Genomic DNA, 57,074 nt, shown 5'->3' on the forward strand with positions numbered 1-57,074 from the left:
ACGCCGCAGGCGCCCGCAGGGTCACAACGGGCCCGGGCCCGGTGTGATCAATCTGGGTAGTCCCGGCCTGGGCTGTGTTGTGTCAGGAAATGGCCTGCTGGCTCGCTTGCCGGGGGGAGGATTGAAGTATCTCGATAAAATTCATGGACAGCGGATTGCCGTCGCTGTTGACGATAACGGGTGTTGATGCCGCTTTACTGTCCTGGCAAAGCGCCAGCTGAAAACCGAGATAGGTTCCCCACCACAGGCGCACCGTTGTGTTTGTTGTTGTGTCGATTTGAAAGGTGCCGTCAGCCGTCAGCGAGAGTCGGTTCAGGTCGCCGAATACGCTCCCCTGTTCGAACTTAACAAAAGCTTCCTTGCATACCCAGTGGCGGAGAAAAGCAGTCGCGTTATCCTTGTCACTCAGCCTGGTCACTTCCCTTGCTTCGCCTGGCGTGAAACTGTATTCGGCCAACTCAGCCCAGTCACGCGTCTGCTTCCCGGGCTCGCAGTCAACTCCGAGCGCGCCCGTACCCAGTGCCACAGCGACCAACCCCGGGCAATGGCTAATAGAAACTCCAATACCGTGGGATGAGTCAAGTAACTCGATTAGCTCCAGCCCGGGGAGAGACAATTGGTGTTCGGGAAGCTGTATGTTTCTGCTTGTCAGCGCGCGACGCAGCAGTTTTCTTCCCGTAGCTGAGAGCTGGCGTCGCGGAAGCTCGCAGGGTTGCAGCCAGAGCTCGGTTGGCCTCGATTCCATGACGCTATCTCCCTGCCCGGTTACAAATCTTTGTTCTGCTTCCTGTCCACATCGCGATCAAGCTTATATATACTGATAATGGCAGGCAAGGAGCGCTCTGGCTAAGTGAGCAATCAAGAAATATCAATTGGTGTCAGAGCTTATTGCAACTGGGAATCTGGAGATCCGGAATCTCTTTGCACCAGCTTTCAGCGGGGTGTCAAACGAGCCCAACGCCTTGCCAGGCCGGATTTGTCCGGCGTTCACCCTATGCAGCGGCGCAGGCTGAGCCCGCTGGCCCGGGTTGTCTTCTACACGCTATACCAGTGTGAACCACAGTCCGGTGTGCCCGTGGTCTTCAGTTCCACTATGGGGGAAATTCAGCGAACCCAGGGTATTCTCGAGGCTATTGCCGACGGTGATCCGGTTTCCCCCGCAGCATTCAGTCTGTCCGTGCACAATGCGGTTGTGGGGTTGTGGTCGCTGGTAAACGGTGTGACCTCCCCAATGATCTCCCTCGCACCGGTTGAGGGCAGTCCGGTGCCCGCTCTGCTGGAGGCCGCCGGTATGTTGGCTGAGGGCTGGGAAAGTATTCTGGTCGTTTTCTGTGAGGAGGCCTATCCCGAATTCTACAGGCCCTTTCTAAACAGCCCGGCCGGACCCACCTCTTTAGCCTTACAGCTGATTCCATCACATGCCCTTGCGCCAGGGGAGGGCTTCAGGCTGGCTCTGCAGCGCATCGGGCCGGGAGGCAGCGACGGTATGGCGGTGAACGGCAGCCAGGCGCTACAGCAGGTTTTACTCGATGGTGGCGGGCCACCGGTTCTGGTTGGGGAGCCGGGAACGGTCTGGCAACTGAGTATTGCGGGATGAGTGTGCGCCAGGACTGGTACCACTGGCGCCTGGTGGCCACTGCCCTGAGTTTTACATTCTTCGGGCTGGGCGGTCTCATACTTGGCTACGTCATATTTCCTCTCATTGCACTGTTCAGCGTTGATCCACAGGCAAGGACGCGACGTTGCCGGCTGCTGGTTCATTATTCATTCCGGCTTTTTATCGGTATTATGGCGTCGATGGGGGTGTTGACCTGGTCGGTTCATGGCAGGGCGGTTCTGGGTAAACCGGGTACTCTGGTGGTGGCGAACCACCCCAGCCTGATCGATATTGTTTTTCTGGTCTCGATGATTCCCAATGCTTGCTGCATCGTAAAATCTGAGCTCTACCGGAACTTTTTTACGCGAGGGCCGGTGTCCTGGGCGGGGTATATCGCCAATGACTCCCCCGAACAACTGATTGAGGACTGTGCCAGAGAGATGGCCCAGGGGGCGACACTGGTGGTATTCCCCGAGGGTACACGGTCAGTGGATGGTCAGCCGCTAAGGTTCAAGCGGGGCGCGGCTTACGTCTGGCTGCGAACGCGGTCTGAGCTGGTGCTGGCAAGCATTGTCGTGAGCCCCCCGACCCTCGCCAAGAACGACAAATGGTACCAGGTGCCAACTCGCCGGCCCTGTTTCAGTCTGGATGTCTGCCGGGCGGACGAGGCAGGGGTTGACCGCATTGGCGACGAAGGGCAGATTGACGCCCGCAGTCTTAACCGATTGTGGCAAGCGTATTTTGAGCAAGAGATAACCATATGAACGAGTTACAAGTGAAAATCATTCAGCTAATTATTGATTCGCTGGACCTTGAGGACGTTTCACCTGAGGACATAGGGGTTGAAGAACCCCTGTTCAACGAGGGATTGGGCCTGGATTCTATTGACGCTTTGGAACTGGGCATGGCTATTCAGCAGCAGTTCGGCGTCCGTATTGATGCAGAGGATGAGGCCACTCGGGAGCATTTTCGCAGTGTGGCCAGTCTCGCGGCTTTCGTTTCCGCTAATCAGCGAAGTGAGCAGGCGGGAAGCGCAGCATGAATAGCCGGGAGGAAATTCTGGAGGTCCTGCGCGAATTACTGGTGGATATGTTTGAAGTAGAGGCCGCTGAGATCAGGCCTGACGTACTATTGTACGAAGACCTTGATGTGGACAGTATTGACGCCGTAGATCTGGTCGTTGAGCTGCGTAAAATTACTGGCAAGCAGATCAATCCGGATGAATTCAAGGCTGTCCGCACCGTGGACGATGTGGTGAACGCCGTTTCGAGTATCGTCGGTATCGAATGAGAGCTGTGCTTTTAGGCATCAGCTGGTGCCTGATACTGGCCTATCCGTTTGTAGTGTATTACGGTTTGCGAACTCTGCCTGTGAATGCCCTGGGGCTCGCGCTGGTTGTGGTTGCCGGGGCGCGGCTGCTGGTGTTGCGCCAGTCTGACCGCACCGCCCTGGTGCAGGATGTCCTCGCCCTGGTCCTTCTGTGCACGGGGCTCTATGCTGCTTTCTCTAGTGATCCCCGCTGGTTCCCGTTCTACCCGGTGATGGTCAATTGCATTCTGCTCGCGGTGTTCTCACTTTCTTTGTTCGTTGGTCCGCCCACGGTCGAGCGTCTAGCCCGAATCAGCGAACCGGATCTGCCCGATTATGCCATCGCCTACACGCGGCGCGTGACCATGGTCTGGTGCCTGTTTTTTCTGCTGAACGGTTTGCTGGCACTGTATACGGCGGTGGCCGCCAGCCTTCAGGTGTGGGCTTGGTACAATGGCCTGGTGTCTTACCTGTTGATGGGGGTGCTGTTTGGAGGAGAGTGGCTTGTCCGACGGCGGGTGAGGAGATGGCACGATGCACACGCTGACTGAATTATGTGAAAACAGCTTTCCCGAGGGGCACGTGGTGGCCCTCTCCGGGGAGGAGGAGATGACCTGGGGTCGCTTTTTGGCGGACGTGAGCGTTACCGCAGGGAGCCTTGGCTGTGTATCCGGTGACCCGTGGGCACTATATGAAAGAGACAGCTATCGCTTTGCGGTGGGTCTGTTCGCCTTGTTGGGCCGGGGCTGCAAGGTTTATCTCCCCGGCGAAAACCATCCCGGCGTGGTTGCAGCCCTGGCCAGTGAGGGAGCGAGCCTGCTGGGGGAGTTCGCGGGGCAGAGCTGCCAGCAGGTGTGCACCGCAGGCGGTGACCAAAAGCCCTATCCCGGTCCCCTGACCCTCACTGGCAAAATTGTCGTCTATACGTCTGGTTCTACTGGTGAGCCGAAGGCTATCGAAAAGCCTTTGCAGCAGTTGGAGGCGGAAATATCGGTTTTAGAGCAGGTATGTGGCCCCTCACTTGGAAAAGAGTGTGCGGTACTGGGCACGGTGAGTCACCAGCATTTGTATGGCCTGTTGTTTTCTATCCTTTGGCCCATGTGTGCAGGTCGTCGTTTCTGGCGCCGCCCCTTTGTCGATCCTTTGCTGCTGGCCAGGCAGACCCTTGAACTCGGCGCTGTGGCGTGGGTGATGAGCCCGGCCCACTTGCAGCGTTTGAGCCAGGACATGCCCTGGCAGCAATTACGCCCCCTGGTTCGCAGCGTCTTTTCATCGGGGGGGCCGTTGCGCGCGGCCGCGGCTGCTGAAGTAGCAGGGGGCCTCGGTCACTACCCCTGTGAAGTGCTTGGTAGCTCTGAGACTGGTGGAATAGCCATCCGCAGGCAGGAGACGGAGGGGGAGCCATGGCAAGCGCTGCCAACCGTCGAAATCGCCGTGTCTGCTGAGGGCGCACTGCGCGTGCGATCTCCTTTCCTCGCGAATCATGACTGGTACCAGAGTGCGGACCAGGCGCAGCTTCTGGAGGACGGTCGGTTTCAGCTTGGTCCCCGGTTGGATCGCATTGTCAAGATTGAAGGCAAGCGAGTTTCGCTGCCGGAAATTGAATTGGCCTTGGCTGGCCACCGGTGGATACAGGAAGCGCATGCGCTGGCCCTGCAGAATCAGAGGCAGTACGTCGGTACGGTAATCGCTCTCACGGCTGATGGGAGCGACGCACTGCAGGCCCTGGGTCTGCGGGGTTTTAACCAAAGCCTGCGCGCGCATTTGTCGGGGCAACTGGTGACCGTGGCGATCCCCCGGCAGTGGCGCCTGGTGCCACGGCTGCCACGCAATGACCAGGGCAAGCTGGTGCGGGAAAAATTGAAAGCCCTGTTTGACCTTCCCCGACCACCGGATGTTCTCGCGGAAAAAGCGATTCCCGGCGGTGTTGAGCTGCGGGTATACGTTGACCATGGCAATCGTTACTTTGAGGGGCATTTTCCCGAAACGCCAGTGCTCCCGGGTGTCGTGCAAATCATGTGGGCGGAGCGCCTGGCCCGGGATTACCTGGCCCTCTCCGGCGAGTTCGAAGGCATGCGTGCAGTCAAATTCAAGCAGATTGTGCAGCCTGGTTGCGTGCTCACGGTGAGCTTGACACACGACACAGTCCGCGGAGAACTCGGCTTTACCTTCAGTTCGCCGCAGGCGGTGCACAGTCAGGGTCGAATGGTGTACAGGAGCTGTAATTGATCCGCCCCTGCCTGCTCATCCCCGTTTATAATCACCCGGCAACGATAGGGCCCCTGGTGGCGAGCCTGGACCCGTTGCGCTTGCCTGTTATTCTGGTCAACGATGGGTCGGATTCTGCTTGTACCCGTGTTCTCAGAGAGCTGCAGCAGCGTTTCAGGCAGGTGCAGCTGGTGGAGAGGGAGCGCAATGGTGGCAAGGGAGCTGCGGTAAAGTCGGGCTTGGCGGAAGCCTACAGGCTCGGATTCAGTCACGCGCTGCAGGTCGATGCGGATGGCCAGCATGAAACAGGTGACCTGCCCACACTGCTGGAGCTTGCCGAACAACACCCCCGGGCGGTGATAAGCGGTGCCCCGAATTTTAGCAATGCCCCCAGGCTACGTTACTACGGACGTTACCTGACCCACATTTGGGTCTGGATCAACACGCTGTCGCTGGACATCGTAGACTCTATGTGCGGCTTCAGGGCTTATCCACTGGAACAGACCCTCGCCGTTCTCAACCACGCTAACACCGGGGACAGGATGGACTTTGACCCCGAGATCCTGGTCCGGCTGCACTGGGCGGGGGTGGAAGTCATTCAGTTCCAGACCGCAGTGCATTATCCCGAAGACGGTATCTCGCATTTCCATGGGCTGAGAGACAATGCCCTTATCAGCTGGGCGCATACCCGCCTGTTTTTCGGCATGCTGTTGCGCCTGCCTTACCTGCTGCGACGTAAGTGGAAGTCTCGTGATGGGAACTGAGCGCTGGTCGGATGTTCGGGAGGTGGGATTTCTTCGGGGAATGCGCCTGTTGTTCTGGGTCTATAGAGTGGGTGGCTACCATGCCTTCAGGGCTGTGCTGCAACCGGTCCTGCTCTACTACTTCTTCACTCACAAATTGAGCAGGACGGCGTCACTGGATTACCTGCGGCGTTTGCGGCAATACTTTGGCAGCGATGCCATGCCGCCGGCGACCTGGTGGACTGCCTACAGGCACTTCAATGCGTTTGCAGGCAGCACACTGGACCGCCTTGGTGCATGGTCAAACTCGTCCATTCTGGACCGGATCAACTTTCCCGAGAGAGATCTTCTCCTCAAACAGTTGGACAGCGGCCAGGGCGCCGTATTGCTGGGCGCCCACCTGGGCAACATGGAGGTGCTCCGTGGGCTGTCGACACGCAACCGCAGGCTTACCCTGAATATTCTGGTACACACGCGCAATGCCGATATGTTCAATCGCCTGTTGCGGGATGTCGTCGGTGAGCGCGATGTGACCCTGATCGAGGTGACAGAGATGAGCCCGGCCACCGCCATACGCCTCAAGGGTTGTATCGACCGAGGGGAGTTTATCGCCATTCTGGCGGACCGAGTCCCCGTATCAAGTGAAAGTCGCACCCGGATGATCCCTTTTCTTGGTGCGCCCGCGCGATTCCCGGACGGCCCGTTCATCCTCGCCTCACTGCTCAAATGTCCGGTGTATACGCTTTTTTCTACCCGGCAAGGAAAGGGGTACGATATTCGCTGTCAGAAACTGGCGAATTCGGTAAAGTTGCCACGGCGAGGCCGGGAAGAGGCCATAACGGCCTATATGCAACGCTACGTTCAGGAACTCGAGATCAATGTGCAACGGGCTCCTTTGCAGTGGTTCAACTTTTATCCCTTTTGGGACCAAAAATGACTGATTTGGGTAGTATCAAGACAGTTCGCTTCGATGGCGCGCCACTCACCGCAACCGAGGTAGAGGCGCTCGCCAGGCGGGAGGCATTGGCAGTGCTTTCCGGCGAGATTGAATTTCGTCAACGTATCGATGCGGGTGCGGCCTTCCTCGAACAGGTATGGCGAGAGGACGGTGTTATTTATGGCGTCACCACCGGCTACGGTGACTCCTGTTCGGTGAACGTTCCCCAGGAACTGGTGCATAGTCTGCCGCGCCATCTCTATACCTTTCATGGCTGCGGTATGGGTGCACCCTTCTCGCTTGAGGAGACTCGCGCAATTCTTGCTGCCCGCCTGGCCAGTCTCTGCCAGGGCTATTCCGGCGTGCGTTACGTCCTGTTGGAGCGGATCTGCCTGTTGTTGCAGCGAGATCTGCTGCCGGTCATTCCCAGCGAGGGATCGGTCGGGGCCAGCGGGGACCTGACGCCTCTATCCTACCTGGCAGCAGTGATTGAGGGGCATCGGGAGCTCTGGTACAAGGGTGAACGACGGGCAGCCGCGGAAGTGTTCGAGCTGGAAGGTCTTGAGCCGCTCGTCCTGCAGCCCAAAGAGGCCCTGGCATTGATGAACGGTACCGCTGCCATGACCGGGCTTGCCTGTCTGGCGGTGTGCAGGGCGCGCTATCTCGCCCAGCTTGCGGCCCGCATCACCAGCCTCTGCTCGGTGGCGCTAGAGGGCAACCACTTCCATTTTGATCCTGTGCTTTTCTCCGTCAAGCCGCACCCCGGGCAGCAGGCCGTCGCCGGCTGGATTCATGATGACCTGAAAGAGGAAGAAGTACCGCGCAATAGTAGCCGCCTGCAGGATCGCTACTCCCTGCGCTGTGCACCCCACGTCATCGGGGTGTTACAGGATAGCCTGGGTTACGTGACTGACTTCGTGGAGAACGAACTCAACAGTGCTAACGACAACCCTATTATTGATGCTGAGGGCGCGCACATACTCCACGGTGGGCACTTTTACGGCGGTCATATTGCTCACGCCATGGATGGCCTGAAATCGGCGGTCGCTAACCTGGCTGACCTGGTGGACAGGCAGATCGCCCAGGCGGTGGACCCCAAGTTCAACCATGGCCTGCCTGCGAATCTCTCCGGTGCCACCGGGGCGGCTGCTTCGGTAAATCATGGTTTCAAGGCGGTGCAAATTGCGGTTTCCGCCTGGACTGCGGAGGCCTTGAAGGGAACCATGCCCGCCAGTGTTTTTTCCCGTTCCACCGAGTGCCACAACCAGGACAAGGTGAGTATGGGCACTATCGCAGCCCGTGATTGTCAGCGGGTGCTGGAACTGGTCGAACAGGTGCTGGCCGCCGGGATGCTGGTTGGATGGCAGGGGGTACAATTGCGGCTGAGAGACAGTGAACTGGCCGAACGGGACCTGCGACCGTCATTGCGCAAGTGCCTCGAGCAGACCGGCATGCGCTTTGAATTTCTTCAGGAGGACAGGCCTTTGGAGGCAGATTTGCACCGGGCAGTTGCCTGTATTCACGAGCGCTACTGGACCCTCTATGACTGAGTCCTTCGCTCGCGCCGAGGTGGAAATCGAAGTGCCTTTCCACGACATCGATGTCATGGGTATCGCCTGGCACGGTCACTACGCCAAGTACCTGGAACTGGCTCGCTGTGCCCTCCTGGATACCTTCGATTATGATGTGGAATCAATGCAGGAGTCCGGCTATGTTTGGCCTGTCATCGAAATGAAAATACGGTACGCGCAACCGCTGAGCTACCGCCAGAAAATTCGTGTAGAGGCGAAGCTGGTGGAGATCGAGAACCGGATGAAGATCGATTACCGGATATTTGACGTTGAGACGGGCAGGCGCTTGACCCGTGCCCATACAGTGCAGGTGGCACTGGATGCCGACAGTGGTGAAATGCTGTTCGCCAGTCCTCGGGCACTGCTGGAACGGTTTCAGTGAGAGGGCGTTTCCTGCTGGTCAGTTTTATTTTGCTCGCCACTGGCACGTTTTCAGTGCTGGGCGATGAGACGCCCGCGACCGATGTGTTGTCTGACGTGGTCAGCCAGTTGGCTATTCAACAGCGGATTCGAGGCTCCTTTACGCAGGAGAAGCACCTTCACTTCATGCAAAAGCCGTTCATCTCCCATGGTGATTTCAGCCTGGGGCGGGATGACGGACTGCGTTGGCAGGTGACGGAACCTTTGCCGTCGCTGATGACGGTGCAGGGGGCGGCGGTATCGCTTGACGGTAAACCTGTTAACGATCGCGGCGTGGGTCGCCTGATCGCGGGTATCATGCTGGGTTTTATGCAGGGGGACCTCTCTGGATTAGCTGCGGAGTTTGAGATATCGGGAGAAGCCAGCGCATCAGGCTGGTTTCTCACCCTGGTACCAAAGGGAGGGGGGTTGGCATCAGTCCTGTCTCGTATCGAACTCTCGGGGGATCAATACCTGCACAGCGTTGAAGTGATCGAACGAAACACGACTCGAACGCGGACTGTATTCAGCAAAGTGGTGAAATCAGGCAGTGAAGGGGCGGCCCCCAGTGCAGCCAGCCACTGACATCCGCCGAGGGCCTCTGCTATGGAGTCTGTTGGTCGCAGGGATGCTCGCGCTGGCCCTGTTGCGCTGGCCCCAACCTCCCTGGCTGAGCACCGATTTCCAGCATCTCCTTCCTGAAACGAACAAACAGTACTGGACCGGCCAGGCTAATAAAGCTGTAGCTGCCTCGCTGGAAAGCGAGGTTTTATTGCTGGTGCGCGGTCCCGAAAATGCCCCGGTCGGTCGCTTTCTGGCTGAAGCAGTGGTGCAACTGGAGGAGGCGGGGTTTGCAGAGGAGGGTTTTGAGCTGAGCGAGGCCCGGCGCTGGCAGGCACTGGCCCGTACCCTGCAACCCTTTAGCCGCGGTCTGTTGAGGCCGGGGGACTTTATCAGCCTCGATAATGATGCGCAGGGGTACCTGCGGGGGCTGCGGGCGTTGCTGTATTCTCCATTGGGCGGGCCTTTCCTGGCAGGACTTCAGGAGGACCCCCTGGGTCTGTTTCGGAACTACCTGCAGTCGGCCGCTCCGAATTCAGCAAGCGTAGATTCTGCGGTGGGGGTGACCGAAATACGGGTGATCCGGGTTCCCAGGGCGATGAGTGGCTTCAATCGGCTGGCAGGTTTATACCAGCAATATGGGTCTCTGCGAGAGAGGGCGCAGAACCAGGGGCTTGAGTTCCACGCAGTGGGTGCACCGCTCTACAGTGCCTACGGGGTTGAGAGCGGGCGCAGGGAAATGAGTACTATAGGTGGCGCCTCCCTGTTGCTTTTGGCAACGCTGCTGGTCTGGGTTCTCGGGTCCGTCCGAGGGCTGGGGTTGATGTTGCTCTCCGTGGGCGTTGGCGTGGCAGCAGGTTTGTCGGTGACAGTGCTGGTGTTGGGAGAAATTCATATTCTGACGCTGGTGTTTGGGGCCAGCCTGGTAGGTATCTCTGCAGATTATTCCTTTCATTACCTCGCGCACTCACGCCTGCCCGGCTGGACTCCTGCAGAGGGCTTGGTACCTGTATACAGGGGCCTATTGCTAGGCGTACTGTCCAGTGCCACAGCTTTTGCCGCCCTCACCCTGCTGCCGTTTCCGGGTGTTCGGCAGATTGGCCTGTTCATGGCCAGTGGCCTGTTCGGCAGCTTTCTCACCGTCTGCCTGCTGTACCCCTCACTGTACCGTGGTTCCGCGAGTGCGAGAGAGCTGCCCCGGTTTCTGCAAGGCCGGCCGTTAGCGTATGTCTGGTGGTTCGCGCCGGTGACTGTGGTGGTTCTCGCTATGCCCGGTCTGCTCTTATTGCACTCGCAGGATGATGTTCGAGATTTCTATGCCGTACCGGCGGAACTGCAGTATGACGAAGACCTGATCGGGAGATTGCGCGGCAACATTAACGGCAGTCAATACCTGCTGGTGCAGGCGGCGGATGAAAATGCGTTACTTACACTTGAAGAGCAGCTGCGCCGCGAACTGGACGTAACGCTTACCGGGATATCGCAATTGGTACCCAGTGTCGAAGCACAGTTGGCGAGCCTGTCATTGCAGCGGCGCTTGTCCCGGCAGGGTGTTACCGAGGCTTTTCTCGCTAGCCTGGGTTTTGATCAGAACTTCATTGATTCCTGGCAGGCTGCCCTCATGGCGCCGTACGAACCGCTTGCGCTGAAGGATCTTCAAGTGCTGGACCTTCCGTTGGGAACGGGGGGATTTCTTGGTTGCCGTGACGGCCAGTGTGCCAGTTGGATGCGTATGGATGGTGAGCCAGGCAGTGCTGATATTGAGCGCCTGGCGGCGCTTGCAGCTGCGGTGCGAGTAGTGGACCCTATTGAAGATATCAATCAACTCATGGGCGAGTATCGGCGGGGCATTCTGGCCAGTCTTTTACTCGGCAGCCTGGCGGTGATGATACTGTTGGTTCTCACCCTGGGGCCATTGCGGGCACTGCATATCCTGGCTCTGCCGGTGGCCGCCTGTCTGGGTAGCCTGGGAGCCATCGGGTACATTCAGGGGTATTACGGCATTATCAACATGCTTGCCCTTTTACTGGTCCTGGGTGTCGGGCTGGATTACGGGATATTTCGCGGGGTGACAGCGCCTGCGAAGCAGGGGGCGACGTCGCTGGCGATCAGCCTGTCGGCGGTTACCAGTATCCTGGTTTTTGGAATGCTGGCTTTGTCCGACACGCCGGTGATTGCTGAATTTGGCCTGACCATCGCCCTGGGCCTCACCCTTGCCTATATCCTTTCCTGGTTTAGCACTGGATGGGACGACAGCTAGTGCCGCGCGTTATCGGGTCAATTCTATTCGCGATGTGCCTGGCCGGGTGCGCAGCCCTGGGGGTCAAGGGTTCACTGCCCGTGGATCAGCGGAAGCTGTATCCGGCGTTGCCCCAGGGTTATGAGGTGCGTTTCGCCGTGCAGCTTCGAGAAGGCGAGTTGAGCGAATCGTATTTGCTTGCGGTCTCCAGTCGTATCGAAGCAATTCGAATGATGGTGGTGACCCCCCAGGGGCTGCCTGTCTATGAGGTGCAAACCAGCGTCGAGGGCACGCAGCTACAATGGCTCTCGCCCATGCGGCCTTCGTTGACACCGGACAAGGTGGCTCAATTAATGCTCATGGTATATGGCAAAAAAGAAGAGGTGCGGTCGGCTTTGAATTCAGGCTGGACTTTACAGTCAGTTCCCGGCTCGCGTGTGTATCGTTTCGAAGACCATGAAAGCGGTCAAATAGACGTGGTTTATGAGGGAGAATATCCCTGGTACAGGGAAGTGCAGGTCATTGAGCCGGCGAAAACGATGACGATCAAGATAAGAACTCTAGAGGCGGACGGTGTATTACCTTAATGATCTGGGTATTTTATGTACCCTCGGGGTAGGCAAGCCAGGCGTTTCGGCTGCTTTATTGGATCGGCGCGCGCCGCTGCCCGAACCCGCTGCCTTGTTCCAGCATCGTGGCCCCTATACCGTTGGTGCCGTCGAAGCGGACCTGCCCCCACTTCCACCGGGGCTTGAACGTTTCGAATGCCGCAACAACCGGCTCGCTCATGCCGCACTGGAGCAGATTCGCGAGGCGGTTTCCCGCGCGTTTGTGCGTCACGGAGCGGAAAGAATCGGTGTTGTCATGGCGACCAGTACTGCAGGTATTGACGAATCGGAGAAGGCGGTAAGGGCGCATCGGCAGGACGGGATCTACCCGCAGGGGTATCAGGCGGTGCAGGGGCAACTGGGCGGCCTCGGGGAGTTCGTAGCAGCCAGCCTTGAGTGCGCGGGCCCTGTCTATACCCTCTCTACCGCATGCTCTTCCAGTGGTAACGCCCTGTTGAGCGCCAGGCGATTGCTGGCGATGGATCTGGTGGATGCCGTGGTCGTAGGGGGTGTAGACAGCCTGTGTGAGATGACGCTACAGGGTTTTGGCGCACTGGAGGCGCAGTCCCGTTCTCACTGCAGGCCATTCACAGCTGGCAGGGACGGCATCAACCTCGGTGAGGCTGTCGCTATCTTTCTCATGAGCCGGGAACCGGCAGCTATTCGCTTCATGGGGGGGGCGGGCAGCTCTGATGCCCATCACATTTCCGCTCCGCACCCGGAGGGGCAGGGTGCGCTGCGGTCGATGAGCGGGGCCCTGCAAGATGCGGGGTTAACCCCGGCCGAAATCGGATATCTCAACTTGCACGGGACGGCTACCCCACATAACGACGCCATGGAGACCAGGGCGGTCAACGCGCTATTCGGAGAGTCCGTCCCCTGCAGTTCGACAAAGTCCATGACAGGCCACACCCTGGGGGCAGCGGGAGCACTGGAGCTCGGCTTGTGCTGGTTGTTGCTGTCCATGGATGAGCACTGGCGTCTGCCGCCGTCACTGTACCTCGCGGATCGCGACCCCGCGCTGGCGCCCGTTCTTCTGGTGGACCCTGACTCCATGGCGTACCGTAGGCCTCGCCATTGCATGAGCAATTCTTTTGCTTTCGGGGGCAGTAATGTGTCGCTGATAATAGGTGTCGCCAATGAGTAAGTTCCCGCCGGTTGAGAAGCTGGTGCCCCACGCTGGGCCTATGGTGCTGTTGGATGAGGTCTGTGAACATAGCGACGAGCACATTGCCTGCCGGGTAAAGGTGCGTGCTGACGGCTTGTTTGATTCAGGGGGCGCGGTGCCCTCCTGGCTCGGGATAGAGTACATGGCGCAGGCCGTGGCGGCATTTTCAGGGTATGCGGCCCGGTTGCGCGGAGAGAACGTGAAGATCGGCTTCCTGCTGGGAACGCGGCGTTTCGAGACTTCCGCAGCATCGTTCACCTGCGGTGAAACCGTCACCGTGCGTGCGCGGCAGGTGGTACTGGCTGGTGGCGGTATGTCCGCCTTTGAATGCGCTGTTTCAGGCAAGCATATAGAACAGCGGGCAATGTTGTCGGTGTACGAGCCGGATGAGGAAAATCCAATATTGGAAAGCGATAGATGATGGACGAAACAATTCTGGTTACTGGGTCAAGCCGGGGTATAGGTCGGGCCGTGGCGCTGCATTTGGCTGCGGCAGGCTATCGTATCGTCCTGCACTGTCGCCGTGAGTTAGAAAAGGCAGAGGAAGTCGGCAGGCAAATCGAGGCGGGGGGAGGAGTCGCTCGAATCCTGCAGTTCGATATCAGCGAACGTGAGGCTGTGGCGTCGATCCTGGAGCAGGACATGGAGGCGCACGGTGCGTACTACGGGGTTGTCTGTAACGCAGGCATCGCCAGGGATAATGCCTTCCCGGCCATGAGCGGGGATGATTGGGATGCTGTCATTCGCAGCAACCTGGATGGCTTCTACAACGTACTTAACCCGCTCATTATGCCGATGGTACGTCGGCGCGCGCCGGGCCGCATTGTCACGATATCGTCGGTTTCTGGTCTTATGGGAAACCGTGGTCAGGTCAATTACTCCGCTGCCAAGGCTGGTATAATTGGCGCCTCCAAGGCGCTTGCATTGGAACTGGCTAAACGAAAAATTACCGTTAACTGCGTCGCTCCGGGCTTGATCGATACCGATATGCTGGAAGAACTGCCGTTGGACGAAGTGACGCGCTCCATACCCATGCGTCGACTGGGAAGCCCTGAAGAGGTCGCGGCGGTAGTAAAGTTCCTGGTAAGCGAGGAGGCAAGTTACGTGACCCGGCAAGTGATTTCAGTAAATGGTGGATTGTTTTAGATGAAGCGTGTTGTTGTAACTGGAACCGGTTGTATTTCCTCACTGGGAAGTGACTGGGCGGAGGTAAGTGCACGCCTGAAAGCAGGCCGCAACGCCATCGTGCATATGCAAGACTGGGACCAGTACGAAGGCTTGTTTACCCGCCTGGGAGGCCCGGCAGAGTTTTCCAAGCCGGCCGAGTGGTCGCGCAAAGCGGTGCGTTCCATGGGCCGGGTAGCCATGATGGCGGTAAAGGCCTCAGAGCAGGCGCTCGCTGAAGCGGGCCTGCTCGGCGACGAGCTGCTTGCCAGTGGCGATGTCGGTGTGTCTTACGGCTCGTCTGCCGGCAGCACTTCGGCGACTGCGGACTTTGGCAACATGCTGATCAAGAAGCGTACCGATGGCTTGAATGCCACCAGTTATATTCGGATGATGAGCCACACCTGCCCGGTCAATATTGGCGTTTTTTTTGGTATCAAGGGGCGTATCTATACCACGTCCAGCGCTTGTACTTCTTCCAGCCAGGGCATTGGCTATGGCTATGAGGCAATTCGAAATGGCCTGCAGACAGTGATGGTCTGCGGCGGCGCAGAGGAGCTTTGTCCTACCGAGGCGGCAGTGTTTGATACGCTCTATGCCACTTCGACACGCAATGACCAGCCTTCGCTGACGCCCAGGCCGTTTGACCAGGACAGAGACGGCCTGGTGATCGGCGAAGGCGCCTGCACGCTGGTGCTGGAAGAACTGGAACATGCGCGGGCACGGGGTGCCACCATCTACGCGGAAGTGGTCGGTTTTGCCACCAATTCAGATGGGGCGCACGTCACACAGCCCGATTTGGACTCTATTTGCGTGGTACTGCAGCGAGCGTTGGACTCTGCTGGTGTGTCAGCCGCTGATATTGGCTACATCAGTGCACATGGCACGGCAACTGAAAGAGGCGATATCGCCGAGAGCCAGGCGGTGCTGAAAGTGCTCGGAGACAGGGTGCCAATCAGCGCCTTGAAAAGCTATACAGGGCATACTCTTGGCGCCTGCGGCTCTCTCGAGGCCTGGGTCACCCTGAATATGATGCGTGAAGGATGGTTCCATCCAACTCTCAACCTGGATCACGTCGACGAGCGCTGTGCGCCAATTGATTACATAGCCGGTGAGGGCAGGGACCTGGATTGCGACATTGCCATGTCTAATAACTTTGCCTTCGGGGGCATCAATACTTCACTGATTTTCAAGCGGATTTAGTAGTAGACCGGCAGTAATCCCACAAAGCGTTGAGGCGTCGGCCAGGGCTTTTCACGTAGGGGTTGTTTCGATCCCATGCGTAACCCGCGAGAATTGCGCTGATCATTGCGCGTATTTCCGGCGACTGTTGTTGATAAAAAATGATGTCCTGGAAACGACCGTCATACCAGGCAGTCACGAACTCCCGAAACGTATCCACGCCCTGCTGAAGGGGGAGGGCGTAGTCTGTTTGCCAGTCAACGTTTTCGCCACTTAACTGCCGGTGTAGCGCCGCGCTGGCGAGGCTGGCGGATTTCATGGCAATGGTGACGCCGGAAGAAAACACGGGATCAAGAAATTCACCTGCATTACCCAATAGCGCGTACTGATTGGAGGCGAGCTCGGAAACATTGGCGGAGTAGCCGGTTATGTTGCGTACGGGTGTATCCCACTCAGCGTCCTTGAGAATCTCTGCAAGTACCGGGTCCTCGCCCACTAACGTTTGCAGCTTCTGGTGGGGTTGGCCTTCATAGTTCTTGAGCAGCTCAGGATCAATCACCACCCCTAGAGAACTGCGACCGTTGCTGAAAGGAATGAGCCAATACCACACACCCTGAAACCGTGGGTGGACACTGATCAGAATCTTTTCTCTATCGAAAGCAGTGCTGGTGATTCTGTCTTCTACGTGGCAGAACAGAGACGATCTCACCGGAAAATCAGACGGAGACTCCAGGCCAAGCAAGCGGGGTAGAACCCTGCCGAACCCGCTGGCATCGAGCAAAAAGCGGGCTGTAAAAGTTTGCTGGGTCCCATCAGGGCGTTGACATTGAACGGTGGGTTCCGGCTGATCCAGGCTGACAGCGGTAATCTGATGTTGATAGCGAATGTCGGCCCCTGCATGCGCCGCCTCGTCTGCTAATAACTTGTCGAAATCAGCCCGGGGCACCTGGTAGGTTTCTCCGGGGCCCGGGGAGAATTTGTCGTTGAAGTCGAATTTGCTGAATTGACCGCGGCGCTGAAACATGGCGCCGTTTTTGACCTGGAAGCCAGCGCTGTTGACCGCATCGCTCATGCCCGCTTCAGATAGGAACTCCATGCATTGCGGTAGCAGGCTCTCGCCTATAGAGAACCGGGGAAACGTCTCCCGTTCCAACACCAGAACCCGGTATCCTCTTGCTACCAGCAGTGCGGCGGCCACCGAGCCGGACGGTCCGGCCCCTATGATCAGGACATCAAAGCGTTCGCTGGGTGTCTGCTGTGAGGTGCCGCTCAGTGGACTCACTCTGCCAGGGTCACAACGTCCCCGAGGAAAGTCACGCCGGCCATGATGGCTCCGTTACCACACTCAAACTCGGTTTCACTAACGAAATCGCCTTCCTTGTAATAGCTGCGGATGTTGATGACCGCGTTGCCGCCCTCTTTGCTTATCCTGTCCTGAAAACTCAGCATGGCAGACAGAAAGGCCCACTGACACGCGAACTCGTCGCTCTTGCCGAAGGCGTTAGTCTTCTTGTTGCTCATGAACTCGCCGTGATTTTTTTTCACGGGTGCGTGGGACTGCTTGCCGAACTTGAAGGTATAGCCCTTGTTGAGCTTTTCCCTGGCGGCTTCCAGATTCATTGCGTCTGCTATCGAATATCGGTTGCGGTCATCTCTGGCAGTAGCGGGGAAAGCTGAGAGGATGGAGAGGGCGATGAGGGTCAGAATAAGGTTTTTCATTGATGCCTCCATGGCTGCTTAAAACCCGAAAGAGTTTAGCAGTATTGAGCGTGATGCACACCCCGGTGTAGTGGTGACAGGGCGATCACCAGCCTCGCTGGCTGGCTGTTATCGAAGTGTTGTCCTCGCAACCAAAAATCTTCCTGGACGCAGTCTTCAAAGGTGGTGCTAAACCACGAGCATCATGTGGATTTTTTCCTGGCAGTTTGTGAGCATTAACCTGTAGCCGCGCTTGTACCTGCTAGCGAATCAGCCATAATGCGTGTCACTGCGTGATAATAATGTTGGATAAAGCAAAGGTGTTTCAGGAATGCTCTTCAGGGGTAGCTACAACCGATCGAGTAGCTTTGCAATGATGCCTGCCCTTTCATGGGCCTGCCTCGTTATGTTGCAAGTGTTTACGGTATCAACGGCAAAAGCGATAGAGGTGCTTTCAGCAAGAGAGCTCGCCTCGCATTGTGCGCGGCTTAAGAGCAACCCGGACGGCGTGGATGGGCAGTACTGCATCCGCTATATTCAGGGCTTCATCGACGGGGCCGTGGCCACTGATGCCCGCGTGATGCTGAATGCCGAGGACGCGATAGCTGGTGAGACCTTCAGCGAGCGCGCCATGCGTACCCGGCTGCCCAGTCGTGCAGACATCAATCGAGCGGCGGGTCTCGCGGGCTTTTGTCTGGGTGATCCCCTTCACCTGCGTGATGTAGTGGACGCGGTTGTGGCAGACCTGACAGATGAAAAAATGCAGGACGAGCCGGCGATGGACGTGGTCTATTCCTCACTGCAACAACAATTCCCCTGTGAACTATGAGTTTATTTTCCGTCAGGCACGCCTCTCAGCGAGGTGAAGCGCGTCTCCCGGCTGTGCTGCTTTTATTGTTGGTACTGGCAGCCTCCTGGATGCTCTGGTCGGGCTTGTACAAACCCCTGCTGCTGGGACTGGGCGCCTTCTCCTGCCTGCTAAGTGCCTACCTTGGCCATCGCATGGGTTTTTTCCGCCATCAGGCCCTGATGGGATTGTTGCCGCGACTGCCCGGCTACTGGTGGTGGTTGCTCGGTGAGATTGCGATGTCGAGTATTGAGGTGGCCCGACTGATCCTCAAGCCCGCCATGCCGGTTAGCCCGGTGCTGGTTGAGCTGGAGGCTCAGAGCGAGAGTGAGGTGGGACAGGTCATTCTGGGTAACTCCATCACCTTGTCTCCGGGAACCGTCACGCTGGATGTGCACAAAGGTAAATTCCTGGTCCACTGCCTTACCAGCGAGGGTGCCGAGGCATTGCGCTCCGGTGAGGTTGCTCGTCGGGCCGCTCGATTGGAGGGCAGCTGAGCATGTACGTTGTGGTATCAGTCGCTATTCTGGTCACCATGGTACTGGCTCTGGTGAGAGCCTTGTTGGGTCCCAGTGTTTACGACCGTGTTCTGGCGGTTAACGTTTTCGGTACCAAAACGGTGTTGTTGCTGTCGGTGATAGCGTTCCTGTATGGCCGGCCGGACTTTCTGGACCTGGCGTTGGCCTATGCCCTGATCAATGTGGTTGGCATTCTTGCCGTGCTGGAGTTCTTCCAGGATCGCTCCCGAAAGAAACAGGGTGTCGACAGTGATTGATATTGGGCTGGACATACTCAGTTGGGTATTACTGACTCTGGGGGGCGCCTGCGTGCTGATCGGCGGTATCGGTGGCCTGCGGCTGCCCGACTTCTATACGCGCATCCACGCTGCCAGCCTTACCGATACCATGGCGACCCTGCTCATTTTTGTTGGCATGATGCTGCAGTCTGGCTGGTCACTGGCCACGATGAAACTGTTTGCCATTATGCTGTTCCTGCTGCTCACCGGGCCTACGGCCACCTATGCACTGGCGAATGCCGCGTTGTTGTCTGGTCTCAAGCCGGGCGATAAGGGCGCACAGGGAAAATACGGGGAAAACGTCGAATAATGATCTATGTATTTGCGCTGTTCCTGCTGACGTTGTTGGTGATTACCGCAGTCGCCATTGTGCACACGCACAATCTTTTCGTGGCGGTGATGCTGACCTCTATTTTCAGCCTGTTGATGGCTACCAACTTTTTTATACTCGACGCCGCTGATGTGGCACTGACCGAGGCCGCCGTGGGAGCCGGCGTGACCACCGTGATCTTCCTCAGCGCCCTGGCCCTGACCGGGGAATGGGAGAAACCGCGACGCGGTGGCCGTGTCATTACCATCGGTACAGTTGTTGTGCTGGCCCTGCTGATTATCTACGCCACCTTCGACAAGCCGCGCCTGGGTGACCCGGATGCGCCCGTACATCAACACGTTGCACCCTGGTATCTGGAGAAGACACCTGAGCACATTGATATTCCCAATGTGGTCACTGCTATCCTGGGCAGCTATCGCGGTTACGACACACTTGGCGAAGTGCTGGTGGTTTTTGTTGCCTGTATCGGTGTGCTGTTTATTCTCGGCGTCAAGCCTGCCGGGCAATCCACGGTGTTGCCCGCGCAACCATCGGGTTTGCGCCATCACCTGATACCGCAAGTGGTTGGGCGCTTGCTGGTGCCCTTTATCGTGCTGTTCGGGCTTTATGTGCAGTTTCATGGTGAGTATGGCCCGGGGGGCGGATTCCAGGCGGGCGCGATTATTGCCACTGGCGTCATCCTTTACGCCCTGCTCGAAGGCGAGGCGGAGGCATTGCGCGCGGTACCGCGCTCGGTGCTGTTGGCGTTGGTCGTGGGCGGTGCCTTGCTCTATGGCGCGGTGGGCGTGGTGTGTATGCTCAAGGGCGGGGCCTTCCTCGATTATTCGGTGCTTGCCGCCGACCCGGTATTAGGGCAGCAGTTGGGTATCCTGGTTATTGAGGCGGGTGTAGGTATGGCGGTATGTGGTGCGCTGTTGTCCATCTTTCATGCGTTCGCCGCGCGCGAGGGCGTCGCATGAAACTGCTGGAGCTACTTGGCTATTACAACTACTGGGTGTTCGCTATCGTATTGATGGTAGGCCTGTACGCAGTGATCAGCAAAGCCAACCTGATCAAAAAACTTATCGGCCTGTCGATTTTCCAGTCTGCGGTGTTTCTGCTGTATATCACCATGGATAAAGTGGAAGGCGGCACCGCGCCGATCATTCAGGCCGGCGTAGAGGACCAGATATTTTCCAACCCGCTGCCGCAGGTGTTGATACTCACAGCGATCGTTGTTGGGGTATCCACGCTCGCCCTGGGTCTGGCCATTGTGGTTCGTATCAAGGAATCCTATGGCACCATTGAAGAGTACGAGATCCTGGACGCTGACTGATTGATATGAACCTTACCGACCAGCTTCCCGCATTGCAGGTAGTGGTGCCGATGTTGTCCGCACCGCTGATAGTCCTGTTGCAACCACGTGGCCTGGCCTGGGCCGGCGCGACCGCTGCCGGGCTGGTGAGTTTTGCCATTGCCGTGGCGCTGGCCAGTGCCGTGCTGGGCGGCGAGACACTGACCTATTCCATGGGGGGCTGGCCCGCTCCCTATGGCATAGCCTTGGAGGTTGATGCGTTCAGTGCGCTTCTGCTGCTGATCGTAACCGGGGCGGGAGCCGCTGCACTACTCGCCGCCAGGCCCAGCGTGGACAAGCAGATAGAGCTTGGGTTACAGCCGCTTTTCTACGCTGCCTGGCTGCTGGGCCTCACCGGCCTTGTCGGCATTGTGGTGTCTGCAGACGCCTTCAATATTTTTGTATTCATGGAAATTTCTTCGCTGGCCAGCTATATCCTGATCGCCGGTGGGCCTGATCGCCGCGCGCTGCCTGCCGTGTTCAAGTACCTGATCATGGGCACCATTGGCGCGACGTTCTACCTGATTGGTGTCGGCCTTATCTACATGATGACCGGCACGCTCAACCTCGCTGATATGGAAGCGCGCATCGGGGACGTAGTGGCGCTCAACCCGATATTGGTGGCGGCCGGATTTATCACCATCGGGCTGGCGCTAAAGGCTGCTGTGTTCCCGCTGCATGTGTGGCTGCCGAATGCCTACACCCACTCGCCGCATATGGTGACGGTTTTCCTGGCCGCCTGTGCGACCAAGGTAGCGCTGTACGTGTTGATTCGCTTCGACACCTCGGTATTCCAGGCCAAGCTCGATACCCATGAAATGCAGTTCGCCTTGTTTGCGATGCCGCTGGCTATTCTCGGCATTCTGGTGGCTTCCGCAGTCGCCATGTTTGAAGGGCACCTCAAGCGATTGCTGGCCACGTCGTCGGTCGCGCAAATTGGCTACATTCTGCTGGGTGCCAGTTTTGTCAGCCACGCGGGACTCACTGCCGGCGTCATGCATATGTTCAATCACGCCCTGGCCAAGGGTGGACTGTTCCTCGCCGTGGCCTGTATTGGCTACCACTATCGCGACCTGCGCCTGAGTCAGCTTGGTGGTGTCGCTGCACGCATGCCCTGGACGTGTGGCGCGTTGTTACTGTGCGGGTTGAGCCTGATCGGCATCCCCGGCACCGCGGGCTTTATCAGCAAGTGGTTGCTGATTACGGCCGCGCTGGAGAGCGGCCCCTGGGGCTGGACGCTGGTAGCGGTGATCCTGGTCAGTTCACTGATGGCGGTGGTATATATCTGGCGAATCGTCGAGGCGCTTTATTTCCAGGCGCCTGTTGAAAGCGACACGCCCGTTTCGGAGGCGCCTCTACAACTCTTGCTGGTGACCTGGGGTGTTGCGCTCTTGAACGTTGTTTTCGGCCTGTTTCCTGCGATCCCGCTGGCGTTGGCTAACGCCAGCGCCAGTCTGTTGACCGGGGGTGCGCCATGAGCCCGGAGACGGCCATCCTGGTCGCCATCAGCCTGCCATTGGCAGGCGCGCTGGCAATCGCTCTGTCCGGGCGCATCCACCCCAATCTGCGCGAGGGGGTAACCCTGGCGACTGCGGCTGCCCTTATCTGGGTGGTCTGGGGCCTATTGCCAACGCTGATGGCCGGCGGCAGGCCGGCTGTTGAGGTAAGCCAGATCATGCCGGGGCTGACCATCGCCTTTCGCGTTGAGCCGTTGGGCATGTTATTCGCGGCCCTGGCGTCCGGGCTGTGGCTGATCAATTCCATCTACTCCATAGGCTACATGCGCGGTAACGCAGAGAAAAACCAGACGCGCTTTTACGTCTGCTTCGCGCTGTCGCTCGCTGCCACCATGGGCGTGGCTTTCTCCGGTAACCTCCTGACCCTGTTTTTGTTCTATGAACTGCTCACGCTGTCCACCTACCCACTGGTGGCGCACAAGGGCGATGAGGCCACCGTGCGCTCGGCACGTGTTTACCTGGGCATTCTGCTCAGCACCTCCATAGGTTTGTTCCTGCCCGCTATTATCTGGACGTATATGGTGGCCGGAACGGGTGATTTCGTTCTGGGCGGCATCTTGTCGGGCAAGCTGGCGGGCCCGGAGGTAGGCCTGTTGCTGGGCTTGTTTGTCTATGGTATCGGCAAGGCCGCGGTGATGCCGGCGCATCGCTGGCTGCCGGCGGCGATGGTCGCACCCACACCGGTCAGTGCCCTGCTGCACGCTGTTGCCGTGGTCAAGACCGGCGTTTTTGCGATTACCAAGATTATTGTTTATATATTCGGCGTCGATTTTCTGTTCGCCACGCCCAGCTCCGGCTGGTTGCTGTACGTGGCGGCATTCACCATCATCGTCGCCAGCCTGGTGGCCCTGCGGCAAACCAATATCAAGCGCCTGCTGGCCTATTCAACGATCGCCCAGCTCTCCTACGTGGTGATGGCCGCGGCCATTCTCAAACCGCTGGCTGAGGTCGGCGCCGCGATTCATATGGTGGCGCATGCCTTTGGCAAAATCACCCTGTTCTTCGCCGCCGGTGCCATCTATGTGGCGTCGAAGAAAACAGAAATATACCAGCTGCGCGGCATTGGCAGGCGCATGCCCTGGACCATGGCTGCGTTTACCATCGGCGCCCTGAGTATGATTGGCGTCCCGCCCACTGCCGGCTTCGTCTCCAAGTGGTATATCCTGGCCGGCGCCTTCGAGGCGGAAAACCTGGTGGCGGTGTTCACTATCATTGCCAGTACGGTTTTGAATGCCGCCTACTTCCTGCCGATTTTGTACATGGCCTGGTTCGAGCGCGAAGAGCCCGGCGGCAAAGAACATGGTGAGGCGCCTTTTGCCGCGGTGCTGGCGCTGTGTATCACCGCGCTGCTGACGCTGGGCTTTTTCCTGTTCAATGGGCCGGTGATTGAACTTGAGAGCCAGGTCGTGAGGGGGCTCACCTGATGAGTGACAACAGTAAACATAGTCAGGCGGATGAACAGCTGCACTGGCTGGTTCGACCAGCCACCATTCGCAAGCTGTGGATAGGCTTCAGTGTTGTGCTCGCGCTCACGGTTGTAGCCCAGTCAGTAATCTATGTGAAAGGCTACTTCGGCATCGATGCCTGGTTTGGTTTTGGTGCCGTGTACGGTTTTGCCAGCTGCCTGCTGATGGTACTGGTGGCCAAAGTGCTGGGCGTGGTGCTCAAGCGCCCAGGGGACTATTACCAGGAACCGGGCGCTACGCATTCAACCAATGACAGCAAGCGCGTTGTAGAGGAGTCCGTCGATGGGACTTGAAACGCTCTCCCCCGCGCTGATCCTGTTACTGGCGGCCGTGCTCATCGGTCTGCTCAGGGGGCACGCGCGCACCGCGGTTGTGTTGTTGGCGCCACTGCTCACACTGTGGGCCGTGTGGCAGGTACCCGACGGTGTGCAGGGCACGGTAAAGTTTCTCTCCTACTATATTGAGCCTGTTGAAGGTTCTCCCCTGCGGCGTTTGTTTGCCACGGTTTTTGCCATCATGGTGTTCGTCGGCGGACTTTATGCCTACCGTGTGGCGCGATGGTACGAGCTCTCGGCAGCCTTTGCCTATGCGTCAGGGGCAGTGGGCGTTTGTTTCGCCGGTGACCTGATTACCCTGTTCCTCTACTGGGAATTGATGGCCCTGTTCTCCACGGTTGTGGTGTGGTGTGGTGGCACGCCTGCGGCGCGGGCTGCAGGTATACGTTATGCCATCATGCACCTGCTGGGCGGTGTCATACTCAAGGTGGGTATCGAGGGAGTGGTCGTCGGTACCGGCTCCATCCAGGTCCAGCCCATGCTCGCCCACGATTTCAGTACCTGGATGATACTCATCGGTATCCTGATAAACGCTGCTGCGCCTCCCGTTTCAGCCTGGTTGGCCGACGCCTATCCGGAATCCAGCCCCACGGGCTCCGTTTTCCTGTCGGCGTTTACCACCAAGACCGCGGTACTGGCACTCATCCTGCTGTTCCCCGGGGAACCGGTACTGATCGGTGTTGGCCTGTTCATGGTGATGTACGGGATTATCTATGCGCTGCTGGAGAATGATGCCCGGCGCATACTGGCGTACTCCATTGTCAACCAGGTTGGCTTCATGGTTTGCGCCGTGGGCATCGGCACGCAGATGGCGCTCAACGGCGCAGCGGCGCATGCCTTTGCGCATATCATCTATAAAGCGCTGTTGTTCATGAGTGCCGGCGTGGTTATCTATCGCACCGGCAAGAGCAAGTGTACGGACCTGGGCGGCCTGTTCCGTACCATGCCGTTGACCACAGCCTGCGGCATTATCGGTGCACTGGCGATTTCCAGTTTTCCGCTCACTTCCGGCTTCACCACCAAAAGCATGATTTCCCAGGCCGCGGTGGATGAAAGTCTGGTTGTGGTTTACATGCTGCTGACTGCCGCCTCCGCTGGCGTATTCCTGCACGCGGGTATCAAGTTTCCCTGGTTTGTCTTTTTCCAACGTGATTCAGGACTGCGTCCCAAGGACGCCCCCTGGAATATGGGCCTGGCGATGGTTCTCTTCGCCGGTCTGTGCATTGTTCTCGGTGTGTTCCCCGAACTGCTCTATTCGCTGTTGCCCTACCCGGTGGAGTACGTGCCCTATACGGCGGGCAAGGTGCTGTTTTATCTGCAACTGCTGCTGTTCTCTGGCCTTGCGTTCTTCGTGCTGCTGCCGTTGATGAAGCGTACCGAGACCATAAGCCTGGACACCGACTGGCTGTGGCGTCGTGCCGGACCTGCGCTGCTCCGACTGGCTGAGAAGGGACTTGCGATAATGGGGGCCGTTATCGACAGGCTGCGGTTGCGCTCGCAGCAGCTTGCCCAGCGCCTGGCCACGCGTTACCTCGGCCAGCCCCACACAGCCGACAGCAAGGAACGTGGCGTGTTCGCGCGCTCCTGGCCGATCGGCACGACAGCTTTGTGGATCGCAGGTCTGCTCTCGGCGTATGTGTTGTTGTATTACCTGTAACCTTCCTGAACACCTGGTGTGGGGTGCATCAAAGGCCGATTCTATGCGCTGGGTCTGCTCACAAAGGCTGGTAACCGAGAATGGACGAGGGCAGACGAATCCAGTGTCTCTTTAGCGCACCGGTTGTCAGCGGCGGCGCCGCTGGTCGTCCCGGGCAGCCAGGAATATCGCCGAGATTCCGCTGATAGCCGAGGCCAGGGCAACCACCACCACGGTGGTAACGACCCCCCGATGAAGAAAAACGGCTACCAGTGCCGGCCCCATGGAAACCCCCAGGGCCTCTACACCCGGAGCCAAAGGTAGCAATGGTCTGGCCGCGGGTGAATGGGCGATGCTGCCCAGAAAGTTGGCGATGCCCAGATTCCACGAAAAGCCCCAGAGTGAAATCGCCAGCAGATAGGCGAGCGGCCCTCCGCCAAAACTGAACACGGACATTGCAATACACTGCATAACCAGCACGGAGAGCAGCAGTGACTCGCGCCTGATTCGATTACTCATTGCCAGGGCAGTGAGTGACCCTGCCGCCTGGCAGACCAGTGAAAGACTCAAGTACAGACCTAGTTTGCCACCCTGCACGCCGCTGGCGTCACCGAGAGATTCCGCATAGGTCCAGACTGCACCCAGGTTCACGGCATAGGTAAATAAACCGATAGTGGGAAGCAGGCTCGCCGGTCGAGTCAGGTGAAGGTGGGTCAGGTTCGCCGCTTTTGATGTCTCTCTCGCAGGCAGGCGGCCGCTGAGGACCAGGCCCAGTGTAGCGGTTCCGGCGATCAGGCTGGTAACAGATGTCCAATCCCAGTTAATACCAAGGGGGGGCAGCAGCGCCAGTGCGCAGACGGCATAGATCATGTTTGACAGGCTGAGCAGGGCGAAGGCAGCGGTCGCATTGCTGCGCCGACCGAGTAACACGAGGGCGCCAGAATAGGCCAGACCGTCTCCAAGCAGGCCGGTCAAGAATCTGAGCAGAAGTAACCCTTCGAAGCCGCTGGCATATTGTGACGAGAGATTGCCCGCGAGGATGCCGACCAGACCCAGGCGGCAGAGCACTGCACAGCCCAGTCGCGGTGCGAGTAACAAGCTGAACAGCGACGCGAGTGCCAGGCCAGCGATTTCGGCAGTCATCAGATAACCGATTTGGCTGTCGCTCAGGGCCAGCGCATCACTGGCAGCTGGAAGCAATACCGGGGCGAGGTTAAAAGCGGCTGCACCACTCATGCCCGCAAGCAGAACGGCGGGCAGCTGCAAGGGTGTGGCCTCGCGGGCCCGAATACGCATTCCCGCGTTCAGTGTTCGCCAGTGCTCAGGGCAAGGCCTGCCGCAGCGAGTCCGCTGAGAATCTCCTCCACCAGGGAGTCCTCAAGGACAAAACAACTCAGCCAGCGGCGACCGAGTCTCGGAAATTCAGGCCGAGAGTCGAGTAAAAGCGCCAATTGCTTCTCCGCACCAGCCGTGTCCCCGAGTTTCCCGAGGATTGCTGCGCGTAGCATGGGTTGCCAGAACAATGGAGAAGGGCGGAATTGATCTGCGACGGCAAGCGCTTGATCGTAGAGGCCTTGTCGGTACGCGTTGAGGCAGGCGGGGTAGCTCAAACTGTGCGGCGCCGTCGGCATCAAGGTCTGAATTTCGGATAGCACCTCGCAGCCGCGCTGCCATTCGCCAGCGAGCGCCACCGCCAGCGCTGCGTCTCCGCGGTAACCCGGAGAAAGATGCTGGTCATCCAACAAGGGGCCTAACACCTGCATCAACTCTGCTTTTTGCCTGGCCCGCAGCAGCGCGTAGCCCAGTGCAAGTTTACAGGTGGCGTTTTCCGGGGCCTGGGCGAGTGCGCGCCGGGCCAGGGCGATTGACTCTTCTGGCAGGGGCCCTTCTTCGGTGAAGCCCAGTGCGTAGCCGGCGCGTCGCGCATCGACCAGTAAGGAAAGTAGAACCGCATTCTCGGGATCGCGCGGCGCAGCATACTCCAGCGCCCTGCGGGCTGCCTGGTAGCTCTCCATGCTATGCCGGTTGAAGTAACGATAAAAAAGGAGTGTAGCCTCCTCGCTGGTGAAAGATGATTTGTGCTCGGGGTGAATGGCTTCCATCAGTGATTGATTGATGGTGCCTGAATACACGTCCGCTGTGCGCGCAAGAATTGTGGTCACAATCTCATCCTGCACGGCCAGTATGGCATCCTCCCGCCAGACCCTGTCAATCCGTTCGGCCCACAGGATTTCCCCGCTGGCCAGGCTTTGCAGACTGGCATTGACGCGCAGACGCGACTGGTCTCGCTGGACGCTGCCATGCAGCATAAAGCCCGTAAATTGCTGCGACGCATCGTCCGCTCTCTGGTGCGGAATAATGCGCAGACAGGGCAGCCTGGCCAGGGTGATTTCCAGCTCATCCGTCAGGCTCTGAGCCAGACTGTTTGCACCCGAAGATGCGTCCCTGCACTCGAAAGATGTCACCAGCAGCGTCTGCCGGGACGAGAGGTCCTCTGTCTTGAGCGCTGTCGCAGGCGGCCTCTCCCCGACACGCTCGAAGCAGGGTAGGTAGTGCCCCTTTGGAATACTGATCCGGTATTCATAACAATTTTTGGTAGCTGCATAGTAAGCGTCGATTGCCTTGCGCAGCTTGATCATCTCCACTCGCACAATGGCGTCCAGCTCGGGATCAAACTCATCGCCGCGGCCAAATATGGTCGCGGCCAGTTCGCGCTGATTGAGCACCCGCTCGTTGCCATCGAGGGCGCTCTCTACCAAATGGGTCAATAGCTTACGCAGGCGGGGGGAAGCCGGAAAGTCGCGGCTGGCAATCAGGTGCTCCAGGTCTTCGCGCACGCCAGTGGTTGCCCAGTCTTCGGGCGAATGTGACCGCGCTGGTCTGGCAGGCGTCATCACAGTCAATCTCTCCACTTTTTCTGCGCGTTAACAACGGAGTTAACGGTCGGTTATTGAAAACGGTAACTTTCTTAACCTACCACCACGCAGTGAATATAGCCACACTTCCCCCTACACACATGTCGTCACAGCGATGAGAGCAACCATGATAAGAACAGTCAGACATATGCAAGAAACTAATCACCCCGCTGAACGAAATGCGCCGACGGCATGGGCGAAGCTGCTCGCAGCAGTCCTGCTATGTGGCGCGACCGGGGCGGTGCAGGCGCAGTTGGTCGGCTCTCCCGATGAGCACCCGGCGATGGTCGACCCGATCGATAAAGGTGAGCAGCCCATTGTCCATCTCAATCCGGATGACCCCGGATACGATGCCTGGCGAGTGGTTCGTGAAGACCTTGCGGAAGGGCGTGAGCCCGGCCCGATCAATGTGCAGCGCTACAAGGGTGGATTCCCGTGGATTGGTATCCCCACCTTTTTCCATCTGCCGGTCGCGTTGACGCCGGAAGATCTCAAAGCAGGTGAAGTCGACGTGGCAATCATGGGTGCTGAACTGGTGGGCGGCATGCGTGCGCGCACCTGGGGCCCGATGGAAATGCGTAACCCACATCGCTCGGAGATATACCACCTGTGGGGAGAGTGGGCCATGCCGGAGTTGGATTCCGGATTAGCCTGGGAGCGTGAATTGCGGGTGGTGGACTACGGGGACGCGCCGATGGAACCGCTGAGCCTTGAGAGAACCATTCCGGAAGTACGCAAGCTCGTACGCCAGATTGCCGGCGTAAAACTGAAAAATGGCAAACAGACTGTGCCCATCATTGTCGGTGGTGCTCACGCCCTGATGTATCCGGATTACGCGGCCCTTGCAGACGTCTATGGTAAAGACAAGATCGGGGTTATCCATTTTGACGCCCACCAGGACTATGCACCGACCGGTTTTGGCCATATCCATACCCACGGCAACCCGGTGCGCGCGTTACTGCTTGAGGGTTTTCTGGAAGGCGATAAGTTCGTACAGGTTGGCCTGCGCGGTCCCACCTCTACCGATGTACCCACGCTTAAGGAGGCCCGTGCCGCCGGTATTCGGTATCACACCATGGCTGAGGTAGAGAAGCGAGGCTGGGAAGCAGTGATGGAGGATGCTCTGAAAGAGGTGCGGGAGCAGGCCGACTACCTGTTTATCTCCTTCGACGTGGATGTAATAGACCCGACGTTCATGCCCGGCACGGCAACACCCGAACCGGGTGGTCTCTATATCCGCGAGGTTTTGCCGATGATGCGCCGCTTGTGCGCCGAGAACGATATTGTCGGCGTCGAAATCGTTGAGTTAAAGCCGGATGCGGATGTGGGGTACACCTCGGTGCAAAATGCCAAGGCGGTGCTGCGCCAATGCCTGAACGGTATGGCCATGCGCAAGAAAGGCCTGACCGAGCCCGGGTACTTGCATCCGGTGATGGTAGATGACGGTCACTGAGCCCAGCAAACTCAAGGCCTTAGATGCAATGACAGGTTACCTGAGAAAAGCGCTCGCAGAACCACTGGTCGGCTTTACCCTTCTGGCCGGAATGATTTTTGCGGTCTGGAACGTCTGGGGTGAGCCTGAAGCTGAGTTGATTGTCATTACCCGGGACAGAGTGGCTGCGCTGGCTGAAGAGCATCGCCTGCTTGAAGGTCGCGCACCCTCAGCGGAGCAATTAGAGCAGCTGGTGCAGCGACACATCGACGAGGAAGTACTGGTGCGCTCAGCCTATGCGCTAGGCCTGAACCGTGGCGATGGGAGGGTGCGTCGACAACTCATCAATAAGATGAGTTTTGTAGTTGAGCAGGAGCCGGGCGAGCCAACCGAGGCCGATCTTCAGGCAATGTACCTGGCGAACCCGGAGCGTTACCAGAGCCCCGCCCAGGCCGATCTTGTGCAGGTTCATACTGGAGAGGACGCGGTTGACGCGCAGACAGTGCAGGCGCTTGCCAGCGGTTCCCTGGAGCCCTCGATACTGGGGCGGGTCAGTCAGGTCTATGGTGTGATGGACATAGAAATAGCGGAGGCGATTGGTGCGGAGAACGCAGCGGTATTGGCTGCTGCGGCTCCGGGTAGCTGGCATGGGCCGTATAGTGGGCCGCAGGGGTTGTTGCTGGTCAAGCTTGTTGAGCGACGCCCGCAGGCCGAATTTCCCAGGGACCAATTGCAGCGTTACTTGCGCGAGGACTGGTATATAAGCCAACGACAGGCACTGCGCAGGCAGCAACTCGATACGCTGCGCCGTGGCTACCGTGTTGAAGTGGAGGCCTTCAAGCCATCGCTGCAGGTTGCGGGGTCGTAATGTAATGCCTGCTTTGCGTAGTTGGCTGTCTCGCGCGCAACGGCTGGCGACCTGTGCCTCTGTCATGCCGCTAGTGTTCGCTTTACTGCTGGCACCCGCTGCGTCTGCCCACGACACCGGGGTAGCCAGTATCGTGTTGCAAGAGAATGCACCCAACCAGTTCCTGCTGCAGGTCAAACTGCCCGAGAATATCGAACCTGAACCACCGGGTGTGCCAGCAAGTTGCCAGGTGACCGCTGGCGGCTCCCGGACGCTGCCGTCGCGCAATCGACTCGATATCTGGGCGCTGTCGTGTATGGGTCCTGTGGCGGCTGGGGAAGGTATCGATTTTCCATGGCGCAGGGAAGCGGTGGCCGTGCAGGCGACGTTACTGGACGGCAGCGAGCGTACGTTCTTCATCAATATCAGCGAGCGAGGCAGCAAGCTGACGTTCGACGAAATGCGCGAAACCGCGCGACCGATGTGGCAGACGTTAGAAGACTATTTCACCCTGGGCGTTGAGCATATCCTCAGTGGTTGGGATCACCTGGCGTTTGTATTGGCGCTGTGCCTGATCGCCAGCGGCCGCCACCTGGTCGCCCTGGTCACTGCCTTCACCGTGGGCCATTCGTTGACGCTTGCACTGGCCGTTATCGGTTGGGTGAATGTACCGATACCCGCAGTGGAGGCCTGCATTGCCCTGTCCATCGCCTTTGTAGCGCGCGAAGTGCTGCGGCCCTCCCCAGGAAAAAACAGGGGGGTGCCTATAGCGCTGCTCTTTGGCCTGCTGCACGGTCTCGGTTTTGCCAGTGCGCTCAATGAGATCGGGTTTCGTCAGGGAGAACTGTTAGCGGGTCTGGTGGCTTTTAACATCGGTGTGGAAGCCGGGCAGCTCCTGTTTGTCTGCCTGGTGCTGGCGCTTGCGCTGCTTGTGCGCCCTCTCGCTTTTCCCCTACAGGCTCGCGCGGCCACGGCCTGCCTGCTCGGTGCACTGGGGATGTTCTGGACCATCGAGCGGGTGGCGTCCTTTGCGGTCTGAGTCCGCCCGTTAGGGCCTTATGATGCGCAAGCTGCAGTTGTCGCTAGGTATGCTCGCCGTTGCCGGCGCGGCCGCCGGCGAAGAGACGGGCGAACGCCCCCATCAAACGAGTTACGGTGAATTGTCTGTGCTCGAAGAGTACCGCGATCCTGCTCAGCGCACCGGCCATCTCGCGATGGCCCCGGCCATTGATGCCCTGCAGCCCTACTTTAACTTCAAGGCATCCTTGAGTGAGCGCGCAGGCATCCACTACGTGGTCGAGTATGCCCCTCTCTTTCAAACGCAACTGGATGGTGGTGCAGGTAATACGGCTGGCGATGAGGCCAACTTTATCCTCAAGTGGACGCCAACTGTAGCGGACAGCGACGATGAAAACGGCTTACTTGCCTGGTATCAGTTTCAGAATACCTTCACCGAGCACAATACCAGCGAGTTCATGCAGCGAATGGGGGTTCTGTCGCCGCTCAATGGGGGCGTCACCGGGGAGGGCAATGGCTCGTCCGATTTTCTGCAGCACTTTGCCTGGGAACAGCACTTTGGCGAACGCTGGCGCCTGATGGCAGGCAAGCTGACCAGCCGCGTACTGCTGAACCTCAATCGCTATGCGATCAGCGATCGCGAGGATTTCTTTTCTCCCATGCTGGTGAACAATCCGGTTGTACCCTACACCGGCCGATTGGGCCTGGGTGCTTTCGTGGAGTACAAGGAGGAGCAATGGTACGTATCGACCATGGTTCGCCAGGCGGGTGGCACCAGTCAATGGTTTGAGTTCGACGAACTGCACGCCGATGAATTGGAGTACGTGGCCGAGATTGCGCTGACGCCGGAAAATGTTTTTGGCCTGGGAGAGGGCGTATATCGCTTTACCCCGTCGTGGACAGACGCGGTGGGTGACGGCGTTGCTGCGCAGCCATCGGGCTGGAGCATTTCCGTTAGTGCCGACCAGGACATTGGTGACAAGCTGGGCGCTTTATTCCGCTATGCCTATGCCAACGAAGACTTTCGCGACTTCAAACAGAGGCTTTCCCTGGGCGCGCAGATCAAGCAGCCGCTGGGCATGCAGAATGATCGAATTGGCGTGGGTGCCTGGTGGGGTGAGCCAACCGACCGCGACCTTGACGGCGAGTACGGGCTGGACGCGTTCTGGATGATTCAGGTCGCTCCCTTTATGGAGCTCAGCGCTGACCTGCAATTAGTGCTGGACCCTGCGCTGAGCAACCGGAATCAGGCGTGGATGGGGGGCTTGCGCATGCGGTTTGTATTCTGACTTTTGCCAACCGAGATTTATCAGGGTCTCCTCAGCGTAGTCATGGGGAGGCCAGGGAGAAAGGCAATGAAAAAGACGCTATTGATTATCACCTTACGGGGTCTCGGTCTCGCCGGCGCAATCGCCTGCAGCGATCTGGCAATGGCTGTGGATGGTGGTGAGAGCAAACCCAAAACCGCCTATTTTGGTGAGCTGCACCTGCATACGGCCTGGTCTCTGGACGCCTATGGCTTTGGCAATCAGGTAGTCGGCCCGGATGAGGCCTATCGCTTTGCCCAGGGTGAAGAAGTGGCCATACCCGGTGGCGGCAAAACACGTATCACCCAACCACTGGATTTCGCCTCGGTGGTGGAGCACGCGGAATGGCTGGGCGAGATGCGCATGATCCTTTCCCCCGACCACGAGAAATACAATAACCCCTTTGCACGCAATGCCAGGGCGGGGGACGAGAACTTTTTCAAGACCATCCTCGCGGCAGAGGACGAGGGACGGCGCCCACCGGACTTTTCCGGAAAGCAAGGTGAGTTTGCCGCGCAGACAGCCGGCGATGTCTGGCGGGACATTGTCGAGATCACCGAACGCTACAACCAGCCGGGTACATTCACCACGTTACACGGTTTCGAATGGACGGCGGCACCCGACGGCAGCAACCTGCATCGCAACCTTTTTTTCCGCAGCGACAAGTTGCCTGTACTACCCGTATCCTGGTTTGAGGCACGTACTGTAGAAGAACTGTGGACCTGGATGGAGACCACCGGCGGTGGCCCGGAACGGGTGCTCGCCATTCCGCACAATGCGAACATGTCCGGTGGCCTGATGTTCAAACCAGCCTACTCTGACGGTAGGCCTATTGATGCGGAGTACGCACGCCGCCGCGCCACCAATGAGCCATTGTTCGAAATAGTACAGGCCAAGGGCGCGTCGGAGAGCAGTCCACAGTTTGCTCCCAACGACGAGTTCATCAACTTTGAACTGGTCGGCGATGTCAATTTTGTCGGGCAGGTGGACCCGTCACCCCATAACTGGGTGCGCGAAGCCCTGAAAAACGGCATGGCGTTGAAGCAGAAGTTGGGCGTGAATCCGTTCGGCTTTGGCATTGTAGCAGCGACCGACCAGCACAACGGCCTGATGGGCGATACCGACGAGTTCGACTTCAACGGTTCGCACGGCCTGGGTGATGCCACGCCGGCGGCACGCCTCAATGCGAATATGGAAGTCTTTGACCTGCGGCTACTCAATCCCGGGGGGCTGACCGGAGTATGGGCCGCAGCCAATACCCGAGAGGAAATCTGGAACGCGATGCGCCGGAAGGAAACCTTCGGCACCAGTGGCGTACGCATTAAAGTGCGTCTCTTCGGCGGCGGGGCGCTGACATCAGGGATGGCATCCAATGTGGATCTTGCCGCCCTGGGTTATGCTCGGGGTGTCCCCATGGGCGGGGTACTCGACAGACTCGAGACCGCCCCGGGTTTCCTGGTGCAGGCCATTCGCGACCCGCAAAGCGGCAATCTGGACCGCATCCAGATCGTCAAAGGCTGGCTGACAGCTGACGGCGAAGTCTATGAAAAGATCTATGATGTCGTCTGGTCTGGAAACAGGCAATTGGATAAGGCTGGTCGCTTGCCAGCAGTGGGCAACACAGTTGATGCAGCCAGGGCCACTTTTGAAAACTCCATCGGCGCCGACCAGTTGTCCGGCTTCTGGCGCGATCCTGATTTCGATCCGCAACAGCCTGCGTTCTATTATGCCCGGGTTCTGCAGATACCCACGCCGCGATGGTCGACCTACGACGCTGCCAGGGCCGACCTTGCCTTGCCCAATGACGTGCCCGCCGCTATCCAGGAGCGCGCCTGGACCTCGCCTATCTGGTATACGCCGTGACAGGTATATGGAGAAACGCCATCGCTGCGCTCTGCGTATTTGCGTTCCTTTTCGCCAGGCCCCTGCAGGCGGCAGAGGGCGCAGTGAGTCTCTATGCCCCCGGTTTTTTCAGTGCCATGGCGGGCGTCATGCCTGAGGCGGGCACCTATGGCGACTTTCAGGTGTGGCTGTATGACGGGAACCTGAACGAGGCGTTCCTGGAAAACCAGGTGGTGAGCAAGATTGATTCGCAGATGGCCGTGCCCATGCTCTCGGTGATGCACGTGACCGAGCTTAGCTGGCTGGGCGGCCGATATGGCTTCAGCATCATGGGCAGCTACCCTTCTGTGGATGTGGGTGCCACACTCACCGCAGCTAACCAGCCTTTGCGCGACAAGGACTCTGCCAGCGGCCTTGGCGACCTGACCCTGACTCCACTGATTCTGGGCTGGCACGATAGCAACTGGCACAGCATGTTTATGCTTAACGCCTACCTGCCCACTGGCGGATGGGATGAACACGACCTGGCTACCACCGGTCTGAATCGCCCCGCCCTGGAGCCCATGTACAACCTGACCTACCTGAGTGAGGAGACCGGTCGCGAACTGTCACTGGCGGTCGGTTACACCATTAACTTCGGCAATGAGGATACGGACTACGAGTCGGGAGATGAATTCCATCTGGATTTCACTCTTGGCCAGTGGTTTGCCAATCACTGGATGGCCGGTGTCGCCGGTTACTGGTTTCAGCAGGTTACCGCCGACGACGGAGCGCCAGACGTGCTCGGCAGCAATAAGGGGAGAGTGTTGGGTGCCGGCCCTATTGTCAGTTATGTGACCACGCTTTCCGGTGGCAATGAGCTGCTGCTGTCGGCGCGTTACTACCACGAATTCGGCGGTACCAATCGACTGGAAGGAGATGCATTGTGGTTGAGACTCAGTTTCGGCATCTGACTTATTCCCCATGACTACTGCGACGAAAGTAGTTGCCTGGGGCCTGCTGGCAACACTGGTGCTGTTGATGTTGCTGATCGTCGCCCTGGTCAGCATCGACCTGGGGCGATTCAAGGAGCCGATTGAATCACTCGCCAGCGATGCATTGGGGCGCGAGCTGGAGATCACGGGTCCGCTGCATATCGAAGTCGGGCGCACCATCGATATCTCCGCGCAGGGCATCAGTCTGGACAATGCCGAATGGGCGACGGAGCCGGACATCATCAGCGTTGGCTCGCTGCGTCTGGAAATCGATACCGCGTCCCTGCTGACGGGGACGGTGGTGGTCAATTCCGCGCGATTCGGCGCTATTGATATAGATCTGGAGCAACTGCCGGAGGGCGCAGCCAATTGGGAGCTGTGGCCCGAGGATGACTCACCCGCGCCAGTGGAAGATGAGGATGCCATGGCTGCAGTGCCTGTACTGATAAGAGAGCTGTCGATAGACGGCACCACCCTGAGCTACTCGGGTCCCTTGTTTGCAGAGCCGATCGAACTGACTGTCGCCTCTGCGCGCCAGCAGTTGGACGATAACGGTTTTGTGGCGTTTACGCTGGATGCGTCCGTGAATGGCACGGCGGCGACGGCTACCCTGCGCGCAGGACCGTTCGAAGAGTTGCTGAATGCGGGTGCGGTTTCCTATGAGCTGGCCGGGGCGGTTGGCGAAATCACCTTCGATAGTGACGGTTCGGTAGCCAACCTTGCACAGCTGACGCAGCCCGATGCCGCAATGCGCGTGTCCGGCCCCTCGTTCGATTACCTGGCACAATTGTTGAACCTGCGGGTGAGCGTCGAGGGTGCGCTGGATGTGCAGGGCAGCGTCAGGCCCTTGGATAACAGGCTGGCCGTGCAGGTAGACAGCCGCGTGGGCGACGTCGCCGCCACACTGAAGGGCGATCTCGTCAACCTGCGTTCGCTGGAGGGCGCTGTCCTGAATCTCGGTATCAATGGCGATAGTGACACGCTGTTGCGCGCGCTGGAGGTTGACCTGCCCGCCGGAGCGGGTCCCTTCCGTATCGATCTCAGCACTGAGTCGCCGCGGCCGGAGGGTTCTCCTTTTCGCCTCAACGCCAGTTTTCTGGATGCGGAACTGATCGCGCAGGGAGTGTTGCGCTTCACATCGCCGGATTTGAGCGGCTCTTCCGCGCAGCTCAGTCTGCTCGGTGATTCGGCCGGGGCGATATTGGGCAGGCTGGGCGTCAGTGATGCCCCAGCAGAGGCCTTTGATATTGCAGCATCAATAGGGCTGACGGGAGAGTCAGTGGAGCTGGATAACGGTCTGGCTACCCTCGGTGGCAAGGCTGTAGCCATATCCGGTCGCGCTGCACGCGACGGCAGCAAAGTGCTGCTTGAGTTGCGCGGTGATAGCGCCAGGTCCTGGCTGCCATCCATTCCCGCAGAACTGGACAGCGCCTTTGCCGGCACCGCCGATATGCAGTTGGTCAACGAATCTGTGCTGTCCGGTGAGCTTGCTCTAGAGCTGGATGAACTGTCTCTGCAGGTGCAGCCCTTGCTGAATCTGGCGAGCGAAACGGCACCGGTGAAGGCGACGTTCTCTGGTAAGGTGACCGGCTCCGACTTCAGCGGCGACGTCACTGCAGACAGAGGTCCGGTACCGCGCGTTGCGCTGCAGCTGCGTTCCTGGATGGTCGACTTCAGGCCCTGGCTGCCTGAGACTGCAGAGGCACCGGCTCAGGCTGCGCCGCAGGAAGCATCGCAAGATCGCCGGGTGATTCCTGACTTCGATCTTTCCGTCTTGCAGTTGCCGGCGTTGGAGCTGACGCTGGATTATCGAGCACAGCGGATTGAGCTGCCCTTCGAGGCTGTTCACGACGTCCACCTGCAGGGCGAGCTGGCCGGAGGTGAGCTGCAGCTGAGCCGCTTTGCCTTGCGTGGCCAGGGAGATGGGTTGGTTGAGGCCTCCGCAGGTCTGGAGCAATTGGCACAGGGCGTTGAGGCATGGGTAAGGTTGAGCGGGTCAAACATTTCCGTCGGTCTGCCGGCGCAGGACCCGCAAGAAGTGGCACTGCTGCCGCGCTACGATGTGTCGCTGGCCTATATTGGCCGCGGCGAAACACTGCGTGAACTGGCCGCAGGCAGCAACGGCTATTTACGTCTGTCCAGCGGCCCCGGGAAGGTTGATATTAGCGCCATGCGTATGTTTACCAACGACTTCCTGATGGAGTTGTTGAACACCGTCAACCCGTTCGCTGAGCAGGACCGCTACAGCAATATTGAGTGTACGACTGTGCTGGCTGTTGTAGAGGACGGTGAGTTGGTCGGTGAGCCGCTGCTGGTGGTACAGAGTGATCGGCTCAATGTGTTCGCCAAGGCTCGCGTGGATCTGGATACGGAGAAGGTGGAGGCTGACTTTAATACCGTGCCAAGGAAAGGTCTGGGTCTGGGGCTTGGCAACCTGGTGCACCCGTTTGTGAACGTAAGTGGCACGCTGGGCGAGCCGCGCCTGGGCCTGGATTCCGGTTCAGCCATACTGGAAGGCGGCGCGGCACTGGCCACCGGGGGATTGTCGATTCTGGCCAAGGGCCTGTTCGAGCGCGCGACCTCCAGCGCCAGGGCATGTGACACCGCGTTGCTCGCCGCGCAGACGAAGTTTGATCGGCTGGAGGCTTTGTACGGGACCGGGCAGAACACGGGAGAAACGCCATGAGTCGAATCAGAATCCTGCTAACGCTGTTAGCAGTAGTCGTCAGTGTCGCCAGCGTAGTGGTGGCGTTTCGTGTGCTCAATCCTACCCCGCCGCGCACGGTCACTATCAGTACTGGCCCCACCGGCAGTGCCTACGAGCGCGTGGCGGAGCAATACCGTGAGATTCTGGCTGAAAGCGGCGTGGAACTGGTACTGCAGCCTTCAGCAGGAGCCCGCGAAAATCTTTTGCGCTTGTCGCTGGGTGAAAGCGATGTTGGCTTTCTGACCATGGGTACGCCCGATACGCGCGAGGCCCAGAACTTGAGTTCGCTGGGTGCCATGTTTTTTGAGCCGCTGTGGATATTCGCCCGCGACCCGCAATTGTTTGCTGGCGCGATGGCGGGTGTGGGCGACAGCCGCATCGCTATCGGGCCAGCCGGCAGCCGAACGAACGCCGCTACACGCTACCTGTTCGAGTTAAACGGTCTCGATGCGGCCAGCATGCCTCTGCTGGAGCTCGCGCCAGCTGATGCGGAGCAGCGTTTGCGCGACGGTGAACTCGATGCCGTTGCCATCGTCAGTAATGCCGCATCGCCCGTGCTGAAGCGGTTGCTGTCGATGGAGGGCGTTACCCTCATAGACTTTGAGCGCGCCGACGCCTACGCCGCACTCTTTCCCGAATTACGCAAGCTGATCGTGCCCGCCGGGATCGGCAGTCTTGCCCACAACCTGCCAGCACAGGATACGCGCATACTCGCCTTTACCACTATTCTTGTCGTGCGCGATGGCCTGCACCCGATCACCAGGAGTCTGCTGCTGGATGCGGCATCGCGGGTTCACTCCGCGCCGGACATTTTCCATCAGGCTGGCGATTTTCCCCTGGCGATAGACCAGGTGATTCCGCTCAGCGACAGCGCGCTGGCCTACTATTCCGACGGCCAACCCCTGCTGCTCAGATTACTGCCCTATTGGCTGGCGGTGCTGGTTATGCAGGTCCTGGTGGCGGCGATACCGTTACTGACCATCGTGTATCCCCTGCTAAAATTGATGCCTTCGGTTTTCGATTGGGCAATGCGGCGTCAGTTCTACAAGGTTTATGTGGAACTCAGGCAGATGGATCGCGGCTTGTCGTCGGTGGACCCCGGTCAGATCGAGCATTACAAAAAGCGACTGGAAGAGTTGGAGCAGCGAGTGACGTCCCTGCGAGTACCGGTTACCTACGCGAGTATGCTTTATGCGCTGAAGGCACATATAGGCGCTGTACGGCAAAAAGTGCATGCTGCAGATGAACGCGCCAGCGAGGCATAGGTCCACGCCGCATCAAAGTGCGCTTGGTGTGCAATTCGGGAGCGCGGCCGGTTGTGGTTGTCCCGATTCTGGGTGATGGTATACGAGTGCGGTCTGGTGTGATTCCGGTCCGGTCTTCCTGTTTAGCTGAGAGGCTGTCATGCGCGCTCTGATTGTTGTTTATATTCTGGCCTTCTTAATGGCCTGGGCTGGCAGTCAGGGCGGCGCCTGGGCCGGGGGGCTGCCGGTCTTTGCCTGGTGCGCACTGCTGGCTTTCGCGTTGCAGTGGCTGGCGTTCGTTCCCGCCTATCTGAAGCAGACCGAGGTGTTTTACGATCTTACCGGTAGCCTGGGTTTTATCAATGCTACGCTGCTTGCCCTTGTTCTGGCAGACAGGCTCGACGCGCGCTCGCTGCTCCTGGCGGCCTGCGTACTGATCTGGGCCGCGCGTCTGGGCAGCTTTCTGTTTGCACGTATCCTAAAGGATGGCGCTGACTCGCGCTTCGATCGCATCAAACCCGATCCGCTGCGATTCTTCCTCACCTGGAGTTTGCAGGGTCTGTGGATACTGCTCACCGCCGGCTGTGCGCTGGCGGCGATCACTGCGCTGGACAAGACGCCTTTGGGCTATCTGGACGCGGTCGGCGCCGGACTGTGGCTGGCTGGGTTGGTTATTGAGGTGACTGCCGACCGGCAAAAGCGACGGTTTCGTGCCACGGCCGGAAGTGAGGCGTTCATTCAGTCCGGACTCTGGCGTTTTTCACGCCACCCCAATTACTTTGGCGAGATCGTATTGTGGTCCGGCGTCGCGCTGCTGGCGTTGCCAGCCTTGCAGGGCTGGCAGCTGCTGACCCTGGTCTCTCCTGTCTTTGTCTTCCTGCTGCTCACCCGGGTGAGCGGTATTGTGTTGCTGGAGAAAAAGGCAGACGCGAAGTGGGGTGGCCAACCCGGGTACGAACAGTACAAGGCCCATACGCCGGCGCTGGTGCCCAGGCTTTACTGAGCGCGCGTTTTTTGGCTGTTTATCCCCACACGTCGGCAAACAGGTTGTTGGCCCAGTCGAACATCTCGCTGTAGTTGTCCCGCGTCCATTCGCCCGCTTCAGCGATATGCGCCAGTGCCATGGCACCCTTGTCCATGTCGTACTGGAAAACTGCGGTAAGCCAACTGGCGGTGTCGCGGGTAATTGGACTGTAGCAGGCAGAATTAGTGGTGATGTTTTGCAGTCGCTCTGCGTGGTCGGTGGGTTGGCTGGCCAGTTTACGCAGTATCGCGTCTGCGCAGATCTTCGCCTGGGCGTTGGCCATGTGTGCCGACTTGGGTTGGCCGCTGCCCTGGGCGTCGCCGATGATGTGGATATCCTCGAAGCCGGCAAGCGTTGACTCGTAGGTTGTCACATCAACCGGCGCCCAGAAGCCGCCGTCAGTGAGTCCGTTATTGCGCACCAGGCCGCCTGCGCGCTGGGTGGGAATAATATTGATCACGTCGCCGGAAAAGTCACCGAGTGAGGTTTCCACTACATTGGCGTTGCTGTCGACCACACCCAGTTCAACGCCGGCAGAATATTCCACCACGTTGCCATACAGTTGGTCGAATGCCCGGGAGAAGGTTTCCTCCTCTGCCTGTATGCCCTCGTTGGCATCCAGTACCACTACCCGGCCGCCGCCATTGCTTTGAAGCATGTCTGCTACCAGGCAGGCGCGTTCGTAAGGTCCGGGTGGGCAGCGATAGGGAGAGCGGGGAATGGTCATCACGAAAGTTCCGCCCGCAGGCATCGCCTGCAACTGGTCTTTCAGCAGCCTGGTCTGGCCCCCGGCGATCCAGGCGTGCGGGTTTTTGTTAGCAATCCATCCCCTGGGTTTCTTGAAGGAGATACCCGCCGCCAGTACCAGTACGTCGTAGTTCACCGGAACCTGTTGTTTCAGCGTCAATTCACGCGCGGTGGGATCAATGCGTTTGACGGAATCCTTGATGACCTGGACACCGTATTTACTGGTGAGGTCACCATAGCCGAAGCGCAGGTCTTTCAGGGGTAGTTCCCCGTTCAACACCAGGTTGCTCATAACGCAGGACGTGTGCCGTGCCCTGGGGTCGATGAGGGTGACGTCGACCTTATCGCCGCCCCAGTGCTTGAGGTATTTCGCTGCGGTGGCACCGCCGAAGCCTCCGCCGACAACAACGACGCGTGCGCTGCCGGACTGAGCGCGGAGAATGCCGGGCGCCGAGGAGGCCGCGGCCGCGAGACTGGTTGCCTTGATAAAGTTTCTACGGTTGATCGTCACGGTGGCTACCTCCCGGAATCAGGTTTGTGGTTGCTGTAGTGGGTTGCGCAGGCTCAGTCATCATCTTCGTCCTCCCGATCTTCATCGTCTGACTCGGGAACCGTGGAGTAGTACCTGGCGATCCGGTAAAGCTGCTCGTCGGTGTAGCCCCATGCCTGGTGTTCCATGATGTCCTCGGCGCGATCTTCTTCCATGTCGATGAGCTTGTGGTAGAGGTCAGCGGTGTCTTTGCCCGCGATACTGTCGATATCGCCAGTGGCATGGCCATCGGTGCCGTGGCATTGGGCGCACTGGGCAGCGATCATTCGATCGATAGTCGGATCCTGTGCAAGCGACGCTCCGGCAACAACAAACAGGCTGAGGAGGTAGTGAGTTTTGCGTTTGATTATCATTTACCAGTGTCTCCTTTACGTTGCGACCTCACATTAAAACCTACTAAAAATAAGGGAATGATTGATTATGAGTCCAATAACTTAAGGTTATATTAAGAAGCGATGACTTTTTATCACGCCCTCGTGTGCAGTCCCAAAGTGGTGGAAGCGGCTGTGGGAGACGCATGCCCGGATGCACCCGGCTGCAGGTTTTCCCGGCAAGTCACTGAATCCTGTTTGCGGCTGAGGTAAGCTGTTGCCCCTGTCAGTGATATTCCTGGATAAAAAATGAATAAAAATCGCCTGGGCCGCAGCGGTATCGTGGTGTCTGATATCTGCATGGGTACCATGACCTTTGGCAGCCAGTGCAATGAAAAAGCGGCGTTCGCCATTCTCGACCGGGCGTTTGACGCAGGGGTTGATTTTTACGACACGGCGGAGGTCTATCCGGTACCGCCGGAAGAACGCTATATGGGGGTGACCGAGAAAATTGTCGGTCGCTGGATGAAGACGAAGCCCCGCGACGCGATCATTCTCGCCAGCAAAGTAGCAGGCCCCGGCCACGGTTGGATCACGCCGCCGGTGCGCGCCGGGAAGTCCGGTCTGGACCGTCATCACATTATGCGTGCTATCGAGGGTAGCCTGCGTCGCCTGGACACAGACTATATCGACCTGTACCAGACCCACTGGCCCGACCACGACTATTATTACGAGGAAACCCTGCGTGCGCTGGAGGAGCTCATTGCTGCGGGCAAGGTGCGCGTGCTGGGGTGCAGCAACGAGACCACCTGGGGGCTGACCCGGAGCTTGTGGATGGCGGACGCACATGGCCTGCCACGTTACGAAACCATCCAGAACAACTTCAGCCTCAACAATCGACGCTTCGAAGATGAACTGGCCCAGGCCTGCCTGCAGGAGGGTGTCAGCCTGCTGCCCTATTCTCCTCTGGCCGGTGGCGTGCTAAGTGGCAAGTACAACGATGGCGCCTTGCCCGCCGGCGCGCGCTTTACCAATTACCTCGACGGCGAAGAGCGTCAACGCTTGATGGCCAGGCGGTTCGTCAACCCGCAGGCTGAGGAGGCGACCAAACGCTTCCAGGAGATCGCCCGTGACATCGACCTGTCGCCGGTGACCCTCGCCGTGGCCTGGAGTAAGCAGCACGACTTTGTCGCGTCCACTATTGTCGGCGCCACTGCACTGGATCAGGTTGACGAGTTACTGGCCGCGGCGGAGGTGACCCTTTCCACAGAGACTATGCGGCGCATAGACCAGGTCAGCCAGGAGATTCGCTATCCGATGGGCTGAGGGCGTGAGCTCAGGAGAGCCTGCCGGCACGCCCACGGCTGGGCATCCGGGAACTCCGGTTTCTGTCGTCTGCGTCTTGTGGGCAGGCGTCCGCTTGCCGGTCATGCAATGATGAGGAGTCGAGTTCCCCGAATGCCAAGCAACCGCCACTATTTAAAGTCCTTCCCCGCGCTGACAACCTTACTCTTGTTCTGCACCAGCCCGGCAGTCGCAAGTATTGACCAGGCGGTGGAGTCGTTTATGACACCCATCACGGCCAGCATCTCTGCAGTGGTGTTCTACAAGCTGTCGCTGTTTGGTTACCAGGTGCCGTGGATTGTGCTCTGGCTGGCGGTGGCCGCGACTTTTTTTACCTTCTATATGGGCTTTATCAATATTCGCGGCTTTGGTCTCGCGTTGCGGCTGGTCCGCGGTGACTATCATGACGTGTCTGCACCGGGGGAGATATCCCATTTCAAAGCGGTGGCCACGGCAGTATCCGGCACAGTGGGCGTTGGCAATATTGGTGGGGTGGCGGTGGCCATTGTCGTTGGTGGCCCCGGGGCCGCCTTCTGGCTGATAGTCGCGGGTTTTTTGTCCATGTCCACCAAGCTGGTGGAATGCACCCTCGGCGTGAAGTATCGCAAGCACAATCCGGACGGCTCTGTTTCCGGCGGGCCCATGTATTATCTGGAGGCGTATCTGTCCAGGCGCGGCTTTCCGCTGCTGGGTAAGGGCCTTGGCAAATTTTATGCCCTGGCACTGGTGGTCGGCTGCCTGGGGATAGGCAACATGTTCCAGTCCAATCAGGCCTATGTGCAGTTTGTGACCATCACCGGTGGGGAGGCCAGCTTTTTTGCCGAGCGGGGTTGGTTGTTCGGCCTGGGTATAGCCACCCTGGTTGGCGTGGTGATACTCGGCGGTATCCGTTCCATCGCTGCAGTCGCAGGCAAAATCGTGCCGCTGATGGCAGTGCTTTATGTGATTTCTGCGCTGGTGATTATTGGCCTTAGCGCCGAGCACATACCCGCTGCGATCACCCTGATTGTCAGTAGCGCCTTCTCCGTGGAAAGCGCCACGGGTGGCATGGTCGGCGCCATCATTGTCGGTTTCCAGCGTGCCCTGTTCTCCAATGAAGCGGGCCTGGGTTCCGCACCCATCGCGCACTCTGCGGTACAGACGGACAACCCTGCCTCGGAGGGACTGGTCTCGTTACTGGAGCCCTTTATCGATACAGTGGTGATCTGTACGCTCAGCTCACTGGTGATTGTGGTCACCGCGTACCCTGCGGGGTTGATGGACCAGGGGCTGGAGGGCATCGCGCTGACCTCCGCCGCCTTCGAGCACCATTTCAGCTGGGCACCGTATCCGCTGGCCATTGCCGCACTGCTGTTTGCTTTCTCCACCGCGATCGCCTGGTCCTACTACGGACTTAAAGCCTGGACGTATTTATTCAGCGAGCACCCGGTCAGTGAGAACGTGTTCAAAGTGGTGTTCTGCGCCTTCCTTGCCATTGGTTGCATGATCCAGCTGCAGGCAGTGCTGGACTTCGCCGACGCCATGGTATTCCTTATTTCAGTGCCCAATATCCTTGGTCTGTATTTCTTCGCCCCGGAGATCAAACGCGACATTAATGATTTCATCGCCAGGGTCAGGGCAGGGGAAGTACATAACTACCGAACGGAGGACGTTGCCTATGTCGCCGGAACGACAGATTGAAAACCTGCTTTACCGCTATGCCGAACTGATAGACGCCGGAGACCTCACTGCTGTCAGTACCCTGTTGGGGCGGGCGCGGTTTATCGGGCCCGACGGCGAAGTACAGGGTGAGGGCGCCGACGACATCCTGCGCATCTATAGTAGTTATACCCGGCTCTATGCAGACGGCACGCCGCTGTCCCACCATGTCACCAGCAACGTGCGGGTGGAAGTCGACGGCGATACCGCCATGTCGCACGCGTACTTCACGGTACTGCAGGCAACGGAAGTGTTGCCATTACAGGCGATCATGACGGGGCGCTACATCGATACGTTCGCACACGATGCCCAGGGCTGGTACTTTACCAGCCGCCAGATCATACCCCGGCTTTATGGTGAACTCAGTCAGCACCTGCTGGCGCCGCCGCTATGAAAGCTTGAACGGTAAATCCCTCAGGCGCTGACCGGTGGCCGCAAAAATCGCATTGCCCAGAGCCGCAGACGCTGGTGGTGTGCCGGGTTCGCCTACACCCGTGGGGGGATCATCGCTGTCTATAATCGCGACTTCCACCTCGGGCACCTCGTTCATGCGCAGCAGTGGGTAGTCGTGGAAGTTACTCTGCTGCACCGCGCCATCCTGAAGGGTGATCTCTCCCTTTAAGGCCGCGCACAGACCAAAGATGATACCGCCTTCCATCTGTTGCCTGACGATATCCGGGTTAATCACCCGACCACAATGGATGGCGCAGTATGCGCGCTCTAGCTTCGGGGCGCCGTTTTCCATGGAGATCTCCACGACTTCTGCCACCACTGAGTGGAAAGACTCGTGCACTGCCACGCCCTGATAGTGACCGGCCGGTGGATCGCCCCAGTTACTGATCCCGGCGACTCTGTCCAGCACCTGGCGGTGACGGCTTTCTGCTGGCAGGTAGCGCCGGCGGAACGCCACCGGATCCTCACCGGCGGCGTTGGCCAGTTCGTCGACAAAGCTCTCTACCACGAAGGCATTGTGGCTGTGGCCCACAGAGCGCCAATAGCCTAACGGTACCGGTGTTTCCACATTGCGGTAGGCTACCTCTATATGGCCGAACGCATAGGGTAGCTCCTTGGCGCCTTCTACGGAGGAATCGTCTTTCCTGCCCGCCATGTGTGCCAGAAAGTCGGTGAGGAAGTCGGGTACCCATGAAGGAGCGAGGGCGGGCGTCATGGCGTTCATAGTTGACTGCATGAGGCTGGGCCCCGCCAGGTTGTGGCGCCAGCCCAGTACCTCGCCGTTGGCACCCAATCGGGCTTTGAGGCGAGATTTCATCGGCGGCCTGTAGAAGTCGTGTTGGGTGTCGTCCTCGCGGCTCCACATCAGCTTTACGCGCTGGCCCAGGGCGCTGGCAATTTGCGCTGCCTCCAACACATGATCGGGCATTGCACGGCGCCCGAAGCCGCCTCCGAGGAACTGGTTGTGTACGGTGACGTCGTCAGCCTCCACACCCAGTCCCAGTGCGGCGAAGCTGCTCGCTATATCCGGCGCCTGTGTGCCTACCCAGACCTCCCTGGAGTTCGGGTCGACAGTGGCATTCATGGGTTCCATGGTCGCATGGGCCAGCAACGGCAGGTTGTACTCCACTTCGAGGATTTGCGCCGCGGCAGCTGCAGGCGGCTCACCGTCATCTCGAACAAGGACAAGGTTGTCGCCCTCCAGCGCGGCTGTCAGTGCGGCGTCGATAGCCTTGCTGTCGGTAAGCAGCGAGTCACCGGGTTCCCATTCCAGGGTAACAGTGTCAGCGGCCTTGCGGGCCCGCCAGTAATTGGAGGCAACGACCGCAACGCCTGCATCGATGGCTACAATACTGTGCACACCAGGCAACTCGCGGGCTTTCCTGTCGTCGTAGGACGTCATCGCACCACGGCCTACCGGCGGGCGCACGACCACGGCAACCAGGGTTTCCTCCATGGGGGCATCGACGCCGAATCTGGCGCTGCCGTCGACCTTCGGCGTGATATCCAGGCGTTGGTCGTGCTTGCCAATCAGCTTGAACGCGGCGGCTGATTTCAATACCGGTTCCTGCGGCACATCCAGCTGGCTGGCGACGGGGACCAGTTCCCCATAGCTAAAGCGGATATTGCCGTCAGCGCTGACTACCGTGCCCTGTTCGCAACGCAGTAGGTCCGCGGGCAGCGCTGCGCGCCGGCTGGCGGCCTCGATCAGCATGGCCCTGGCTGCAGCGCCAGTCTGGCGCAGAGGCTGATAGTAGACACGCATGGCGTTGCTGCCGCCGGTGACCTGCATGCTGTACTCGGGGTCTTTGAAGGCTTCATCGACGTGGGCCATTTCATAGCGCACATCCGCCGGGTCAACCTCCAGCTCTTCAGCGATCAGCGTAATGATGCCGGTTACTGTGCCCTGGCCCATCTCGACCTTGTGAATCTGCACAATAACGTCCCCTTCCGGGGTAATGCGCAAAAAAGCATTGGGTGAAAGGGGCGCGCCGTCTTCAGCGCGCCCGGGTGCCGAAAGGGTAAACCCCAGGGTTAAACCGCCACCAAACACCGACACATTACGAATAAACTGGCGCCGCGAAAGGCTCACGACTGCGCCTCCGCCGGTTCCCAGCTGCCCACGGCTGCGCGTTTGATGGCCTTGCGAATGCGGCCATAGGTGCCGCAGCGACAGAGATTGCCGGACATGGCGTTGTCGATGTCCGCGTCAGAGGGGCGGGGCGTGTTCGCCAGCAGCGCCGCCGCCGACATGATTTGCCCGGACTGGCAGTAGCCACACTGGGGGACGTTTTCCGCTACCCAGGCCTGTTGCAGGGGGTGGTCGCCGTTGCTTGAGAGGCCCTCGATAGTCGTCACCTGCTTGTTCGCCACCGCGTTGATGGGTAGCGAGCAGCTGCGTACTGGCACACCGTCCAGGTGCACCGTGCAGGCACCGCACAGGCCCATGCCGCAGCCAAATTTGGTGCCGTTCATGCCCAATACATCGCGCAGCACCCATAACAGGGGGGTGTCACTTTCAATGGACAGCTCCTGGGGCTGGCCATTCAATACAAAACCAAGGCGTACTCTTTCCACCGGTTGTTCTCGCAATAAAGGGAATATACCATGATACCGGCTTGCGGATTGAATTGGATCACCCCGCTGCCGGATGACAGCAATTTAACTTACCTGTGCGTGAGAGCAGCGCTTGCTCTAGAATATCGCTCGCCTTCGAACCGATCACCGGAATTCCTTATGAGCGACAGCAGTATCCTTTTCAAATCCTTCTCCCTGGGTAGTCTGGAGCTGGAAAATCGTATTGTCATGGCCCCCATGACCCGTAACCAGAGCCCGGGAAATATCCCCGGCGAGGCCAGTGTCGAGTACTATCGCCGCCGCGCAGCCGGTGGTGTGGGGCTGATCATTACCGAGGGCACCTGCGTGGACCACATTGCTGCCAGCGGCTACCCCGACGTGCCGTATTTTTATGGCGAGCAGCGACTTGCTGCCTGGCGGAAAGTCGTTGATGCAGTGCATGGTGAGGGCGGAAAAATTGCCCCGCAGTTATGGCACTGCGGTGGCATGCGTAAAGCAGGGGTAATGCCCGAGGGTGATGTTAACGGCTGCGCGCCTTCCGGGATGAATGTGCCGGGTAAGGTCAATCGTGACGTGATGAGCCATCAGGACATTGCCGATGTCATCGCCGCCTTCGCCAGGGGCGCTGCGGATGCCCGTCGCATCGGCTGTGACGCGGTGGAGATACACGGCGCCCACGGCTATCTCATCGACCAGTTTTTCTGGGCCGGTACTAATGTTCGCGAGGATGAATACGGCGGCTCAATGCAACAGCGCAGCCGTTTTGCTATCGAAATCATCGAGGCGGTGCGCGCAGAGGTGGGGCCTGATTTTCCCGTTATCCTGCGCTGGTCCCAGTGGAAACAGCAGGACTTTTCAGCGCGCCTGGTGGAAAACCCCGCTGAGCTGGAGGCATTCCTGCTGCCGCTGAGTGAAGCCGGAGTGGATATATTTCATTGCTCCACCCGGCGGTTCTGGGAGCCGGAGTTTGCAGGCAGTTCGCTGAATCTTGCTGGCTGGACCCGCAAGATAACCGGCAAGCCGGCGATTACCGTGGGCAGCGTCGGCCTCAACCATGACTTCATTCCCGCGCCGGGAGAGACGACCTTTCATGAAGGCCAGCCAGCGAGCCTGGATGAATTGATTGCGCGCATGGAAGCGGGGGAGTTCGACCTGGTGGCCGTGGGCCGGGCACTGATTGCCAACCCTGAGTGGGCTAACAAGGTGCGCGAGAACAATAGCGACAGCCTGCGCGCTTTTGAAAAGGAAATGTTGTTTTCGCTGGAGTGACAGCCTCTTGCGGAGAGGTGATTCAAGCGCGGGTGTGATGCGGGATGATTTAGCCGGCTGTTGCGCGCTGGCGTAGGTGCTGACTCTGTCTGCATCAGCATGGACAGCCTTTCCCAATGCCGTTATCTTCAGCGCAAAATAGTGTTAACCGGACGATGTGATCGCCCAATCAAAGGAGGGAAGCATGCTGAAAACTGTACCCGAACTGGTAGCCGAGGCCCGTGCCGCGCTGCGCTGCGTGGACGCTAGTACCGCTATGGCTGAAATTGCCCAGAACCAGGGCACGGTTGTTGACGTGCGTGAACTGGTTGAGGTGGCGAGCCTCACCACACCCAGGTCAGTCAATATTCCGCGGGGTATTCTGGAGATGAAAATCGTCGAGGTCATTCCTGACGACAATCATCCAATCTACGTGCATTGCGCGAGCGGTGGCCGCGCCACGCTGGCTGCACAGCAGTTGATCAGGATGGGTTACCTGCGAGTGACCGTGGTTACCTGTCCTGCCGGCACCGTCAAGGACGCCCAGGAAGCGGTTTTAACCTGACATCGACCTTACATGCGCTGCGCCGCGTTGGCGATTACGCGCTGAGAAATGGCCCGTCCACGCACAGGCGGCGCCCGTCCGGCGTCGCACAGGCCCCGCAAAGGCCAACACCACACTTGGTGAGGTAGTCGATGGCGCTGTAGATCTGGTCATCGCGGCAGAATTCACGTTGCACCGCGACCGCGGCGTGCACCATCGGCTCCGGTCCACAGTTGTAAAACACCAGTTTGTCACGCTCATCCGCTGTCATTTCCTGCAGCCGCTGACGCAGTAGCTCGGTCACCAGGCCGTGGTAGCCGACGCTGCCGTCATCTGTTGCCACGTGGACGTCGGCGATCTGCTGGCATTCAGCCAAAAAGTACAAGCGTTCCCCGGTGCGCGCGCCGGCGAAGACCTCCGCATTGCCGAAATCCCGGGCAGCCTGGTACACGGCAGCCAGTCCGGTACCGCCGGCAACGGCCATAATTTTTGCGCCCTCTGGCGGGTCTACTGGAATTCCATGGGGGCCGCGGACATAGCATTCAGTCCCCTCCGGCAGATCCATCAACGCGTGGGTGAACTGGCCGACATCGATCACCACCAGCGAAAAGGGATCGTCGGTCAGCGCAGAGAATGGCTTCTCGCCCACCCCCGGCACCCACAGGAAGATAAACTCACCGGCCTGAATATTGATTTTACGATCGAAGGTGAGGAGGGTGATGTCTTCACACACCCGCTCGTTCTTCACCAGGGTGACCGCTGAAAAGGACATGTCCACGTCGTAACGGATATGCGACTCAGCGCGGTTGCTATTGCTTTCCATGTCCGCTGACAGGGTGCGGAAGTAGTCGCCGATCTCGTCTGTGGTCAGGCCGATCAGTGCGGAGCCAACGCCGACAATGTTCGCCCCGGCGTCGGTGAAGGCGCGCACGTCGTCGGCGCTGGATACGCCGCCGCAGCCGATAATCGGCAGGGCGCTCGCTTCACGGACTTCCTTAACGCACTTCAAGCCAATAGGCAGTATGCCCTTGCCCGACATACCCCCGGCGCCATTGCTGAGCACAGGTTGGCCGTGGGAGGAGGTATAGCCTGGCCCGACGGTATTGACCGCGCAGAAACCGTCAGCGCCGCCGGCCTCGGCGGCCCGGGCGATCATGGCGATGTCGGGTGTGTTGGGCGTGAGCTTGGGGATCACCGGAATATCCACCACGGCTTTAACGGCGCTGACGATCTCGCGGACCATGTCCGGGTCCTGGCCCATGGCCATGCCGTAGCCCTTGGCGTGGGGGCAGGACAGGTTCAGTTCCAGGCCGTCGGAGACGGGAGCCATGATCTTTGCCACTTCAACGAACTCGGCGATGCTGCCGCCGAAGATGGAGGTGAGCAGGAAGCGGTCCTCCGGGACACGAAGCTGTGCCATCAGCTCGGCGGATTTGTGCGCCCCCGGGTTGGTCAGGCCCACCGCATTGACGAAGCAGCCCGGGGCATACTGGCTGAGTATGGGCTCGCGGTAACCTGCGCGGGGTTCCAGGCCAATACTCTTGGTGGTCAGTACGCCGACTTCAGGCATATGATCGAAGATGTACTGGATGATGGGTACCGCGGTGGAGACGATGCCGGAGGGGATGGTGAATGGGCCAGACAGTGTCTTGCCGAAAAATTGTGTGCTCAAGGTGGGCTCGCTGCAGTGAAACTATCGTATCGAGCCGCGATTATACTGTCTCGCGGCAGGATGCACGACCATACCGCGAGCCAGGAGTGGGGTTTATTCTGCGGTGAGGTCCTTGATAACCTCGCTGCAGCCATTGGTTTTGACCGATTCAATGCCGTTGGCACAGCCGGCTTCAGACTCATACATCTGGCTCTGGCCTATCACCTGGTGGTTCTTGGCCTTGAGCACGAAATAGGCCTTGCCGTTGTTTGACTCCTTACACTCGAACTGACTGTCTTCGCCGCAGTTCTTCTGCACGGAGGCGATGCCGTTTTCTGCAGCGCTTCTGCTGGAATACATCTCACTCTTCAGGATTCCCTGGCCGTTGCCTGCCACGAGATTGAAGAAAAATTCGCCGTTCTTAGCCTTCTTCAGCTCAAAATGTCCTGCCATTTCGTTGTCTCCGGTTTTATTGGATAGCGTAAAACGCATCGCCACTTGCGATACAAGGCACAGCATAGTTGCTGCGCGAAAAGCTGCCAAGGCTAAGTTTCAGGTACCGCAAAAGGTGCGGGTAACGGCTTCTTCCGGGCGCGGCGGCAGAATGTACTCCGCAGATTGTGAATCCAGCTCAAAAGGGTCGGCCAGCCTTTCCACCATGGCATTGAAGGGTGCCAGGTCGTTCTCGTCCTCGGCAGCGCGAATCACTGCTTCAACCTTATGATTGCGCGGTATCAGCGCCGGATTGGCCCTGCGCATGCGTTGCTCACGGGTTTCTGCGGTGAGCTGATCCGTTTCCAGGCGCTTGCGCCAGCGTGACAGCCATGGAATGAAGCTGTCTGGCAGTTCAAACCACTGCCCGACCTGGGCCTGTGGGTTGTTGGCGTGGTCGTAGAGACGGCGGAAAGTCAGGGTGAAGTCAGTATGCTCGTCGCTCATCAACTGAAACAGTTCGTCCACCAGCGGCTTGTCTGCCTCACTGACCTCCGCCACGCCCAGCTTGTCGGCCAGGCCTTGCAGGTGTGCGGCCTCGAACAGGGCGGGAAACTCGTCTACCGCTTCCTGCGCCAGTGCGACCGCCTGTTCCTGGCCGTCATGCAGCAGCGGCAGCAGAGCCTGCGCCAGTACCGCCAGGTTCCAGTGGGCAATGCCCGGTTGGTTGCGGTAGGCGTAGCGCCCACCGCGGTCGATGGAGCTGAACACCTTGGCCGGGTCGAACTCGTCCATGAAGGCGCAGGGGCCATAGTCCACTGTTTCGCCACCAATCAACATGTTATCGGTATTCATCACGCCGTGGATGAAACCCAGTAACTGCCAGCGGGAAATCAACCGCGCCTGGGCGCGGATAACTGCCTGCAGCAGCGCCAGGGCAGGGTTGTCGCTCGCAGCCTGTTGTGGATAGTGGCGCTGCAGGCAATGCTCAACCAGGCTTTTCAACGCCTCGCTGTCCTTGCTGGCAGCGAAGAACTGGAAGGTACCAATACGGATATGGCTGGCGGCCACCCTGGCCAGCACTGCGCCGGGCAGCACGGTGTCGCGCATCACCGCGTCGCCGGTGGTCACAGCGGCGAGGGCCCGTGTGGTGGGCACGCCCAGCGCATGCATGGCTTCGCTGACGATGTACTCGCGTATTACCGGGCCCAGCGGTGAGCGACCGTCACCGCCGCGGGAGTAGGGCGTGGGGCCAGATCCTTTGAGCTGGATATCGCGGCGCTGTCCGTTCACGTCGATGACTTCGCCCAGCAACAGGGCGCGGCCGTCGCCCAGCTGTGGGTTATAGCTGCCGAACTGGTGGCCGGAATACACCGCCGCCAGGGGCTCGGCCCCCGCCGGAATATGGTTGCCGGCGATGGTGGCGATACCCTGATCCGATTGCAGCCAGTCAGCATCGATACCCAGCTGCCGGGCCAGCGCATGGTTCGCCCGAATCAGCGTCGGGGCACTGACCGCAGTGGGTTCAAGTCGCGTGTACAGTTGAGCCGGCAGGCGGGCATAACTGTTGTTGAAAGGTATTGGGCCCATGGTGATGAACTATCCTGCGTGGCGAGTATCTGCTATATACGTTGGTTCGAGCATAATAGCCTAGTCAGTGACCAGCACGCAGGAGATTGTTCATGTCCAGAAAGACCTGGGATACCCTCATTCAGAACGCGCTTATTTTTGATGGCAGTGGCGAGAAGCCACAGGAAATGGATATCGCCATCAAGGGTGGGAAAATCGCGGCCAAGGGCATGTTCTTACCGCGCTCAATGGCGGCGGAGGTGATTGATGCACAGGGCCAGTGGCTGATGCCGGGCCTGCTGGATATTCATACGCACCTGGACCTGGAGGTTGACCTGGAGCCGGGGCTGCCCGAGGTCGTGCGTCACGGCACCACCACGGTGCTGGTGGGCAACTGCAGCCTGGGGACCTGTTTCGGTAGCCAGCTGGAAGGTGACCAGGACCCCATAGTCGACTGTTTTACCCGGGTAGAAAACATCCCCAAGTCGGTATTGCGCAAATGCGTGGAGGCGGTGTCCTGGCAGAGTACCGGTGAGTACATGGACCACTTTGACAGTATTCCCCTGGGTCCCAATGTAGGCGTATTTGTACCCCACTCCATGTTGCGCATCGAGGTGATGGGTCTGCAGGACAGCATCTCCCGTGAGCCCACCGAGGCGGAATTGAAACGCATGGAAGGCCTGCTGGAGACGGCCATGGATCAAGGCTATCTGGGCATGAGCACCGACGGACTACCGTTTCACTACTTGTCCAACGAGCCGCATACCGACAAGCGAATCCCCACCCAGTTCGCCAGTTTCGGCGAGCTGAAGCGCTTGCTGAAAATTGTTCGCGGGCGCGATCGTGTGTGGCAGACCACGCCCATTCTTGAGCATCGAATCAAGGCTTTCTGGTACTTCATGCTGACCAGTGGCCGTCTTTTCGGCCAGACACTGAAGACCTCAGCCTTGTCCGCCGTGGAGTTCGTACTGGCGCCAAAAGCGGTCAAGGGCTTTCTCGGTTTCGCCTCGCTGATGAACAACCGCCTGTTCAAGGGCAACATCCACTTCCAGGCACTGGGTACCAGTTTCCGTATCTGGTCTGACGGTATCGTCAGCCCCCTGTATGAGGAATTGGAAACCACCTGTCAGCTGATTGCCAAGGAATATGACGACCGCGAGGGGCGCCTGGCGCTGTTGAACGACCCGGTGTTTGTTGAAAGCTTTCGTAAAGAGTGGCGCCACGGTAGAGAGGAAAAGGGTTTTGCCAGCTTCAAGGCCAAACACTTCCTGCCCGACATAATGGTGCCAAGGGACCTCTACAGGATGAACTTTGACGGTGCACCGGTGGCCGACTGGGAAGGCGAGACCCTGCAGCAGGTCTTCGACAGGCTGTCACGCTACCACGGCGGCAAGACCGATGAGGCGCGTTCTGACGCCGAGCGCGAGGCCTTCGACAAGTTCCCCCGGCCCACGGCCGACGACGCCGACTTTATGCTGCATATGATGCGTGAGTACGACAAGGGCTTCCGTTACTGGGTCGATGTGGCCAACGTGGGCAACCGCTCCACGTTGGACCTGCTGCTGAACAAGCACACCATGCCAGGCTTTAACGACTCCGGTGCGCACATCACCAATATGGCATTCTTCGACGCCAACCTGATGTCACTTAAACTGGCCCAGCAGAAATCCCTGGAAACGGTGGCCACCATGGTGCGCCGCCTGACCCGCGAGCCGGCACAGTTCTTCGGTCTGGATGTGGGCACACTGGAGCTGGGGGTTCAGGCTGATATTGTGCTGATCGACCCGGAGGCGCTGCGCAACTGGGACGATGCCAGCAACCGCCAACTGATCTATCGTGACCTGTTTGAGCACCAGCAGATGGTCAGCCGATCGGACGGCGTCGTGACACACACCCTCATCAATGGCCAGGTGGTGTGGCGTGAGGGTGATTTTGGTCCTGCCCTGGGCAAACAAACCCTGGGTCGCGCTTTGCGCGCCGCCTAGCCGGGGTCTGTCAGCACCCGCAGCGCGCCGCCCGATTCTCCCCTGCGTCCTGTCCTGTAAGCGATCGAAGCGGTCCATTGAGCCAGAACAAGGTTGCACGCGTTTGTGCTGGCGCGGTGGTCGGGAGCCGCTATCCTAGGGCCAGGAATTAATAAGTGAGTCGCCATGAAGCAAACTGAGTTGAGCATAGCCATTACCGGCGCTGGCGGCGCCGGGGTGATATCCGTCGGCGAACTTTTGCTGCAGGCCTGGGCCCGTGAGGGCGGGCGGGGACTGCTGCGCAAGGCCTTCGGTCCGCAAATACGTGGCGGCGAGTCTGCGGCCCTGCTCAAGCTGACAGAGTCTGAACGCTACACGGCGGCCAGTGCCTACCAGGTGTTGTTGGCGTTCGACTGGAATAACTACACGCGCTTTGGCGACGAGATCAAACTGGCACCGGGCGTTATCGTGTTCTGTGAGGACGCCGGTGACGTCCCGGAGAGTGTGCTCGCTGCAGAACCCACTCTGGTGCGCCTGCCGATGAAGCAGCTCGCGGAGGCCGCCCATGACGACGGACGGGTGAATATGCTTGCCCTGGGGTTGCTCGGTCAGTTGATGGGGCTTGGCGAAGGCAGCCTGGTGGAGCTGGCGCTACAGAAGCTGGCGCACAAACCTGCTGCCTATCAAGAGGCCGCTGAGGCCTGCATTGCGGCGGGTTGCGCGCAGCAACTGGATTGCAGTGTACAGGTGCCTGCCCCGGGTGTACCGGGAGGCTGGTATATCAGCGGCAACCAGGCCGCCGGGTTGGGGGCACTGGAGGCGGGCATCCGCTTCGTCGCCGCCTATCCCATAACGCCTGCCTCAGACGTGCTGGAATGGATGGCCGGTGGACTGGAGCAATTGGGTGGCAACCTGGTGCAGGCCGAGGATGAACTGGCAGCCATCAATATGACTATCGGGGCGGCGTTTGGCGGTGTTCCTTCTTTTACCGCGACCTCCGGCCCCGGACTCGCATTGATGACAGAAAGCATCG

General features: G+C 59.0%; 55 protein-coding genes (1 of these 55 running past the window's edge). 43 read left to right on the forward strand and 12 right to left on the reverse strand.

From position 1 onward, the window contains the following. Positions 1-82: 82 nt before the first annotated feature. Positions 83-745, reverse strand: a complete 663-nt coding sequence (locus C0039_RS15700) for a 4'-phosphopantetheinyl transferase family protein (RefSeq protein WP_101518625.1) — start codon at positions 743-745, stop codon at positions 83-85. A gap of 105 nt (positions 746-850) precedes the next feature. Here C0039_RS15700 and C0039_RS15705 point away from each other — a divergent pair, with 105 nt between their 5' ends. The 17 genes from C0039_RS15705 to C0039_RS15785 all read left to right on the forward strand — a co-directional run bounded on the left by C0039_RS15705 (position 851) and on the right by C0039_RS15785 (position 15,706). Further along, positions 851-1,597, forward strand: a complete 747-nt coding sequence (locus C0039_RS15705; RefSeq protein WP_165787161.1) for a beta-ketoacyl synthase chain length factor — start codon at positions 851-853, stop codon at positions 1,595-1,597. After that, positions 1,594-2,361: a lysophospholipid acyltransferase family protein gene (locus C0039_RS15710; protein ID WP_101518626.1), complete on the forward strand. Its 768-nt coding sequence runs from the start codon at positions 1,594-1,596 to the stop codon at positions 2,359-2,361. Before C0039_RS15705 ends, C0039_RS15710 begins: the two co-directional genes overlap by 4 nt. After that, positions 2,358-2,639, forward strand: coding sequence for a phosphopantetheine-binding protein (locus C0039_RS15715; RefSeq protein ID WP_101518627.1), 282 nt, complete (start codon positions 2,358-2,360; stop codon positions 2,637-2,639). The genes C0039_RS15710 and C0039_RS15715 overlap by 4 nt, the downstream gene beginning before the upstream one ends. Continuing rightward, on the forward strand, positions 2,636-2,887 hold the full coding sequence (locus C0039_RS15720; RefSeq protein WP_076000090.1) for an acyl carrier protein: 252 nt from the start codon (positions 2,636-2,638) through the stop codon (positions 2,885-2,887). Before C0039_RS15715 ends, C0039_RS15720 begins: the two co-directional genes overlap by 4 nt. Further along, on the forward strand, positions 2,884-3,456 hold the full coding sequence (locus C0039_RS15725; protein WP_101518666.1) for a COG4648 family protein: 573 nt from the start codon (positions 2,884-2,886) through the stop codon (positions 3,454-3,456). Before C0039_RS15720 ends, C0039_RS15725 begins: the two co-directional genes overlap by 4 nt. Then, positions 3,440-5,134, forward strand: a complete 1,695-nt coding sequence (locus C0039_RS15730; RefSeq protein WP_101518628.1) for an ApeI family dehydratase — start codon at positions 3,440-3,442, stop codon at positions 5,132-5,134. Before C0039_RS15725 ends, C0039_RS15730 begins: the two co-directional genes overlap by 17 nt. Then, the gene (locus C0039_RS15735) at positions 5,131-5,877 is read left to right on the forward strand and encodes a glycosyltransferase family 2 protein (RefSeq protein WP_101518629.1); all 747 of its coding nucleotides are present in this window, start codon (positions 5,131-5,133) and stop codon (positions 5,875-5,877) included. Before C0039_RS15730 ends, C0039_RS15735 begins: the two co-directional genes overlap by 4 nt. After that, positions 5,867-6,793, forward strand: a complete 927-nt coding sequence (locus tag C0039_RS15740; RefSeq protein WP_076000092.1) for an LpxL/LpxP family acyltransferase — start codon at positions 5,867-5,869, stop codon at positions 6,791-6,793. Before C0039_RS15735 ends, C0039_RS15740 begins: the two co-directional genes overlap by 11 nt. Beyond that, entirely contained in the window at positions 6,790-8,343 is a 1,554-nt protein-coding gene (locus C0039_RS15745; protein WP_076000093.1) for an HAL/PAL/TAL family ammonia-lyase, read from the forward strand. Before C0039_RS15740 ends, C0039_RS15745 begins: the two co-directional genes overlap by 4 nt. Next, positions 8,336-8,746, forward strand: a complete 411-nt coding sequence (locus C0039_RS15750; protein WP_076000094.1) for an acyl-CoA thioesterase — start codon at positions 8,336-8,338, stop codon at positions 8,744-8,746. The genes C0039_RS15745 and C0039_RS15750 overlap by 8 nt, the downstream gene beginning before the upstream one ends. Then, complete coding sequence (locus C0039_RS15755) at positions 8,743-9,348, forward strand: LolA family protein (RefSeq protein WP_101518630.1); 606 nt, start codon at positions 8,743-8,745, stop codon at positions 9,346-9,348. The genes C0039_RS15750 and C0039_RS15755 overlap by 4 nt, the downstream gene beginning before the upstream one ends. Further along, positions 9,332-11,584 (forward strand): MMPL family transporter, encoded by a 2,253-nt coding sequence (locus tag C0039_RS15760; RefSeq protein ID WP_133126033.1) that lies wholly within the window; start codon positions 9,332-9,334, stop codon positions 11,582-11,584. Before C0039_RS15755 ends, C0039_RS15760 begins: the two co-directional genes overlap by 17 nt. Before the next feature lie 80 nt (positions 11,585-11,664). Next, positions 11,665-12,150, forward strand: coding sequence for a DUF3261 domain-containing protein (locus C0039_RS15765; RefSeq protein ID WP_133126034.1), 486 nt, complete (start codon positions 11,665-11,667; stop codon positions 12,148-12,150). Continuing rightward, positions 12,137-13,318, forward strand: coding sequence for a beta-ketoacyl-ACP synthase (locus C0039_RS15770; RefSeq protein ID WP_101518632.1), 1,182 nt, complete (start codon positions 12,137-12,139; stop codon positions 13,316-13,318). Before C0039_RS15765 ends, C0039_RS15770 begins: the two co-directional genes overlap by 14 nt. After that, positions 13,311-13,760 (forward strand): hotdog family protein, encoded by a 450-nt coding sequence (locus C0039_RS15775; protein WP_076000099.1) that lies wholly within the window; start codon positions 13,311-13,313, stop codon positions 13,758-13,760. Before C0039_RS15770 ends, C0039_RS15775 begins: the two co-directional genes overlap by 8 nt. Further along, positions 13,760-14,485: a 3-oxoacyl-ACP reductase FabG gene (gene fabG, locus C0039_RS15780; RefSeq protein WP_076002242.1), complete on the forward strand. Its 726-nt coding sequence runs from the start codon at positions 13,760-13,762 to the stop codon at positions 14,483-14,485. The genes C0039_RS15775 and fabG overlap by 1 nt, the downstream gene beginning before the upstream one ends. Next, positions 14,486-15,706, forward strand: a complete 1,221-nt coding sequence (locus C0039_RS15785; protein ID WP_101518633.1) for a beta-ketoacyl-ACP synthase — start codon at positions 14,486-14,488, stop codon at positions 15,704-15,706. On the opposite strand, the gene C0039_RS15790 is transcribed toward C0039_RS15785, so the two are convergent. Next, on the reverse strand, positions 15,693-16,967 hold the full coding sequence (locus C0039_RS15790; protein ID WP_243391639.1) for an NAD(P)/FAD-dependent oxidoreductase: 1,275 nt from the start codon (positions 16,965-16,967) through the stop codon (positions 15,693-15,695). The two genes, C0039_RS15785 and C0039_RS15790, sit on opposite strands and share 14 nt — an antisense overlap. Then, complete coding sequence (locus C0039_RS15795) at positions 16,964-17,404, reverse strand: excinuclease (RefSeq protein ID WP_101518634.1); 441 nt, start codon at positions 17,402-17,404, stop codon at positions 16,964-16,966. The genes C0039_RS15790 and C0039_RS15795 overlap by 4 nt, the downstream gene beginning before the upstream one ends. 385 nt (positions 17,405-17,789) lie before the next feature. Here C0039_RS15795 and C0039_RS15800 point away from each other — a divergent pair, with 385 nt between their 5' ends. Genes C0039_RS15800 through C0039_RS15845 form a run of 10 tightly spaced genes read left to right on the forward strand, consistent with a single transcriptional unit; the run spans position 17,790 to position 25,665 of the window. Further along, entirely contained in the window at positions 17,790-18,212 is a 423-nt protein-coding gene (locus C0039_RS15800) for a Rap1a/Tai family immunity protein (RefSeq protein ID WP_198171907.1), read from the forward strand. Further along, positions 18,209-18,727 carry a Na+/H+ antiporter subunit E gene (locus C0039_RS15805; protein WP_076000102.1) on the forward strand — a complete coding sequence of 173 codons (519 nt, stop codon included), beginning with the start codon at positions 18,209-18,211 and terminating at the stop codon, positions 18,725-18,727. Before C0039_RS15800 ends, C0039_RS15805 begins: the two co-directional genes overlap by 4 nt. A 2-nt stretch (positions 18,728-18,729) precedes the next feature. Then, on the forward strand, positions 18,730-19,005 hold the full coding sequence (locus C0039_RS15810) for an MrpF/PhaF family protein (RefSeq protein ID WP_232334943.1): 276 nt from the start codon (positions 18,730-18,732) through the stop codon (positions 19,003-19,005). Then, on the forward strand, positions 18,989-19,336 hold the full coding sequence (gene mnhG / locus C0039_RS15815; RefSeq protein ID WP_076000103.1) for a monovalent cation/H(+) antiporter subunit G: 348 nt from the start codon (positions 18,989-18,991) through the stop codon (positions 19,334-19,336). Before C0039_RS15810 ends, mnhG begins: the two co-directional genes overlap by 17 nt. Then, entirely contained in the window at positions 19,336-20,316 is a 981-nt protein-coding gene (locus tag C0039_RS15820; protein WP_076000104.1) for a DUF4040 domain-containing protein, read from the forward strand. Before mnhG ends, C0039_RS15820 begins: the two co-directional genes overlap by 1 nt. Next, the gene (locus C0039_RS15825) at positions 20,313-20,672 is read left to right on the forward strand and encodes a cation:proton antiporter subunit C (protein ID WP_076000105.1); all 360 of its coding nucleotides are present in this window, start codon (positions 20,313-20,315) and stop codon (positions 20,670-20,672) included. Before C0039_RS15820 ends, C0039_RS15825 begins: the two co-directional genes overlap by 4 nt. A 5-nt stretch (positions 20,673-20,677) precedes the next feature. Continuing rightward, the gene (locus C0039_RS15830) at positions 20,678-22,168 is read left to right on the forward strand and encodes a monovalent cation/H+ antiporter subunit D family protein (protein ID WP_101518635.1); all 1,491 of its coding nucleotides are present in this window, start codon (positions 20,678-20,680) and stop codon (positions 22,166-22,168) included. After that, entirely contained in the window at positions 22,165-23,631 is a 1,467-nt protein-coding gene (locus C0039_RS15835; RefSeq protein WP_101518636.1) for a monovalent cation/H+ antiporter subunit D family protein, read from the forward strand. Before C0039_RS15830 ends, C0039_RS15835 begins: the two co-directional genes overlap by 4 nt. Beyond that, complete coding sequence (locus tag C0039_RS15840; protein ID WP_076000107.1) at positions 23,631-23,966, forward strand: hypothetical protein; 336 nt, start codon at positions 23,631-23,633, stop codon at positions 23,964-23,966. The genes C0039_RS15835 and C0039_RS15840 overlap by 1 nt, the downstream gene beginning before the upstream one ends. Next, entirely contained in the window at positions 23,956-25,665 is a 1,710-nt protein-coding gene (locus C0039_RS15845; protein WP_101518637.1) for a Na(+)/H(+) antiporter subunit D, read from the forward strand. The genes C0039_RS15840 and C0039_RS15845 overlap by 11 nt, the downstream gene beginning before the upstream one ends. Positions 25,666-25,791: 126 nt before the next feature. Here the strand turns inward: C0039_RS15845 and C0039_RS15850 are convergent, their stop codons facing one another. Next, complete coding sequence (locus C0039_RS15850) at positions 25,792-26,940, reverse strand: MFS transporter (protein ID WP_101518638.1); 1,149 nt, start codon at positions 26,938-26,940, stop codon at positions 25,792-25,794. An 8-nt stretch (positions 26,941-26,948) separates the two neighbouring features. Next, positions 26,949-28,538, reverse strand: a complete 1,590-nt coding sequence (locus C0039_RS15855) for a hypothetical protein (protein WP_076000110.1) — start codon at positions 28,536-28,538, stop codon at positions 26,949-26,951. Between the two features lie 169 nt (positions 28,539-28,707). Here C0039_RS15855 and C0039_RS15860 point away from each other — a divergent pair, with 169 nt between their 5' ends. From C0039_RS15860 to C0039_RS15900, 9 genes are all read left to right on the forward strand, one after another. Then, entirely contained in the window at positions 28,708-30,012 is a 1,305-nt protein-coding gene (locus tag C0039_RS15860) for an agmatinase family protein (protein WP_207796472.1), read from the forward strand. Further along, positions 29,999-30,859 (forward strand): peptidyl-prolyl cis-trans isomerase, encoded by an 861-nt coding sequence (locus C0039_RS15865; protein WP_101518639.1) that lies wholly within the window; start codon positions 29,999-30,001, stop codon positions 30,857-30,859. The genes C0039_RS15860 and C0039_RS15865 overlap by 14 nt, the downstream gene beginning before the upstream one ends. Before the next feature lie 4 nt (positions 30,860-30,863). Further along, complete coding sequence (locus C0039_RS15870; RefSeq protein ID WP_084179553.1) at positions 30,864-31,877, forward strand: HupE/UreJ family protein; 1,014 nt, start codon at positions 30,864-30,866, stop codon at positions 31,875-31,877. A 19-nt stretch (positions 31,878-31,896) separates the two neighbouring features. Next, on the forward strand, positions 31,897-33,144 hold the full coding sequence (locus C0039_RS15875) for a carbohydrate porin (RefSeq protein WP_076000112.1): 1,248 nt from the start codon (positions 31,897-31,899) through the stop codon (positions 33,142-33,144). Positions 33,145-33,210: 66 nt separating this feature from the next. After that, positions 33,211-35,025, forward strand: coding sequence for a DUF3604 domain-containing protein (locus C0039_RS15880; RefSeq protein ID WP_165787162.1), 1,815 nt, complete (start codon positions 33,211-33,213; stop codon positions 35,023-35,025). Continuing rightward, entirely contained in the window at positions 35,022-35,957 is a 936-nt protein-coding gene (locus tag C0039_RS15885; protein WP_101518642.1) for a SphA family protein, read from the forward strand. The genes C0039_RS15880 and C0039_RS15885 overlap by 4 nt, the downstream gene beginning before the upstream one ends. A 10-nt stretch (positions 35,958-35,967) precedes the next feature. Beyond that, on the forward strand, positions 35,968-38,664 hold the full coding sequence (locus C0039_RS15890) for an AsmA family protein (protein ID WP_101518643.1): 2,697 nt from the start codon (positions 35,968-35,970) through the stop codon (positions 38,662-38,664). Beyond that, positions 38,661-39,950 (forward strand): TAXI family TRAP transporter solute-binding subunit, encoded by a 1,290-nt coding sequence (locus tag C0039_RS15895; RefSeq protein ID WP_076000116.1) that lies wholly within the window; start codon positions 38,661-38,663, stop codon positions 39,948-39,950. Before C0039_RS15890 ends, C0039_RS15895 begins: the two co-directional genes overlap by 4 nt. Before the next feature lie 139 nt (positions 39,951-40,089). Beyond that, on the forward strand, positions 40,090-40,932 hold the full coding sequence (locus tag C0039_RS15900) for a DUF1295 domain-containing protein (protein WP_076000117.1): 843 nt from the start codon (positions 40,090-40,092) through the stop codon (positions 40,930-40,932). Positions 40,933-40,951: 19 nt separating this feature from the next. On the opposite strand, the gene C0039_RS15905 is transcribed toward C0039_RS15900, so the two are convergent. Beyond that, positions 40,952-42,211 carry an FAD-dependent oxidoreductase gene (locus C0039_RS15905; protein WP_101518644.1) on the reverse strand — a complete coding sequence of 420 codons (1,260 nt, stop codon included), beginning with the start codon at positions 42,209-42,211 and terminating at the stop codon, positions 40,952-40,954. Between the two features lie 53 nt (positions 42,212-42,264). Further along, complete coding sequence (locus tag C0039_RS15910) at positions 42,265-42,603, reverse strand: c-type cytochrome (protein ID WP_101518645.1); 339 nt, start codon at positions 42,601-42,603, stop codon at positions 42,265-42,267. 267 nt (positions 42,604-42,870) lie between these two features. Here C0039_RS15910 and C0039_RS15915 point away from each other — a divergent pair, with 267 nt between their 5' ends. From C0039_RS15915 to C0039_RS15925, 3 genes are all read left to right on the forward strand, one after another. Then, positions 42,871-43,887: an aldo/keto reductase gene (locus C0039_RS15915; RefSeq protein ID WP_076000120.1), complete on the forward strand. Its 1,017-nt coding sequence runs from the start codon at positions 42,871-42,873 to the stop codon at positions 43,885-43,887. A 240-nt stretch (positions 43,888-44,127) separates the two neighbouring features. Beyond that, positions 44,128-45,585, forward strand: coding sequence for an alanine/glycine:cation symporter family protein (locus C0039_RS15920; protein WP_243391640.1), 1,458 nt, complete (start codon positions 44,128-44,130; stop codon positions 45,583-45,585). Next, positions 45,563-45,997 (forward strand): nuclear transport factor 2 family protein, encoded by a 435-nt coding sequence (locus tag C0039_RS15925; RefSeq protein WP_076000122.1) that lies wholly within the window; start codon positions 45,563-45,565, stop codon positions 45,995-45,997. The genes C0039_RS15920 and C0039_RS15925 overlap by 23 nt, the downstream gene beginning before the upstream one ends. Here C0039_RS15925 and C0039_RS15930 read toward each other — a convergent pair. Both C0039_RS15930 and C0039_RS15935 read right to left on the reverse strand, forming a co-directional pair. After that, positions 45,992-48,148, reverse strand: a complete 2,157-nt coding sequence (locus C0039_RS15930; RefSeq protein ID WP_101518647.1) for a xanthine dehydrogenase family protein molybdopterin-binding subunit — start codon at positions 48,146-48,148, stop codon at positions 45,992-45,994. The genes C0039_RS15925 and C0039_RS15930 overlap by 6 nt on opposite strands. Next, positions 48,145-48,633 carry a (2Fe-2S)-binding protein gene (locus C0039_RS15935; RefSeq protein ID WP_101518648.1) on the reverse strand — a complete coding sequence of 163 codons (489 nt, stop codon included), beginning with the start codon at positions 48,631-48,633 and terminating at the stop codon, positions 48,145-48,147. The genes C0039_RS15930 and C0039_RS15935 overlap by 4 nt, the downstream gene beginning before the upstream one ends. A 159-nt stretch (positions 48,634-48,792) precedes the next feature. Here C0039_RS15935 and C0039_RS15940 point away from each other — a divergent pair, with 159 nt between their 5' ends. Together C0039_RS15940 and C0039_RS15945 are read left to right on the forward strand one after the other, a co-directional pair. Further along, entirely contained in the window at positions 48,793-49,902 is a 1,110-nt protein-coding gene (locus C0039_RS15940) for an NADH:flavin oxidoreductase (RefSeq protein ID WP_101518649.1), read from the forward strand. Between the two features lie 184 nt (positions 49,903-50,086). Further along, entirely contained in the window at positions 50,087-50,446 is a 360-nt protein-coding gene (locus C0039_RS15945; RefSeq protein ID WP_101518650.1) for a rhodanese-like domain-containing protein, read from the forward strand. Between the two features lie 34 nt (positions 50,447-50,480). Here the strand turns inward: C0039_RS15945 and C0039_RS15950 are convergent, their stop codons facing one another. The 3 genes from C0039_RS15950 to C0039_RS15960 all read right to left on the reverse strand — a co-directional run bounded on the left by C0039_RS15950 (position 50,481) and on the right by C0039_RS15960 (position 54,098). Further along, positions 50,481-52,097, reverse strand: coding sequence for a tRNA-dihydrouridine synthase (locus C0039_RS15950; protein WP_101518651.1), 1,617 nt, complete (start codon positions 52,095-52,097; stop codon positions 50,481-50,483). A 93-nt stretch (positions 52,098-52,190) separates the two neighbouring features. Next, a complete protein-coding gene (locus C0039_RS15955; RefSeq protein WP_101518670.1) occupies positions 52,191-52,529 on the reverse strand; it encodes a YegP family protein in 339 nt (112 codons plus the stop codon). A 99-nt stretch (positions 52,530-52,628) separates the two neighbouring features. Next, complete coding sequence (locus tag C0039_RS15960; RefSeq protein ID WP_101518652.1) at positions 52,629-54,098, reverse strand: protein adenylyltransferase SelO; 1,470 nt, start codon at positions 54,096-54,098, stop codon at positions 52,629-52,631. Positions 54,099-54,190: 92 nt separating this feature from the next. Between C0039_RS15960 and C0039_RS15965 the strand changes: the two genes are divergently transcribed. Continuing rightward, positions 54,191-56,062 (forward strand): N-acyl-D-amino-acid deacylase family protein, encoded by a 1,872-nt coding sequence (locus C0039_RS15965; protein WP_101518653.1) that lies wholly within the window; start codon positions 54,191-54,193, stop codon positions 56,060-56,062. A gap of 165 nt (positions 56,063-56,227) precedes the next feature. Further along, a protein-coding gene (locus C0039_RS15970; RefSeq protein WP_076000129.1) for a 2-oxoacid:acceptor oxidoreductase subunit alpha crosses the window boundary here: on the forward strand, positions 56,228-57,074 show its 5' portion. Its footprint extends 863 nt past the window's final position; only the first 847 of its 1,710 coding nucleotides appear in the window; its start codon is at positions 56,228-56,230; the stop codon falls past the right edge of the window.

The organism is Pseudohalioglobus lutimaris (assembly GCF_002866825.1).
Classification (GTDB): domain Bacteria; phylum Pseudomonadota; class Gammaproteobacteria; order Pseudomonadales; family Halieaceae; genus Halioglobus; species Halioglobus lutimaris.

Excerpts from the sequence above, each read along its gene's own strand:
- C0039_RS15700 (WP_101518625.1), bottom strand. The coding sequence starts at position 745 with ATGGAATCGAGGCCAACCGAGCTCTGGCTGCAACCCTGCGAGCTTCCG.
- C0039_RS15710 (WP_101518626.1), top strand. The coding sequence starts at position 1,594 with ATGAGTGTGCGCCAGGACTGGTACCACTGGCGCCTGGTGGCCACTGCC.
- C0039_RS15715 (WP_101518627.1), top strand. The coding sequence starts at position 2,358 with ATGAACGAGTTACAAGTGAAAATCATTCAGCTAATTATTGATTCGCTG.
- C0039_RS15720 (WP_076000090.1), top strand. The coding sequence starts at position 2,636 with ATGAATAGCCGGGAGGAAATTCTGGAGGTCCTGCGCGAATTACTGGTG.
- C0039_RS15725 (WP_101518666.1), top strand. The coding sequence starts at position 2,884 with ATGAGAGCTGTGCTTTTAGGCATCAGCTGGTGCCTGATACTGGCCTAT.
- C0039_RS15730 (WP_101518628.1), top strand. The coding sequence starts at position 3,440 with ATGCACACGCTGACTGAATTATGTGAAAACAGCTTTCCCGAGGGGCAC.
- C0039_RS15740 (WP_076000092.1), top strand. The coding sequence starts at position 5,867 with ATGGGAACTGAGCGCTGGTCGGATGTTCGGGAGGTGGGATTTCTTCGG.
- C0039_RS15745 (WP_076000093.1), top strand. The coding sequence starts at position 6,790 with ATGACTGATTTGGGTAGTATCAAGACAGTTCGCTTCGATGGCGCGCCA.
- C0039_RS15750 (WP_076000094.1), top strand. The coding sequence starts at position 8,336 with ATGACTGAGTCCTTCGCTCGCGCCGAGGTGGAAATCGAAGTGCCTTTC.
- C0039_RS15775 (WP_076000099.1), top strand. The coding sequence starts at position 13,311 with ATGAGTAAGTTCCCGCCGGTTGAGAAGCTGGTGCCCCACGCTGGGCCT.
- fabG (WP_076002242.1), top strand. The coding sequence starts at position 13,760 with ATGGACGAAACAATTCTGGTTACTGGGTCAAGCCGGGGTATAGGTCGG.
- C0039_RS15785 (WP_101518633.1), top strand. The coding sequence starts at position 14,486 with ATGAAGCGTGTTGTTGTAACTGGAACCGGTTGTATTTCCTCACTGGGA.
- C0039_RS15795 (WP_101518634.1), bottom strand. The coding sequence starts at position 17,404 with ATGAAAAACCTTATTCTGACCCTCATCGCCCTCTCCATCCTCTCAGCT.
- C0039_RS15800 (WP_198171907.1), top strand. The coding sequence starts at position 17,790 with ATGTTGCAAGTGTTTACGGTATCAACGGCAAAAGCGATAGAGGTGCTT.
- C0039_RS15805 (WP_076000102.1), top strand. The coding sequence starts at position 18,209 with ATGAGTTTATTTTCCGTCAGGCACGCCTCTCAGCGAGGTGAAGCGCGT.
- C0039_RS15810 (WP_232334943.1), top strand. The coding sequence starts at position 18,730 with ATGTACGTTGTGGTATCAGTCGCTATTCTGGTCACCATGGTACTGGCT.
- C0039_RS15820 (WP_076000104.1), top strand. The coding sequence starts at position 19,336 with ATGATCTATGTATTTGCGCTGTTCCTGCTGACGTTGTTGGTGATTACC.
- C0039_RS15825 (WP_076000105.1), top strand. The coding sequence starts at position 20,313 with ATGAAACTGCTGGAGCTACTTGGCTATTACAACTACTGGGTGTTCGCT.
- C0039_RS15830 (WP_101518635.1), top strand. The coding sequence starts at position 20,678 with ATGAACCTTACCGACCAGCTTCCCGCATTGCAGGTAGTGGTGCCGATG.
- C0039_RS15835 (WP_101518636.1), top strand. The coding sequence starts at position 22,165 with ATGAGCCCGGAGACGGCCATCCTGGTCGCCATCAGCCTGCCATTGGCA.
- C0039_RS15840 (WP_076000107.1), top strand. The coding sequence starts at position 23,631 with ATGAGTGACAACAGTAAACATAGTCAGGCGGATGAACAGCTGCACTGG.
- C0039_RS15845 (WP_101518637.1), top strand. The coding sequence starts at position 23,956 with ATGGGACTTGAAACGCTCTCCCCCGCGCTGATCCTGTTACTGGCGGCC.
- C0039_RS15850 (WP_101518638.1), bottom strand. The coding sequence starts at position 26,940 with ATGCGTATTCGGGCCCGCGAGGCCACACCCTTGCAGCTGCCCGCCGTT.
- C0039_RS15855 (WP_076000110.1), bottom strand. The coding sequence starts at position 28,538 with ATGACGCCTGCCAGACCAGCGCGGTCACATTCGCCCGAAGACTGGGCA.
- C0039_RS15860 (WP_207796472.1), top strand. The coding sequence starts at position 28,708 with ATGCAAGAAACTAATCACCCCGCTGAACGAAATGCGCCGACGGCATGG.
- C0039_RS15865 (WP_101518639.1), top strand. The coding sequence starts at position 29,999 with ATGACGGTCACTGAGCCCAGCAAACTCAAGGCCTTAGATGCAATGACA.
- C0039_RS15870 (WP_084179553.1), top strand. The coding sequence starts at position 30,864 with ATGCCTGCTTTGCGTAGTTGGCTGTCTCGCGCGCAACGGCTGGCGACC.
- C0039_RS15875 (WP_076000112.1), top strand. The coding sequence starts at position 31,897 with ATGATGCGCAAGCTGCAGTTGTCGCTAGGTATGCTCGCCGTTGCCGGC.
- C0039_RS15880 (WP_165787162.1), top strand. The coding sequence starts at position 33,211 with ATGAAAAAGACGCTATTGATTATCACCTTACGGGGTCTCGGTCTCGCC.
- C0039_RS15890 (WP_101518643.1), top strand. The coding sequence starts at position 35,968 with ATGACTACTGCGACGAAAGTAGTTGCCTGGGGCCTGCTGGCAACACTG.
- C0039_RS15895 (WP_076000116.1), top strand. The coding sequence starts at position 38,661 with ATGAGTCGAATCAGAATCCTGCTAACGCTGTTAGCAGTAGTCGTCAGT.
- C0039_RS15900 (WP_076000117.1), top strand. The coding sequence starts at position 40,090 with ATGCGCGCTCTGATTGTTGTTTATATTCTGGCCTTCTTAATGGCCTGG.
- C0039_RS15910 (WP_101518645.1), bottom strand. The coding sequence starts at position 42,603 with ATGATAATCAAACGCAAAACTCACTACCTCCTCAGCCTGTTTGTTGTT.
- C0039_RS15915 (WP_076000120.1), top strand. The coding sequence starts at position 42,871 with ATGAATAAAAATCGCCTGGGCCGCAGCGGTATCGTGGTGTCTGATATC.
- C0039_RS15920 (WP_243391640.1), top strand. The coding sequence starts at position 44,128 with ATGACACCCATCACGGCCAGCATCTCTGCAGTGGTGTTCTACAAGCTG.
- C0039_RS15925 (WP_076000122.1), top strand. The coding sequence starts at position 45,563 with ATGTCGCCGGAACGACAGATTGAAAACCTGCTTTACCGCTATGCCGAA.
- C0039_RS15940 (WP_101518649.1), top strand. The coding sequence starts at position 48,793 with ATGAGCGACAGCAGTATCCTTTTCAAATCCTTCTCCCTGGGTAGTCTG.
- C0039_RS15945 (WP_101518650.1), top strand. The coding sequence starts at position 50,087 with ATGCTGAAAACTGTACCCGAACTGGTAGCCGAGGCCCGTGCCGCGCTG.
- C0039_RS15955 (WP_101518670.1), bottom strand. The coding sequence starts at position 52,529 with ATGGCAGGACATTTTGAGCTGAAGAAGGCTAAGAACGGCGAATTTTTC.
- C0039_RS15960 (WP_101518652.1), bottom strand. The coding sequence starts at position 54,098 with ATGGGCCCAATACCTTTCAACAACAGTTATGCCCGCCTGCCGGCTCAA.
- C0039_RS15965 (WP_101518653.1), top strand. The coding sequence starts at position 54,191 with ATGTCCAGAAAGACCTGGGATACCCTCATTCAGAACGCGCTTATTTTT.